Raw genomic sequence first — 53,700 nt, 5'->3', positions numbered from 1 at the left:
AGGACACGCCATACCTGCTCGAACAGGAGCGTGACGGCTCACAGAAGGGCAAGAGCAAGGAAACGGAACTAGAGAAGGAAATCCGCCTCAAGTTCGCCTCCATGCGTCTGTGGGCCAAGCTGGCTGAAGCAGACCGGAAGGCAATGGTTGGCGGCTACTCCGGCGTCATCCTGAGGCTGAGGGACGGGAAAAGGTTCGACCAGCCCGTTGACCTCGTGGGTGGAGGTCTCAAAGGCCTCTATCGCATTGACCCGGTTTGGGCTGGCCAGTTGAAGGTGTCGGATTGGAACACGGACACGACGTCGGAAACCTACGGCGAGCCGACTATGTACGAGTTCAACGAGGCGAATGTTGCCGACGATAACCCGAACAAGCGGAACCTGCGCATCCATCCTGACCGGGTGCTGATTTGGTCGGAAGATGGCACGGTAAACGGACGCTCTCTGCTGGAGCCGGGTTATAACGACCTGATCGACCTTGAGAAGATCAAGGGCGCTGGCGGTGAGGGGTTTTGGAAAAACGCCAAAAGCGCACCCGTGCTGGAAATGCCAGCGGATGTGAAGATTGCCGAGATGGCAAAGGCCATGGGCGTCACTGTCCAGGACATTGCCGACAAAATGAATGAGCAGGTGGCCGACTTCCAGAAGGGGTTCGACCAGATGCTGATGCTGCAGGGCATGCAGGCCAAGACACTCGGCGTCACGCTGCCCAGCCCGGAGCATTTCTGGTCGGCGCCGCTTCAGTCTTTCGCTGCCTCGGTCGGCATTCCGTTGAAGATACTGGTCGGCAACCAGACTGGCGAGCGCGCCTCGACTGAGGACTCTGACGAGTGGAACCAGACCAACATGGCGCGGCGGGCAAACATCACCCACCCGAACGTCATGGAGCTTGTCACCAGACTGGTGACATGGGGCATCCTGCCGGAGAAGGACTGGTTCATCGACCAAGCCGACCTGACGGAAAGCTCGATGTCAGAGAAGGTGGACCGAGCCAATAAGATGGCAGACACAAACCAGAAAATGGGCAACTCGACTTACGTCTTCACTGACGACGAGATCCGCGCTGCCGTCGGCTACGAGCCGTTGACGGATACTGAAAAATATCGGGACGAGAGCGACGACGAGACGCAGGCAGCGCTCGGCAACCCTCCGACCACGCCTCCCACGGAAGAGGAATAACCAATCATGCCCCACGTCCGAGTGAATGTTCGCTCGGTCGCCAACACGAAATCGGTGCGCAAAGAAAAGCGCAACGGTCGTGATGTGGTGATCGTGCCCAGCGCAACCCTGCCCGACAACATTGTGATGAACGGGATCATGTACCCGGCCGACGAGATCGAGAAGAGCTTCGCCGGTCTGGAGCGCACGCCCGCGCCACTTGGCCATCCGACCATCAACGGCAAGTTTGTCTCTGCGAAAGACCCGGAGGGCATCAACCTCGGCTGGATCGGTGCTTGGAATGAGAACTTGCGCCGAGAGAATGGCCGGGTGTTCCTCGACAAGGTGATCGACGTGGAGACGGCAAGCCGCTCAGAGGGTGGCAAGCGCGTCCTGAACGCGATCGAGAAGGGCGAGCCTGTCCATACCTCAACGGGCCTCTTCGCTCTCCTTGAGGCTGCAAACGGCGATGTGCCGTACAAGAATATCGCTCGCGAGATCGAGTTCGACCATGACGCAATCCTTCTTGATGAGGATGGCGCGGCTACACCTGAGCAAGGCGTCGGCATGATGGTCAACTCCAAAGGCGAGCAAGAAGAAATCGAGGTCATTAACTCCGCCGTCGATGATGCGGATCGTGACCTGGATTGGGCAGTGGAACATCTCGCCCGTGCTCTCGACCGTCGGCAGAAAGCCGGCGTTCTGGATCGAATGAAAGCCGCGATACTGGAAGCCCTTGGCTTTTCCGAGCGGGAACCCTCAACCAATCGAAAGGAAGACGACATGCCTGTCTCTGATGAGCAGTTCAAGGCGCTTTCCGATGAGGTCAAGACCCTCTCGGAAGGTATGGCCAAAATCGGTGACACGATCGGAAACGCGGTGACGGCGGCTCTCAAGCCGGTGCTCGACGCAAACGCCGAACTTGTTGCCAACCAGAAGGCCAAGGAAGACGCCGAAAAGGCTGAACTGGTCGAGAAGGTCGTGAAGGCGAACCTCCTCACCGAACCCGTCGCCAAGGAACTGACGCTGAACGCGCTCAAGGAACTGGCGCCCAAGGCTGAAGTCGCCAAGGCAACCGGCCTCAACTCCGCATTCAAGGGCGCAGGCAACGAAAAGCCAGCCTTCAAGCTTCCGAAGGGAGACTAATCCATGGCCCGCTATAACAAGATCTACGCCGGCCCTGTTTCCGAGGTCCTGCCGCAGGTTCAGGAGCGCATCTGCGCTGCTGCTATCCTTCCCGGCACAGCTCTCGTGGAATCCGGCTCCAGCTTCGCCCAGGCTGGCGCGAACGCTGCAGGCAAAATCTACATCGCGCAGGATAACTACCTCGCGATGAAGGGCGTTGACGACGCATGGCCCGCGAATGACCGCATCGTCGGCATGGAGCCGCTCGATGAGCAGTTCTTCAACGTCCGCGTTCCTACCGGCACCAATATCACCCGCGGCGCCAATCTGACCACCAACGGCTCTGGCAAGTTCGTTCTCGCGACGACTGGTCAGAACGTCAAGATGGTGGCCGAAGAGGCCTACAACAACACGTCTGGCGCAGACCAGCTGGTACGAGCCCGCAAGGCTCAGCCCGGCACGGTCCAGGCATAAGGAGAAGACGACATGCGCTACTTTGACGAACAGCTCGTCGCCAACTCCCGACCGCATGCGGAATGGTGGGCTGACGTGTCCATGAACCGCGAGCACTTCCATCAGGTGGAAGAGCATATGGCATCGCTCTCGAATGCCGCCGCTGTCCTGCCGCGCGATGCGTGGATGGATATCGACAGCATCACCCGCCGCGTTCTTCGCGACGACGAAGGCGAAGTCTACATGCGTGACCTGATGGCCCTGGCTCGCCCGATTAACATCGGCAAGCTGGTCAGCATGACCCGCGTGGCCTCGGATTCCTCCAACCCGGTTATCCGATCCATGTCTGGGCAGGTGCCGGTTCCGATGGATAAGGTCGTCTACGCCTACCGCGGCACGCCGATCCCGATATTCCAGGACGGTTACGGCCGTGAATGGCGTGAATGGAACACCCTCCAGTCGGAAAACTTCGACGCCATCGCTGATGACGAAGAAGCCGCAAACGCCAAGATCAAGAAGGATCAGGCTGATTATGTCCTGAACGGCGATACATCCATCGTCTTCCAAGGATATTCAGGCACTGGCATCCGCAGCAACCCGTTGGCCAAGGCGATCAACATCGGCGCGTCCGGTGCGAACATCGACCTGTCTTCGCCATCGACCACTTCGGATGCGATCGACACGTTCTTCACCCAGACGCTGGGTGCGGTACTCGATGCCAACCTGATCACTGGCAAGGTGAACGTCTACGTCTCGCCTGAGATCGGCCGCAACCTCGACCGCTCTTATTCCGGCGCCAATGGCTTCAAGGGCGGCACGCTGCTGCAGTACCTGTTGACCAACCGCCGGATCAACAAGATCGAGGTCACCTTCAAGCTCTCGGGCAACGAGTTCTTCGGTTTCGTTCCCTCCGCGGAGTTCATTCGCCCGCTGATCGGCATGGCGGTGAACACCACGGCGATGCCGCGTCTGTACCCGACGGCGAACTATCAGTTCCTCAAAATGGGTGCGATGGGCCTTGAAATCCGCGCGGATTACAACGGCAAGAGCGGCGTTTTCTACAGCACCAACACCTGATTATGAGCCTCGCTTTCGGGCGGGGCCAACATCATCAACGGCTGTAAGGAGGCCGAACCAATGAAGATTCGTTTGAAGGCACCGGAAGGGCTGAGCTCCACCGGCATTTACGGTGCAGACGGCAAGGAAATGGAGGTCGGACATGTACTGACCCTCAAGGAGGAGCCGAAGGGCTGGGCCGGTCGCTATGACATCCTCGACGGCGACAGTGCCGACGAAGACAAGGCCGCTATCACCAACCCGGCTGGCCCGAAGGCGCCATTCGTTGCCAAGGACAAGGGCGGCGGCTGGTGGGCCATCTATGACGCCGACGGCAAGGAAGTGAAGTCGCTCCGCAAGGATGACGCGGAAATCTTCAATGCCCTGTCCGACGAAGACAAGGCCGCGCACGTCGCAACCCTGAAGGCGGAGTAACGAGACATGGCAGGCTATGGTGATGATGGCGGGTTCTCCACTTGGCTGGCCGAACACGGCTATACCTTGCCCGTCGATGCGCCAGCGCCTGCCGTTCTCCGCAACCGTGGTAGCCAGTACATCGATGCGGTGTATGGCTCCCGGTTCCTCGGTTCAGTTGTAGACGCCACGCAGGAGCGGCAGTGGCCGCGTGAAGGCGCTATCGTGAATGGCAAGCTGTTGCCTTCCGATGTGGTGCCGGTCGCCGTCATCAACGCCTCGTATCAGGCAGCGTGGCAGGAAGCGACCAGCCCCGGCAGCTTGACGGTGGTAGGCTCAGCATCTGGCGCCGTTGTGCGTGAAAAGGTCGGGTCTCTGGAAGTGCAGTATGCCAATGCCCAAAGCGATGGCACGGCTGTTTCGATCACACCGCTGATTTCCATTGTCGATGGCATGTTGGCGCCTTTCCTGAAGGATGAAGACCTGCAGTACATCGGCATCTGGTCTGTGGGGTGCTGAATGGCAAGCTTCAACTACGCCCGCGCAAGGGCAACGGCTGAACGCCTGATCGCCAAGTTCGGCACGACCGGAGCAATCCGCCGGGCGGTGAAGACCGGGCCAGACTACGATCCAGAGATCACCGAGACGGACTACCCGTGTACGCTGGTCACGCTGGAGTATGACGACGCCAAGGTCGATGGCACGCTGATCCGCAAGACGGACAAAATGATCTATGTTTCGACTGCTGGGCTCAGCATTACGCTGGCCGAGAGCGATAAGGTGGTCGCTGGCGGCGATGTCTACGCCATCGAGAACCTGAAGCCGCTGTCACCGGCTGGTATTGTGGTTTATTACGAGGTCCAAGGCAGGCGATAGAGGCAGGGTAAGATGGCTGAAACGATGATTGAACGAGTGGCTAGGGCAATCTGTGTCGCCTCCGGGCTTGACCCCGATAGGCCATTCTCATCCTCGAACTACAGCAAGGAAACGGAGCCGCAGGAGTTCGCATGGCATGAGTACTTGCCAGAGGCCCGCGCGGCTATCAACGCAATGCGCGAACCCACCCGAGCCATGCATGAGGCCGGTCTGGAGACGACGGGCATGCCGGGCAACACCTTCCGCGACATGATCGACGCGGCCCTCAAGGAATAACCATTGAACGACAACGTGCCGCCATCGATCGCTGCTCGCATCCTCGTGCGTGGCGTGATCATAGGCTTTCTAATCGCATGCGCCGCAAGGCTTGGCTGGGCCGCTGGTGGCTGGATAATCGGGTGAGGCATGAAAACAGAGCACAACGGCGCAAAAAATGGCGACAAACGCGGTAGGCGCCATGAGGTGAAGGCCATCTCAAAGAAAACACGGCGACAAAACGACAAGGCAGAGATCAAGAACCGTTGTCACCGAACGGTTTGACCGATTAAGTACACCATCATCAAGAGCTAGAGGGCCTAATGGCTTTTCCATCAGAAGTGCAGGCCATCCTTGACGCGCTGGAGCCTGAGGTCCGCAAGGCGTTTCTCGACGCTATCGGCCGGATCACCTCCCAGGCGCAATTGCAGACGGTGGTTGGCCACATCCAGAACGGCAACATAGAAGCTGCTGTGGCGGCTCTCCGCGTCGATCCTGTATTCTTCCAGCCGTTGGACCGCGCGCTCTCTGATGCTTACTACAGGGGAGGAGTGGCGGCGCTGGCTGCACTCCCGAAGATACCAGACCCTTTTCGGGCGGTTCAGCGGTTTTTGGCTTCAATGGAAGACATGACCGCGCCGACCTGTGGGCAAGATCACACGTCGCAAACCTCATCACCTCCATTACCGAAGGAGTGAGGCAAGCAGTCCGCGAGACAATCGTGGAAGGCATTTCGCAGAACCGGACACCGCAGGCCATCGCGCTCGATCTGGTGGGGCGGAAAAGCAAGGTCACTGGCCTCCGCGAGAATGGCTTGATCGGCCTTACGCCCGCCCAGGCACAAACGACGCTCAAGATACGCAATGCGCTTCTTACAGGAGACCGTGAGGGGCTTTCTGACTATCTGGGCATGAAGCTCCGCGACAAGCGCTATACGGCTGTTGTTGAGGCTGTGCGGCGGAATGGCTGGGACGCTGCACTTGAGGCTTACAACAAGCGCCGGACGGTCAAGGTCACGAAGGCTGAATTGATCGCCACGCTTATGGCCGATCACAAGTCCCGCGCCTTGCGCTTCCGTGCTGACCTGATTGCGGAGAACGAGACGCTGACGGCCCTCCGGGCGGGCCGACACGAAGGCTATCAGCAGCTCCTCGAAAGCGGCGCGGTATCTGAAGACCAGATTGAGCGGACATGGGACGCCACCGGCGATAAGCGCACGCGCCCCGATCACATGGCGATGGAAGGCCAGAAGGTAACCGGCCTGTCGGCGCCATTTGTGGCCCCAGACGGTTCTCGGCTGATGTTTCCCGGCGACACCTCGCTGGGAGCCTCTGCCAAACAGACCATCAGGTGCCGTTGCATCGAGCGCATCAGGATAAGGTACATCAGGTAATGGTGAAGCAAACCCTCTCTGCATCGGTCCGGCAGTTCGCCAATATGACCAAGATGCAAATGCGGGACGTGTTTGCGGAATCGGTGCAGGATGTCGTTGACGCTGCGCAGCTTCCGCGCGCCAAGGGAGGAAGGATACCGGTCGACACCGGAAACCTTAGGAACAGTCTGGCCAGCGGCTTGAATGGCACCATTGGCGCTCCAGATGCCACCTCCTACGTCGTCACGCTCTCTCAGTTGGAGTTGGGTGATATCGCTCAATTCGCGTGGACGGCTCCGTATGCCCGAAGGATCGAGCTAGGGTTTTCTGGCACGGATAGCTTGGGACGGACCTACGAACAGGCTGGCGCGCACTTCCTCGGCTCAGCAGTCGCACAGTGGCCGCAGTTCGTGACGGCCAACGCAGCAAGGCTGGAAAAATGAACCAGACGAATATCGAGTTGACCCTTGCCGCGGACTTTAACGCCGCAGCGGGCGGGTGGAAGGTTGCCTTCCCGAACATTCCGTTCCGTTCACCCAAGCCTTACGTCCGGTTTGAAATCGTGCGGGTCTCCAATCGGGATGACACCCTTGAGGGACAAGCCCCGATCAGCAAGGGCAGGATTGTGGCTACGGTTGTCACTGAGATCGGCACCAAAAGCAAAGATGCCAATACGAAGGCAGATCAGATCGCGGCTTACTATCCCATGGGGCGGCGCATACCGATCATCAACGGCGAGATCGTCATCATCGCGCCACCGAACATTCAAGAGGGCTTTCCTCAAGACGCGGATTGGCGAACGCCAGTCATCATAGACTACGAAGCTTCCTAACTCTGAAAGGATCAGGGCATGTCTACTTCTGACATCGGCCACACGCTGTTTTTCAAGGCAGGCGCACCAGCCACTTTTGACGAAGCCGGCTATGAGGCGTTGTTCACTACTGGCGCAATCAAGGTCAATGGCATCCAGTCCATCGGGCCCGTTGGCGGCACCAACGCCATCATCGACGTGCCGGATCTGGAAAGCGGCTGGATCATGGGCGCCAAGGGCGCCAAGACCGGCTCGGCAACCGCCATCTCCATGCGCGAAATCAAGGGCGATGCAGGGCAGGCGGCCGTTAAGGCGGCGGCCAAGGAAGGGCCGCATAACCTCTATTCGTTCAAGATCGTGGAGCCTGGCGCCAGCGGCGAAGTCGAATACATCACCGGCATTTGCCACGACTGGCAGCGCAACGAGCGTTCCACCACCAGCTATGCCGGATACACGTTCAGCATCCGTGCGAACTATGACAGCGTTGTTGCAGAGGCTCCCTGATGGATTTCAACCAGTTCGATAGCCGCAAGGCATCTGAGAAACCGCGGTCGCTCCATCTGAAGCACCCTGGTACGGGCAAGCTGCTCTATGACGGCGACAAACCTTGCCGCGTCCTGATCCTCGGCATCGAGGGCGCAACGGGTCAGACATCCATCCTCGAAAGCCAGCGCGCGCGCATGAAGGAGGATCGATCGGCCGGCGAGCCTGTCACCGTCGAAACCATCCATGCCGATCTCGTGAAGGATTTCGCTCCTCTGGTCGTCGGCTTCGAGAACATCAGCCGCGGCAACAAGGCAGCGAAAGCACCTGATGACGTCGAGTGGTTCCTGAACCTTCAGGTCGTCAACGGCAATCGGGCTCAGAAATCCTTTGTCGAGCAGGTGAGGGACTTCGCTACCGACCGTGCGGCTATCCTGGGAAACGAGAACGCCAGCTAGTCTTAGCTGCCCAGCAACTCGGCTGGCTGGCATCTACCATCACCAATGAAAAGATGAGCCGGGGGCAAAAGTACCTCGTCTCAGGCGTCACCCCGCCAATGCCCGATTTGGACGCGGGGGAATACCTGCTCGATGCCCTGAAGGAACTCGGGCCTATCCGATCGAATGGAATGGGCCTCGGCACGCCAGACTGGCAAGAGCTGGTGGCCTTCGCGGCAGCAAATGACCTCGCACTCCAGCCTTGGGAGTTCCGGCTTATTCGGAAGATGGCTTCGGCTTATCTGTCAGGGTTCAACTCAGGCAAGGAGCCGTTGAGCATTCCGCCGTTGGAGCGGGAGGCGCGTTAGTCTTCGTTGCTAACTGGATCGTTTTCGAGTGGCGGCAACCCGGCTTTTCGTTCTTCCTCTCGAATCGTCCTTACAACTTTCTCCGCAATCTTCGCTATTTCATCCATCATATCTGCGCCGTTTCGCACATTGACGATGAGCGGATCGAAGCTTTGTTGAAGTCGCTCAACGATCTCGGATGTCAAAGAACGATTGTTCTCAAAGGCGGCCTCTTCGAGCTTCGCCTTGAGTTCAGCAGGCATGCGGAAATTCACTTGCACATCATTTTTGGCCATGCGGCACCGTTAAAGCAAAATGCTATTGACTGCAATAAAGCATAACGCTATAAAGCATCGTGCTATGACGCATAGGAGGCTATATGACAAAGGCGCAAGACGCCGACAAACTGATGGTCCGCTTGCCTGAAGGCTTGAGGAAAATGATCAAAGTGTCGGCGGCAGAGAACGAGAGAACAATGAATGCAGAGGTGATCTTTCACCTAAAGCGCGCTTACGGCGTGACCGAAAACGAAAAGAGCGGGACACCGGCCTGAGAAACCGTCCCGCTCTTTGAGGCATAATCAACAATCTGAGGATCATCGACATGCAGACAAGTCATGATAACACTGGTGCGCCGAAAAAATCAACATCTCGCAGAACCTTCATTAAGGGCGGCCTCGTCGTCGCTGCATGCTCACCGGCACTCGCCATCGCTCCTGAAAATCCTCTGCCGGAAGTCGTGGAGCTTCCCGTGGACAAGGTTCACCGCATTGCCGAGGAATTGGCTCACGCTCTGGACGAGTGGAATGCAGCCACGAACGTGAAGTTCACGGCCCAGGTAGCGCCAGCATCTTCCGGGCTCGGCATCTACTTCCGCAATGAGCGGTTAGGGTTCGCCTGAAATCCGAAAATCTGAATACCCTTGGCCAAAGGGGAAGCGCGGACACTGAGACCTCCTTCGGTGCTTGGTTCCGTGAGAACGGACCAGTGCGCTTCTGGCTTGGCCGGCCGAGCGCCGAAGGAGACCAAATGGTTATTGAATTTCAAAAAGCGGAGGATGTGAAACCGGCGGATTTCAAGCCGCACCCGTTGGCTGACTTGTTTCCGATGATGGACGATGATGCGTTTCTCGACTTTGCGCAGGACATTGAAAAAAACGGCCAGCGCGAGCCGATCATCATCTACGAGAACAAAATCCTTGATGGCCGGAACCGTTACAAGGCCTGCCAGATGCTCGGTTTCTCGCCGCGCTTCAAGGAGTACAACGGCAATGATGCGCTTGGATTTGTCATCAGCCTGAACTTGAAACGACGGCATCTGACGGAAAGTCAGCGGTCAATGGTCGCGAGCAAACTCGAAACCATGAAACATGGCAGGCCGGGAAAAGATGCAAATTTGCATGTTTCTCGCGACGACGCGGCCAAAATGCTCAACGTATCTCCGCGCAGCGTTGCCACAGCCAAGCAGGTTCAAAAGACCGGCGTTCCTGAATTGGTGAAGGCAGTAGAGGAGGGGGCCGTATCGGTTTCCGCCGCCGCCGTCATCGCTAAGGAAACGCCGGAGGTACAGCGATACGTCGTAACGCCATCTCAGGAGAAGGAGTTATCGACGGCTCTGAAGCGCTTGGAGAACGCAAAGGCTCAAGATGCTCAAGCCGACAAGTTTGTGCCGGTTGATCCTCTCAGCGAGGACGAGAAAGCCGAACGCGAGCGCATCTTCGGCACTCGTGAGGTCCGCAGCTTTCTATCTAAGGTTCTGACCACATCGGAGCTTGTCCCAACACTGCCGTCGCCTGAGGAACTGGCACGATCCGTTCCAGCGGCAATGGAAAATATTATCACTGACAACATCAACGCTATGCGGGAGGTGTCGAAGTGGTTCGACGCTTTCGCTACGGCATGGCAGGCCAAGGAGTAAGCGGAATGTCGAATTTCACTGATATCGTTGATAAGGAAGTTCTTGCTGAGCTTGAGAAACCAAAGGTTCGCAGCAAGGGTTTCATCCAGTCACAGTTGGCGCGGGCCATTTGGGATCAGATCGATGACGATCAGAAATTCCAGGTCGGCCATCCCCAACTGATCCGGGCCATCAATCGTTCTGCCAAAAAGCATATGAAAAGCGCTTTGGCAAAGTACGAGACTGCCGAGTATCAGCTTCCGTTCAACATCGACGGCGCTATTTCCATCCCAGATGGGGAGACGCAGACGATCCGGATCACTGAAACGCTGTCGCAAGACGATTGGGATCGAGCCTTCGATGAAAGGCGAAAGCAGCACGAAGCTTATGGCAATGCTCTTGAAGAGTACGCCAACGCCAACAGAATGTTGAAACCGATATGGCAGAAACATCCGAAGTGGACAGTCGGGCAGTGCATTCGGCAAATCGTGAAAGATGCCTCGAAGAGGGGCCGCTGATGAGCAACGACAACAAAACGGCGATGGTCTATCTGCCTGATGGTTTCGACACTGATAGTCTTCCATTAGGAACCTACCAAGGCGTGCTTTGCCCGATTGACGAAGCCATCCTCACGAGTGCCACAGAAACACTGAAGATGCTCGTGAGTGGCTTTGCGAAAGAGGCAGAGTGGTTCGAAGCCGAGATAAAGGACGCCGTGGATACATGGGGTCCGGTTTCGGAAGATGAGCCCTGCTATGTCCTAACATGCGTTCCCGAGCAAGCCGATCGGCACAGAGAAAATTTGCGCAGAGGTGCCGATCTTCTTTCTACGATGATCGAGCAGCTTGGTTTGATCGGAACGGAATTCATTATCGACGGCAAGAAGCCGAAGATGAACTAGATCGAGGCGGCTCCGGCCGCCTCAACTGTTTTAGGAGATGGATATTGCCCCTAGCAAAAGAAATCTGGATCGAGAAGATCAGACCCGGCGAGGAGGCTTCCATTGTCGCGTCGTTTGATCTTCATGAGCAGGCACAAGGCGATCCAACAGGTGGTGGAAAGCCTTTCGCTATGCCCATTCAGGGTATCGGTGAAGTCTGGTTTCAGTTCGTCTGCTGCATCAAAGGCCAAGCCATTTACTCAGGGATTCTGCCAAATCTGGAAGCTGGTCAAGGCCAGAGTCCAGAGCCCGCTCAGCTAATTTACCGAGAACTTCTGCGGGCGCCGCTTTGATCTTGGCTATCAATGACGCCTTCACGGTCTCGTCAGCGGCGGAATCCCTAACCTTCTGAATGAGGAGTGCCTTTATAGTCTCCTCATGAAGCTTGACTGTCACAACACCAAGGATAGCGGATAAACCGCCGTCGTCAGTGATGAAATCAATGCCCTTCGCCGTGATCTGTGGGTTTATGACGTGGATTTCTCCATCCATAAACGTTTGCCACTTCGCGGTCGCAAGTCCGTGCTCGCACAGGTAATAAAGGTTGTACTTTACCTGCCGCTCATCCCGGCCCTGATAAAAATCGCGTATGTCTGCGGATCGCGGATAAACTTCCGACAGCCCCTGCAAAATCTCACGTTGAAAGTTACGGTCGAGCAACTCCATGCATTCCCCCTTCTGGCTTGGCGCTAGAAAAGGAGCACGGACGCAATCGGGAGTCGAGTCTTAGTCTAGAAGACCGTTAGCAACACACCACTTTCGGTTACGATCTTCTCGTTCTGTAAGGTTCGGACCGAACGGCTCCTTGCAGCGTTCTCGCATGATCTCTTCGTCTTTGGCTTGCAGGGCTTGAAAGCCTTGTTCAGCCTTTTGCCTCTCAGTAAGCGGCTCTTGGCCGATAAGCGCCCAGGCCCCGATGGCGGCCAAAATTGCAGCGCCGCATAGGCCTGCTGCTACCGTCTTCGTCTTTGTATCCATATTCCCCTCCGGTGCGGCTCAAATTCTGCCCACAAGACAGGTAAAACCGAATGGCTGATTTCGCAACGCTAGTCCTTGCTGCGGACTCCCGTAGTCTCAAGGCCGGGGAACGGGATCTAGATAGCATCGGATCGACTGCTGAGCGCACGGAGCGCCGCGTCAACAAAGCCACCGATAACATGGCTAAGGGGTTCACGGCTGTTGGAAGGCAGTCAACTTACGCCAACGGCCAGATGCGCGCGACTTCGATGCAACTCAGCCAGGTCGCGCAACAAGCGTCCGTCACGGGCGACTGGCTGCAAGCCATTGCGGTTCAGTTGCCGGACTTGGCTTTGGCTCTCGGACCTGTCGGCATTCTTGCTGGCGCCGCAGCGGGTGCGCTCCTGCCACTGGTTGCAAATCTGGCAATGACCCAGGAAGAGGCCGCTGATCTAGCTGAGAAAATCAAGGCTCTTGAAGCCGCCACGCAAGCTTACGAAGAGGCGGTTTCGAACGCATCGCTTTCAGCGAAGGATCTTGTTGATCGGTTTGGAGAACAGGCAGAGGGTGCGCAACGCGCATATCAAGCACTTCGGCAGCTTCGTGAACTGGAATATGGCGACAAGCTGCGTCAGGCCAGCGATGCTATCCAAGCTAGTCTGCAGGACATTGAGGCTTCGGTAGACCGGTTTCAGACCGCAACTCTGAATTTCCTTCCGCGGGAAGCAATCATGGCTGCGCAGCAGGAAACTCAGTATCTTGCCCGCGAATTTGGCCTGACAGCAATTCAGGCCCATGAGATCACGAATGCCTTGAACGAACTTGAAAGGGCAAACGGCCCGCGCGCGGTGGCCGACGCTGCCCTGAACCTCTCAAACATGCTGAAGGACGCAGCGGACGAGGGCGCTAAACTCCCTCCTTCTCTGCGAGACGTTCAGAAAGAGGCATTGAGGACATACCTTGAGGCTTCTCGATTTGAAAAACTGCTGGGCACTGCGAATGATACTGCAGCGACCTTGGCCGGTACGATGGGTTCGGTGGCAAATGAGGCGAACAGGGCGGCCAACAACATCGCAGCGGCAATCGACGCTCAACGCACGAAGGCAGTCATAGACCAGCTCGGTCCTCTCAACACGCTAAACGCTTTTGAGCGCACGCCTTTCCAAGATGAAATGCAGCTTCAGAACGAGCGAGCCAATAACACCAAAAGCCTTTACCAGCTGGTAGCAGAGCGTGAAGCAAAGCGAAACAGCCGGAGCGCTAACAGCGAGGCTAAGAGATACGAGCGCGAACGTCAGGCAGTCTCAGACCTCATTGACGAGCTGAAGGAAGAACTGAGCCTCGTCGGGGCCACGGAAACAGCCAAGCGATCGGCCGCTGCCATTCGCCAGGCAGGAGCCGCGGCAACCGATCAGGAAAGGGAGGCGATTGCCAGCCTCATCACTCAGATCGACGCCGAGCAAGAGGCCCGTGACCGCCAGATCGATACTATGGAAGAGTACAAGGATAGTGTCGGTAGTGTTCTCGATGACATCCGCTCGGCCATGGACGATGGCAAAATCACTTGGGACGAGTGGGCCGATATCGCGCTTAATGCCCTCGATAAGGTGATCAGCCGCATTCAGGACGATTTGCTCGACGCAATCTTTTCCGTCAACAAGTCGACTAGCGGCGGGGGCGGTGGCGGTCTTTTTAGCAGCTTGTTCAGCAGCATCTTTGGCGGCGGCACAGGTGGCTTTGCAAAGCTTCCTTCTGTCGGTCCCGTTCCGATTGCGCGACCGAGCTTCGATGGCGGTGGTTACACAGGTTCCGGCGCGCGCGCGGGTGGCCTCGATGGCAAGGGTGGCTTCTGGGCGATGATGCACCCCGATGAAACTGTTATCGACCACACCAAGGGGCAGTCTGCGACAAGCCAACTTGGTGGCACGTCGGAGGTACTGGTGAGCCTTTCACCCGAACTTGTGGGCCAAATCCTCGAGCAGGCGCAGGGACAGACGGTGAAGATCGTTTCCCAGAACAACAAGAACCAGCGTAACCTCTATCAGAACGGACAGGCGCAAGATGGCTGATCCTATTTCGCTCCCGGTTATTCCTTGGAGCCAGGTCGATTTCACGCCAGTAAGCCCTGTTTCTGCAAATAGGATGGAGGGGCGAAGGACGGAAGTTCAGGCGTTCGGAACGCCTTACTGGACGGCAAAGTTTTCGACGGGAACTCTTCTGCCGAAGCAGTCTGGCCTATTCGACGCCTTTATGATGAAGGCTGACGCCAGAGGCACGACGTTTCTGGGGTATGACGTTTGGCGCCCTCGACCAATCGCGATGGATACGGGCGCGCCACTATCAGGCACGAAGGCCGGCGGCGGGGCGTTCAACGGCCAGGTGTTCTTTCAGTCCGTGAGTGCAAACACCCTTTATCTCGGCGGCCTGCCGGCGGGATTCGTGTTCTCCCCCGGAGATTATATCGAGGTCAGGAAAACCGTCCTCATCAGGTCGCTGCATCGGATCGTAGAGCCTACGGTAGCCGATGCAAATGGCTTCGCGGCTGTTCAGATCATGTATGCGCTCGATACCCAGAATTTCCCATCGACATGCACGGGCCACCTCGAAAAGCCAGCGTGCCTGATGATGATTGATCCCGGCAGCGCTCAGGCTCCAAAGTCGCTCGGGAGCCGGGAAACATCATTCACCGCAACTGAGGTTTTCCACTCATGAGCCTTGATCCCGTTGTCGCAGCGCAGATTGAAAAGGGCCGCATTGCGCGTCTCGATCTGATCCGCTTCGACCTTCCCGGCAAAACGGTTGGTTACCATCGCGGCGGCCGACCTTACGTTTACAACGGTCTTACCTACCTGCCTAATAGGTTCTTGGACATCGGCAGTATGACGTCTGCGGTGGGAACGGCTGTCACGACGCGCACCATCACGTTCTCGGATATCCCGGTGACCGATCCAGACGACGCGGTCGCGAAGATCGAGGAGTTCGACTACCAGAACTCGCCGGTCATCATCGCTCACCTCTGCGGTGTGCCGAACACAAACGAGGTTTTGGGCATCCTCGCATCGTCCATCTATGAGATCGACCAAGTGCGCTACAACAAAGGTGCTGTCTCCGGTTCTGAGCGCACTTTGACTATGGAAATCGATCTGCAGCCGCCGGGGCGCTCTGCACGCGGCTCCACCGGCGTCAAGCGCTCCATTGCAGAACAGCAATTCGACAACAGCCCTACAGACACCGGCCTCGAATATGTGGCCACCAACGCCAGCATTCCCGAGGAATGGGGCCAACGGCAAGGTTGAGGAGAAAGCGCATGATCTTTCATCACAAGCAGGCAGAGCATGTTTCCGTCGGTGTCTTCAAGGACCACGAAGGACAGCCATTGGTCACCGTCGATGGCATCAATGCAGGCACAGTCGACTACATCGAAGAGATGATCAGGAATTTCCGTCGTCAGCAGGCTGAGACTATTTCTGACCCCAATCAGATTAAGGCTCCCTTCGTTATCTCAGACGGCGTCCTCCATATTGACGAAGTCAGAGTGCAGAACCTGAGCGAGATTACGGCTGTTCTGCGCAACGTTCAGATCACCGAAGCCGTCATCGGTCCCGGTCGGTAAGCACTCATGAACCGTTTCCGAATTGTCGAAGCTACGCTCACCGCGGAGCTTGCGAAGCCGTATGCCTATGGCACAGCGGATTGCTTCTTCTTGGGCTGCGCGATGATTGACGCTCTCACAGGGGCTGAGACGGCGAAGAAGTATCTCGGCTCCTACAAGACCCTCGCAGGCGCTCAGAGAGCGCTCAGGAAGCGCAAACACAAGTCTCTGGTGACATTCTTCGAGGCCGAGCTTGAACAAGCTCCTAAGGGGGCCGGTGAGGCGCGGCTGGGCGATCTCGTCATTCTCCGCCTCGCTGATGGCGCCGAGCATGTCGGAATCTGCCTCGGAACTCGCTTCGTCACAAAAGCACCGGACGGCCGGCAGGATTACGGCCTCGGGGAAGTTATCGCCGCCTTTCACATCGGATAATCGTCAATGGCTATTTTTTCACTGATCGGCGGCGCCATTGCCGGCGCGCTGTTCGGCGGCTCTGTGCTGGCCGCGACCCTGATCAGCGGAGCCCTTGCCTTCGGCGCAAGTCTTGCCCTCAGCTATCTTAAGAGGCCAAAGAAGCGTTCGTATACCGCCGTCCAAGGTGAAACACAGTATGGCGGCGATATCGACGTTCAGACGCTCTACGGCCACGGCAAGACCAAAGGCCAGCGGACCTATTACGCAAAGTGGGGGCAGGGCAACAAGTACAATGCCGAGGTGTTTGTGCTGGCCAACGGCTGGTGCGATGGTCTCTTCGATTATTGCTTCGTCTATGGTGAGCGCCGCGCGCTGATCCAGGTTGGCAACGTAGGCGGTGAGGCTGCGCATTATCGCGTTGACGGCTTCAGCGACAAGATTTCGATCCGCTTCTACGATGGCCGCCCGGGTCAGCCGGTTGACGCCAAGCTCGTTGCTGACACCGCGTCTCTCGGCAACACTTGGAAGAGCACGAGCGTCAATGCTGGCCAGTGCTATGTGATTGTCGAGCGACTTTATGACAGCGCATTGTTCGAGAAAGGCAAGCCCGATTTCGAATTCGTCATGCGTGGTCTCCGCGAGTATGACCCGCGAAAGGATTCGACGGTTGCCGGCGGCTCTGGCCCGCAGCGCATCAACGATCCCGCTACGTGGGTCTTTACCCGCAACCCGGCTGTGCACCGGCTGAACTATCAGCTTGGCCTCAGGGCGCTGAACTCAGGCCGCACGCTGATTGGTGAAGGCAAGTCGCTCGGTCAACTCGACCTGGCGACCTACTTCGTCGCCATGAATGTCTGCGACACCATCAAGGCGGGGAAGCCAACGTATGAATGCGGCCTCTGGGTAACCGGCGCTGACGACCACACGGAAATCCTCAAGGAGTTTGAGGACGCTATGGCAGGCTACGGCCTTAACCGTCGTGGCCTGTCTGGCGTCATCGCTGGTGCGCCTCAGATTCCTGTTCTTGAAATTACAAAGGATGATCTCGATACCGGCCGGTCGAGCGAATTCCAGTTCAAGAAGTCTGCTTTCGAGCGGTATAACCATCTATCCGGTCAGTTCCTGTCGATCGAGGACAATTGGAACCCGCAGAGCCTCAAGCCTGTCTATTCGAATGCCGATGTGGCAGCCGACGGTCGTAATCGGCAGACCAGCAACGATTTCCTTCAGGTCACCGACCCGGATATCGCGCAATACCTTCTGACCATTCGCTATCGTCAGAACCGCATGGGCGGCACGGCTACCTTGCCTGTCAGCCTGCGCGTTGGCCTGAAGGTGCAGGAAGGTGAGTGGGTTGTCTGTAACGGTCGCACTTGGATGATCTCAGATTGGCTGTGCGACGAGAGTTTTAACGTCACGTTGAAGCTTTCCGAGACCAGCGCCGATATCTACGACGATGGAGACATTGACCCCGGTCCGGTGGTCATCCCGCCAACGCCGCCGATCAATCCGTCTGTCCTGACAACCGTGCAAGACTTCGCGGTTGAAACCGGAATGATCGAGGGTGCAGAAGGGTTTCAAACCCCGGTGCTGCGTTTCTCGTGGGATCCGCCCGATGACCCGACCATCGTAGAAGTCATATTCGAGTATCGGATAAGCGGCCAGACAACGGTCTACACCGACGTCTACACCTGCAAGGTTCCGGAAGTCGTAAACGAGTTTGGGCGCGTAGAGTACCAGACGTCCAAGGATGTGATCTCGGGCGTTTTCTATAACGCTCGCGCCACGATCCGCACGGTTCCTGATCGGTTCAAGACCTACACGCCGTGGGTTACCTCGGCCAACGTCACAGGCAATCAGACGGTGTTCGCAGAGGTCGATCTGTCGAATATTGAAGATGCCCTTGGCTGGCTCCGCAACAGCACCAGAACCGCACAGGACGCCATAGACGGCCTGATAGCGGGTATGATGGAGCTTTCTGTTGTCGCCTACAAAGATACTCGTAGTGCAGTCTATGAACTATCGGTTGAGCTTGGCGCTGCGAGAGCGTCATTCACTCAAGACCTCCAGCTTGCTGTAAGCGAGACCCAGGCAGTAGCAGGAAGGGTAGAAACCCTCACGGCGGCGTTGGGCGGCAACACGGCGTCGATCAACATCGCTTGGGCTGCAGTTGCCGCTCCGTCTGGCTATGCGGCCAGATATGGCATCACCGCAGCCGTCAACGATGAGAACTATAGGTCGGCATCGTTCCTCATGGACGTGCCGTCGAACCCGTCGAGTCCGACACGCATCATCATGAAGGCCGGTCAGGTCGTCATGGTCAGCGATGATGACGCCACGATAAAGCGGCCGTTCGTTTTCCAGTCCGGTGTCCTCTATCTCGATGAGGTGAGGGTCAACCAGTTGTCGGCCCTGTCTGGTGTGCTGGGCAATGTCGATATATCGAACGCTTACATCGGCACATTGACTGTCGGCACCTCGAATATCGATCCCGGCGCAATCACCGCGGCCGAGTCCGGTATTCTTCCCGGAAACGGGTCCGTCGATATCACTCTGACACATGGCGCAGGCTCCCCGCGTGTTCAGGTGGATGTGGTCGGCAAGGTGTTTTCTGGAACGTCGACCGATCAGCAGTACGTGAGTTTCACTCTGCGAAACGTCACCGACAACGCCGACATCGAAACCTTCCTGGTGTTCTCGAAAACGACACCGGCGGCGGGCGCTGCAAGGCTCCTCGGCGCCACGACGTACCTGTTCAACCCGCCCAGCGGCAGAACACAGACAACGTTCAGGCTGACCGCAACGCCGCAGGGAGCAACCCCTGTCAACTCCACAATCGTTGCTCAAGCATTCAAGAGGTAATCCATGACAGCCGGAAATCAGATGCAGGTTGACGCCTCCGTCATCCTGCATGAGGCAGAACTGCGCGAAACTTTCCTGAAGAACCGAACGCTTCTGCTCTCCCAACAGGTCCTGATGCAAAAGCAGGAAAACCAGATCCTCCTCGACAAGATCAACGGACTTGAAGCCGATCTGCGCCTTGCGAAAGGCGAAGGCGATTCCGCCGGTAACGGTAACGGAGCATCCGAATAATGGCTAACACCACTTGGTACGGCGACGGTACGGCAACCGTCGCTGTCGGCTCTCGCACTGTCACCGGCACGGACACCGGCTGGCTGACGGACGTTGCTGGCCTGACCCCGATCAAGGTTGGTGACAAGTTCGGCATACACGTCGGCCGCCCGATCGTCATCGAGCAGATCATCAGCGACACGGAATTGCTGCTTGCCGATGATTGGCCCGGTCCCGCGCAGACAGACGCGCCTTACAAAGTCGAGCTGACGTCGCCCACGATTGCGGCAGTCGAGGCCATGCGCCGGCTGCTGGCTTCGTTGTCGAATGGCAATCTCGACAGCCTGGCAGAGATCACCATCGGAACGGATGACATTCCGATCGGTATTGGGCCGGGGGTGTTTGGGACGATTAGCAAGGCCAGCCTGTCTGGTATAACAGCTTCGCTCGCGGCACTCGGCGCGCTTACACCTGCCGCAAACAAAGTCCCGTACTTCACCGGGGCAGACAGCGCTGGCCTGACAGACCTATCAGCTTTCGCGCGCACAATCCTCGATGACGTCAACGGCGCGGCAATGTTCGCGACCATGGGGGCCGCCCATATTGGCGCATCTCCGGGTTACGTTAAACTGCCGAATGGGATCATCATTCAATGGGGACGTTCATTCGTCGCGTCGGATATTGCGATAACGTTGCCTATAGCGTTCCCGACAGGCGTTTTCCTGAAACATGCAGTTTGCGAGCTTGCCTATACGCCGACGGCAACGCGCGTTGTGACTATAGACAACGTAGCCACACTCAACAGCATCACTGTGCGATTCAGAGACGTTGTTAATGGCGGGGCTGTGTCGGCGCCTACCAACGGTACCGTCGGCTGGCTGGCTATAGGGGTTTGAGCATGAAGAAGTTTGCATTGTTCGATGAGAACGGGCTTCCGATCTCTTTTTATTCCTCGGAAATTCATGGCGAAAACGTGCCCGAGGATGCTGTCGAAATCACTGTGGCGCAGTGGCGAGACTTTATCGAGAACCCCGACCTGCGGAAGTGGATTGACGGCGAAGTCGTTGCTGTAGAGCCGTCGCAGCCGGTGGCCACAGTCACCGACTACGAGAACGCCATTCAGAACCTTGTCGACAGCACGGCGCGCGAGCGCCAGTTCCGAGACGGCGTAACGCTGGCGTCCTACATCGGTTCTACAAAGCCGAAGTGGGCGGCGGAGGCTCAAGCTTTCGTCGCGTGGCGCGATAACGTCTGGTTCTACGCTTACGGCGAATTGGCCAAGGTTCAGGCGGGCCAGCGTGAGCAGCCGACCGTCGAGCAGTTCCTTACGGAAATCGCGCCCATCGCTTGGCCGGTAGCGTAACCCACCACCCATAACCCACGATCAGGACATCGCTATGAACTTTGAACAGTGGCTGCAAAGCCGGCTGACGGCACACGGCTATCCGGTTGGCGTAATAGACGGAAAGCTTGGGCCTATCTCTGTGGCCGCTCTCAAAGCATTCCAGAGCGCGAAGGGCATCCCGGCCAGCGGTATTGCCAATGAAGCGACAGTTGGCGCTCTGCGCCTCTCTGCGACCGCGTCGGTGCCTGCTATCCCCGAGCGTGCGCAGGTCCCGGAGAAGGAAACGTTCCAGCCATCGAAAACGGTGTGGCCTCGTCAGGCTGATGTCCCGGCATTCTTCGGCGCCGTAGGCCAGAACCAGACCAGTATCGAAATCCCTTTTGACATGTGGCTGGCATGGGACAAGGGCACCCGGATCAAGAAGATCACGGTCCACAAGCGGGTTGCCGAATCCGCCGAGCGCGCTTTCCAGAAGATTGCCGGCACCTATTCCGCGGCCGAGCGCAAGAACATCGGCATCGACCTGTTCGGCGGATCTCTCAACGTCCGCAAGATGCGCGGCGGCTCCAGCTACTCGATGCACAGCTGGGGCATTGCGATCGACTTCGATCCCGAGCGCAACCAACTGAAATGGGGCCGAGACAAAGCACGCCTTGCAAAGCCAGACGCCGTTTCCTTCTGGGTGGCGTGGGAAAGTGAAGGCTGGCTGTCACTCGGCCGCGCGCGCAACATGGACTTTATGCATGTTCAAGCTGCACGATTGTAGCGACCAACAGGAGGCCCGAGGTGCTTCCAACTTCTTGCGCATTTGATGTCGCTGATGGTCGGGACTGTTACCCCGAAGGCAGTGGCAATCTCGGCGTAAGGTCTCGGGTCTGACCGTATAGCGATCGCCTCTCTTTCAGAGAGCTTATGCCTGCCGTGAATATCACCCTTGTCCTGCCTGTTCTTGCGAACCTTGTCAGTCATGTTCGTTCGTTGATCACCAAGGAATAGATGATCTGGATTGACGCAAACTGGGTTGTCGCATTTGTGAAGGACGTGGGTTTCTCTGGTGAGGGGCTCTTTTCGATAAATCGACCAAGCTAACCGGTGTGCACGCTCCTGCACAACACCTAGTGGTCTCATCGTGAAGCAACCATAACCGCCACGTAGCTTGAAAATTGGGCCAGTCCACAGCCAGCAACCACAGTTTGGCTCGGGAGAAACGTGAAACTCAAAAGCGTCCTCTAAGGACGCGGCTTCGGGTCTTTTGCTCATAGCCCATAGTGCAAGTGCCAATATCATAATTCAACAAAATTCTCATCAAAGGACCGATCATGTTCAAGTCTCTGCTCATTGTGGCGGTGGCAGCATTTGGCCTGTCTGCTTGCCAATCCACCGGATCGATCGATACCGGCATTCGCAACAGCCTGCCGCAGGTATGTGCCGCCGGCGAAACCGCCTTTGCCGTGCTTCAGCCATTCATCGTGGCCGACAAGCTCAAGCCGAAGACCGCAGCAGCCGCTCAGGCGGCCTACCAGAGCCTTCAGGCGCTGTGCGCGAACAAAGACACCGCAACGCTTGCATCCACGCTGGTGGCGGCTTCTAGCGCCTATCTGACGATCAGCATCGCTGTACGCGAAGCTCAGAAGGTGGGAGGCTGATCATGCGACCTATTCATTGGATCATCGCCTCCATTCTGGCGCTCGTGTGCTTCCTCGCATTCTTCGTGACGAATGTGTCAGCGCAGGACGCCGTGCCAGCCATTGCGCCTTCCTCGTGGCTCTATGAAGTGTGGACTATCGTGCAGCCCATCGTGGTGCTGCTGGTGTCGACGGTCGGCCCCGTGCTGGTGACGTGGATCGCCGCTCGGCTGATTGCCCTTCTGAAAGTGACGGACGAAAAGCAGCGGGTTGAGATCGAAGCGAAGCTTCGTGAAGCGCTTCACCAGTCGGCAGCCAACGCCATCCGGTTTGCCTTGAGCAAGGCGGGCCTGCCCAACGTCGGCGGCGTCATCAATGACACGATTCTGACAGAAGCTTCGAAATATGTGATCGAGAAGAACCCAGAAGCTCTCCAGAAGCTCGGCGTCGACGCCAAGGGTCTTGAGGAAATCATTCTCTCGAAACTCCCTGACCTGATCAGGCAGACCGAGAAACCGTTTTAAAAGGAGGGCGGATATGCCTGATCCTGTTCAGCTGTCCGCCTTCGACAAGCTTCTGGACTATGGCGTCCTCGGGATAGCGATTGTCTTCCTGATCGGCGCGGTGATGTGGCTGACGAAGAAGCTATTCGCAACCCAAGACCAGGTACTGGCAGCCAAGGAAGCCCATAAGGACGACGCGATCAAATTCGCAACCATGACGGAAGTCCTTAAAAACCAGATGCAGACCCAAGCCGAACTCATGAAGATGACGCTTGAGACCCTGCAGGATAGGGGGCGTACATGAAGCTGAAAACCTTCATCCGCCGCATGAGTGGGAATTACCGGCCAAATCGGCACGCACAACTCGACAGTGAGATCAGCGAGGCGCGGGAAAGCTTGCGTCTCAATTCAATCGCCGTCGAATCGGGGGCACGAGCCATAGACAGAATGAAGTCCGACGTTCTGGCGAATATGACCGGGATGTTGCGGATGGTGCAGAGGGCTGATCAGAACAATGAATAATCCGCTTCTTTTGTGGACGGTGGCCGCGAACATCCTCTATTGGACCGTTGGCTTTGCGAGCCCGAACCCTTTCATCTCCAGCGCTTCTTCGCTCTTTCTGCTGGTTTCCAGCGCGATCATGTTCCTGCGCTACTTCCCCACTGCCTATGACGTTCTCATCCATCAGCAGAGAGATACGGGGCAGGGTGGAGAAGGTAGCCATGTCGGGGTCTATGGAGCGACACTGATCGCCGCGGGCTCCTGCTATGTGGGGCTGTTCGGCTTCCTGTGGGTTCTTGCTGGCCAGCCTCAGGAATGGCTCGGCACTGCCTATTCTGGTTACGGCCGGGCAGTCTCGGGCGCGGGGTTCGTGCTTATGGCGTTCAGCCCGACGATTGCGAGCGGCACGTTTCGGCCGGCCAACATCCTGATGATCATCATGTTGATTGTCGGGATCGCCGTTGCGTCGTTCTTCGTGGGCCGGATCACCCAGCCAGAGCAGGCATCATACTGGCTCAGCATCAAAGGGAGGCTGGTCAATCGGCCGATCTGCCCTGAAGACGAACCTGTGTTTGGAACCGATCGCCGGATCTACCATACACTGGAAAGCCCATACCGCGGCATGGTGATTCCGTCGTGGTGCTTCTCATCTTCTCAGGAAGCAGAGACAAAAGGCTTCCGGGCGCCGAAAGGATTGGCCGCCAATTGAAGGCGGTCAGCTTGCCTTGAACATATCCCGCTGCGGGTAATGCTCCGGGCACCACCAGTTCGGCTTCTCAACCTTCGACCGGCTAAAACCCCAGCCGCCCCAACGCTTACACCCCGGGTGCTCGCACCAGTGGTTCTCGTGGATGCCGTCGCCGGCCTTGCTGGTCTGGTCGCTCATTGATGAATATCCAGTTCCCGCAGCTTCCAGCCTCCCGGAGGTGGAGAAGCCTGCAGCTTGGTGGCGCGCTGTGTGAGCTTTGCTGAGGCGATAATCTTTGCCTCACGTTTCGACGTCGCTTGAACGTTGATGACCCACCGGCCGGACTGAAACCGATATGTCTTCGGCTTAGCGCTTTCGACAAACTGACATCCCGCGACAAACGCAAGGCGCATCTTGGCTTTGTCCTGCTCGGTTGCTCCCCTCACAGTCTCCCACCATTTCTCAAAATTTTTATCGATCTCACTCTTGAGCATGTTCTTAATATGTTCACGCCTTGCGCGGAGTCAATGTGTTGATTCTGGCGATACGGTTGTGCTGCCCAAGGCCCGGAGAGGCGAACGTGTGCAGAACGGCTATTCAGAATAAAAAAAGGACGATATTCAGAATGAGCCTCTTGCGCATCGATTAGGATTATTCTAAATCCCCGCCACGACAGCGAAAAAGCTGTCAGTGAGGCCTCGTGGCGGAGTGGTGACGCAGAGGACTGCAAATCCTTGTACCCCGGTTCAATTCCGGGCGAGGCCTCCAAAATTCTCCCACGGTACGATGATTTTTCCTGTTCCGCGTCACGATTGGCGACGTCTCGCCGTTCGTTCCGCGAAGAAAACCGCTGCCATTCTGCTTTTTACCCCACATCCGTCTTACCGCGCTTGAAAGCGCGCTCTTGGCCAATTATGAGATTATTCAAAGGCGAGGGGAGGCCCGCGCCGTTTTGAGCTTTTGGAGCCGGGACTTCCCGACCGGCATCCGTGAAATTGAGGCGATAACGACATGATGGATTTCGAAACCGCGCGCGCCAATATGGTCGACAGCCAGCTGCGTACGACCGACGTGACTTCGCATTCGGTGCTGAAGGCGTTTCTGAGTGTGCCGCGCGAGGCATTCGTGCCGACGGGTGCACGGCAGATTGCCTATGTGGATGAGGATTTGCAGATCTGTCCCGCCCGGGATGGCCGCCCGGCCCGTTATGTCATGAAGGCCTCGCCGCTCGCGAAGCTGCTGCAGCTCGCGGCCGTTTCGAGGGAGGACGTGGTCCTGGAAATCGGCGGTGGTTCCGGTTATGCGGCCGCCATCCTGTCCCAGCTTGCCGGCTCCGTCGTTTCGCTCGAATGCGATGAAGCGCTCGCCGCACAGGCGACCGAAACGCTCGCTTCGCTTGGCTATGACAATGTCGCTGTCGTCACCGGCGATCTCGAAAAGGGTTATGCGAGCGAAGCGCCTTACGATCTGATTTTCGTGAACGGCGCTGTCGAGGAAGTGCCGGCGGCACTTACCGAACAGTTGCGCGACGGCGGGCGTCTCGTCGTCGTTGTCGGATACGGCAATGCCGCAAAGGCCACCGTCTATCGCCGCGATGGCGCCAGCACGTCGGCCGCGACCTTCTTCAATGCTTCGGTCAAGCCGCTGCCGGGTTTCGCCAAGGCGGCCGAATTCGTTTTCTGATCACCGTACCATCATTCTGTTCTTGACGCCGGGGTGGGATTTCCACCCCGGCGTTTTTGTGAGGATTGGAAATTCATCCCGTGTGCGTCTTCGAGAACATCGCGCCCACAAAGCTGTGTATCATCACGAAACTTGTCGAATCAGTGATTTAGTTCGTGGCCGTGCTACCCTAAACTAAGGTGATTCGGGGTGTGCGTATTTCTGCCCCGCATGACCCCTGCAGCGGGTTGCGAAGATGCGGAGCGTCTTTCTCAGGCCTGTTGCAGACTGTCGGCGCGGCGGTTGTTTTCGGCTGCCGCTGCCGTGATGTGCAGATTGAACAGGTGCGAAGTGCCCCTGGCATCCGAAGGGATGCGAGGCCGGGTGCTAGAGAGTGGAAACCGGGGATTGATATGGCTCAGCCAAGCGTAGCGCGTGAACCGTCCATGGAAGAGATTCTGGCGTCGATACGCCGGATCATCGAAAGCAACGAGCCAGGGCCCGCCGGCGCATTTTCCGGCCAGTTACCGCCGGTTTATGACGATGAGGACGAGGCGGCAGGCGACGCAACTTACATGACGGAGCCAGCCAGCCCGCCGGCCCGCGTCCCTCCGCCGGCAAACCAGGCCTTTGGCGCGCGGCCTGCACAGGATTTTTCACCGGCTTATGAACAGTCCCTGGCCGAGCCCCAGGAAATCCCCGTCGAAAAGACGATGTCGCTCGCCGATGTCGCCGCGCGGGTTCGCGCTGCCGCAGACCGCAACGCCGCCATGGGGCCGCAGGCCTTCGCCTCGCAGGGCCAGCGCGCGGCGATGCAGGCTTCTCCAGCTTCCTCTTCTCCCGCCGTGCCGCAGACCGAACGGCCCGCGGCACAGCGTCCGACGGATGTACGGCCGCTGATGGTGGCGGCTGCGGCAACTGCTGCTGAACAGCAGGCGCCCGCCGCTTCCGAGGACCGGGCCGCTGCCGCTGCCATTGAAAGCGCGCCTGTACCGGAAAACCATTTTGATCATATGGCGCTGCGCGGTGCGATTGAAACCGCCGTAGCCGAGGAAGTTTTCGACATCGACGTGCAGGAACCCATTGCCGAGGCGCCGTCACTCGATCTGGTTGCGCCGCAGCCGGAAGACAAAGCACAGGCCGGCTCCGACCTGTCGCTCAACCTCATCTCGGCCGCCGCGGGCGCGCAGATCGCGCGTTCCTTCAGTGAGCTGGCCGAGGTTTTCGACGGCGTCGAACGTCGTTCGATCGAGGACATGGCGGCCGAGATGCTGCGTCCGATGCTGCAGGAATGGCTGGAAGACAATCTGCCAACCCTGGTGGAGCGTCTCGTGCGCGAAGAAATCGAGCGCGTGGCGCGCGGCTCGCGCCGCTGATTTTACGCTGGCCGCAGGGCCTGGTGCTTCCCGCCCGCCTCGGGAGGCGTGGCATTGGCGTTAAACAGGGGCCGCCCGGCACAGGGGCGGCTTTTTTATTGAAGATGAAAGCGTTATCGGGGCATAGTCGGCCATCGGGTCGCTCACGGAGCGTCCTGAGGGTCGGTTTCTGTTGACTCTCGACTGTCCATCCTTATTTAAAAAATCCACACAAGAACTCTAAAATTCAGGTCAGGAAATGCTCGAAAAGACCTACGATTCCGCCACCGTCGAACCGAAGATCGCCAAAGCCTGGGACGAGGCTAACGCTTTTCGTGCCGGCGCCAACGCCAAGCCGGGCGCGGAAACCTTCACCATCGTCATCCCGCCGCCGAATGTGACGGGGTCCCTGCACATGGGCCATGCGCTCAACAACACGCTGCAGGATATTCTGGTCCGCTTCGAGCGCATGCGCGGCAAGGATGTGCTGTGGCAGCCGGGCATGGACCATGCCGGCATCGCCACGCAGATGGTCGTCGAGCGCAAGCTGATGGAGCAGCAGCTTCCAGGCCGTCGTGATATGGGCCGCGAGGCCTTCGTGGAGAAGGTGTGGGAATGGAAGGCCGAATCCGGCGGCCTGATCTTCAACCAGCTGAAACGTCTCGGCGCGTCCTGCGACTGGTCGCGCGAACGCTTCACCATGGATGAAGGTCTCTCCGAGGCTGTTCTCGAAGTTTTCGTCACGCTCTACAAGCAGGGCCTGATCTACAAGGACAAGCGCCTCGTCAACTGGGATCCCAAGCTGCTGACTGCGATTTCCGACATGGAAGTCGAGCAGATCGAGGTCAAGGGTAATCTCTGGCACCTGCGCTATCCGCTCGAAAAGGGCGTTACCTATCAGTACCCGACCGCATTCGACGAGGAGGGCAAGCCCACCGAGTTCGAGACCCGCGATTATATCGTTGTCGCCACGACGCGTCCGGAAACCATGCTTGGCGATACCGGTATTGCCGTGAACCCGGAAGATGAGCGGTACAAGGGCATCGTCGGCAAACACGTCATCCTGCCCATCGTCGGTCGCAGGATTCCCATCGTCGCCGATGACTACGCCGATCCGACCGCCGGTACGGGTGCGGTCAAGATCACGCCCGCGCATGACTTCAATGACTTCGAAGTCGGCAAACGCTGTGGCCTGCGCGCCATCAATGTCATGAATATCGATGGTACCATCTCCATCAAGGAGAACGAGGATTTCCTCGAAGGCCTCGACCATCCGGCGGCGCTGCACGGCGCATGGGACCGGCTGGAAGGTCAGGACCGTTTTGCCGCCCGCAAGATCATCGTCGAAATTTTTGAGGAAGCCGGCCTGCTCGACAGGATCGAGCCGCACAAGCATGTGGTGCCGCATGGCGACCGCGGCGGCGTGCCGATCGAGCCGCGCCTGACGGACCAGTGGTGGGTCGACAACAAGACGCTGGCGCAGCCGGCGATTGCCTCGGTTCGCGAAGGCCGCACCAATTTCGTGCCGAAGAACTGGGAAAACACCTATTTCCAATGGATGGAGAACATCCAGCCCTGGTGCATCTCGCGGCAATTGTGGTGGGGACACCAGATTCCGGCATGGTACGGCCCAGACGGGCAGGTGTTCGTCGAGAAGACCGAGGAAGAGGCGCTGCAGGCGGCCATCCAGCATTACATCGCCCATGAAGGCCCGTGGAAGGCCTGGGTCGAGGAAAAGCTTGAGAACTTCGCTCCGGGCGAAATCCTGACGCGCGACGAAGATGTGCTCGACACCTGGTTCTCTTCTGCGCTCTGGCCGTTTTCGACGCTCGGCTGGCCGGAACAGACGCCGGAACTGGCGCGCTATTATCCGACAAACGTGCTTGTCACCGGCTTCGACATCATCCCCTTCTGGGTGGTGCGGATGATGCAGATGGGCCTGCATTTCATGAAGGACGACGCCGGTAACCCGGTTGAGCCGTTCAGCACGGTCTATATTCATGCGCTGGTTCGCGACAAGAACGGCCAGAAGATGTCGAAATCCAAGGGCAACGTCATCGACCCGCTGGAACTGATCGATGAATATGGTGCCGATGCGCTGCGTTTCACGCTTGCCATCATGGCGGCGCAGGGTCGCGACGTGAAACTCGATCCGGCACGTATTGCGGGTTACCGCAATTTCGGCACGAAGCTCTGGAATGCGACGCGCTTTGCCGAGATGAATGGCGTGAAGCGTGACCCGCATTTCCTGCCGGAAACCGCCTCGCTGACGATCAACCGCTGGATCCTGACCGAGCTTGCCAACACGGCCCGCGATGTGACGGCGGCACTTGAGAACTTCCGCTTCAACGATGCGTCAGGCATTCTCTACCGTTTCGTCTGGAACCAGTTCTGCGACTGGTATCTGGAACTGCTGAAGCCGGTCTTCGGCGGCGACGATGAAAAGGCCAAGTCGGAATCGCAGGCCTGCGCGGCTTATGTTCTGGATGAGATCTACAAGCTGCTGCATCCTTTCATGCCGTTCATGACGGAAGAGCTTTGGGCGCATACGGCCGGTGAGGGCAAGGAGCGCGACGATCTGCTTTGCCTTACCGACTGGCCGGAGCCGGAGTTCCGCGACGACGCCGCGGCTGCGGAAATCAACTGGCTGATCGATCTCGTGTCCGGCATTCGTTCGACGCGCGCCGAGATGAACGTGCCGCCGGGTGCCACTGCCTCGCTGGTGGTCGTTGGCGCCAATACCTCCACGGAAGCACGGCTCGATCGCCACGCCGCCGCTATCCGGCGTCTGGCGCGGGCCGATGAAATCCGTGCCGCCGATGTCGCGCCGAAGGGATCGGCCCAGATCATCGTCGGTGAGGCGACCATCTGCCTGCCGCTTGGCAATCTGGTCGATCTTGCGGCTGAAAAGGCTCGTCTCGAGAAGGCGATCGGCAAGGTGGACGCGGAAATGGAACGCATCGACAAGAAGTTGTCGAACGAGAAATTCGTGGCCAATGCTGATCCGGAAGTCGTTGCCGCCGAACGCGAGCGCAAGGCTGAGCTTGAAATTCAGCTCACAAGCCTGAGAACGGCGCTCACGCGGGTAAGCGAAGCGGGGTAACATGCCGCTTGCGGCTTTGCATGAACAAAAACGCCCCGCTAAAAACGGGGCGTTTTTGCTATGGAGCGACAGGTCGCCGTCTATCGATTGCTGCGTTGCAACGACGAATCATGTTGCTCGCTGGAGGGCGATCATTTCTCGCCATTCAGTCAAAAAAGCCAACAAAAACGGCGTGATAAGCGGCTTTCTTCGGGAAACGCGCGTGTGTGGTTATTTGGCGACAATTCCCGTCACGCGTGGGAAATTGTTTCATTTTGTGTCGGATCGCTTCCGTTTAATTAGAAAAATAACCTAAAATGATTATGCAAGGGGATCGACATGAAATTCTTACGTAAAAAATGGAGAAGTGTCGCAGAACTGTGCCAGTGTGCGGCAGATTGTCATTTTCCGCGAAGCGCTTCACTCTTTTGATGATCACATTGCCTTGATTGGGGAGAGAGATGGCAAAAACTGCAATTTTTCGCGGCGCGGTATGTTTCGCAGTCAGCATCGCGGCGGTAACGCCTTCACTGGCCGGCGGTCTCGAGCGCGGCGGTTATAATATCGATCTGTTGTTCGATCCGTCCGATTACGTTCTCGACAGCTCCGCGACCTTCGTCGCACCGCAGCGCAAGGTAGAGAATGCGCGGGACAATCCGCTGAAAAGTGGCCCCTTGCCTGCATCCTGGTCCAGGACGGCAGATGATTCCGAAAACTTCTGGTCGACCCGCATCGGGGCCAAGGCATCGATCGGCGATTTCGGCGACTGCATGTTCGACTATTCGCAGCCCTGGGGCGCGCATCTCAATCCCGGTATCTGGCAGGGATCGAGCTACAATATCGAAACCAAGGTCAAGTCGCACAATTACGCGACAACCTGCCGGGTGAAGTTCGATCTTGGCAAGGGTGACTTCTCGATTATCGGCGGCGGCTTCTATCAGGAATTGAGCGGCTATAAGTATCGTCAGGTTCTCGGGCCGGCCGTTCTGGGCCTCAATCCGGCCTGGTCCAGCTTCAGCGGCGTCGGCAAACTTGAGATGGAAGGTGACGGCTGGGGCTGGCGCGCCGGCATGGCCTACGAGATTCCCGAGATCGCGTTCCGCGCCAGCCTAGTTTATAACAGCGCTGTCGATCACGATTTGACCGGCTTCGCCGATGTTAGAGGGATCCCACAGACACCGCCGTCCATATCTCCGACGCTTGCAAAATACGGCGGCAAGCTCGTGCCGATCTATGGCTCTGTTTCCATGCCAGACAGCATCGAACTAAAAGTTCAATCCGGCATAGCGCCAGACTGGCTTGCTTTCGGTTCCGTGAAGTGGACAGACTGGAGCCAGATTCAGGTCATTCCTTTCTGCGCGGTCGGCACATCTCCCTGCGTCCCAAGTGGCGCAGACACGCTGAACACGCTTGACCTGTTCTATCGCGACGGCTGGACGATCTCCGGCGGCGTTGGTCACAAGTTCAACGAACAGTGGAGCGGAGCCGTCAGCCTGACCTGGGATCGCGGTACGTCCACGGTCATCGGCACCCAGACAGATACGTGGACGCTCGGCACCCAGATTGTCTATTCGCCCAACAAGAACATCGAGTTCAAGATTGCCGGTGCTCTCGGCCTCCTGACCTCGGGCAGCTCCTCCATCAATGGCGGACCCTGCGGCGCTGGCTTCACCTGCGGCAACGAGGCAGGCTACGATTTCGGCAACGACCTCGTGGCAGCCATCTCGACGGGTGTGAAGGTCAAGTTCTGATCCCATCCTTTCGCTGATGCTAAAATAAAGGTCCGGTTTACCAACCGGGCCTTTTTTCATGTCCGACTATGATTCCTTCTCGATAAAATTTTCTGGCCCGAAAGTTTTGTGACGATTTGGCAACACTTTTCTGCAAGCGTGGGGTCGCGTTGGAATGTGAGCATATCTGTCCATTTCCCGCCACAAACAGGGTGCTTGGCTTATGTTTAGGGCAGCGGGATCGGAAGAACATGCAGGCGTTTGATGTGGGCCCGCGGGGTTGCAGAAAGTGAAAACAGGTTTGGATTCAGGGTTTAAGCAAGTAATACGGGAATTTCATCCGGATTTCTTGTTTGGCGCTGACCGGTGGATGGCGGAACGCCGTTATATTGCCGGAAATTATGCCTATATCTGTCTAACTGGAAAATTTGGGCAATTGCCGCAGGAGACCACCGGTGGTGCGCTGGAAAGTGCTGCCGGAAAGACGCAGTGTGTTCAAAAAATCGCGACCCGGCGGGGTTCGGCTTTGCAGTATTCCGCAAGTATTGGCTATATGCCGGGAAGAGTGAGAGAAGTTCGCTGAAATGCTGAAATGTGAAGCCAACGTTTTAAAGCCGCTCCTCATGGGCATGTTGCTTGCGTCGCTCGCAATGCCTGCCGCGGCTTTTGACATCAATGCGGGCGTGACCAAGGAATCCGGCCCCTTCGACCTGTTCAAGTTCGGCTTCAAGGCCTACAAGAACGGCAACAAGGGTGAAGCTGTCGAGGCCTATCGCTACGCGGCCGAAAAGGGCCATACAGGCTCGCGCTGGGCGCTTGCCAACATGTATGCCTATGGCGATGGCGTCGCCAAGAACGACTTCGAAGCTTTCAAGATCTACAGCGAAATCGCCAATCAGGGTGTCGAACCGGGATCGGAGGATACCGGCTTTTTCGTCAATGCGCTGCTGTCTCTCGCTGATTATTACCGCCACGGCATTCCCGGAAGCCCCGTCAAAATGGACCTTTCACAGGCCCGGCAGCTTTATTTCCAGGTTGCTTCCACCTTCGGTGTGGCTGAGGCCCAGTTCCGTCTGGCAGAGATGATTCTTGCCGGCGAGGGTGGCCGCGCGGATGTGCAGCAGGCAAAGAAATGGCTCAACCAGGCCCGCAAACACGGCCATGCCGGCGCCATGTCGATTTTCGGCAACCTGATCTTCCAGGAGGGCCAGACGACGCAGGGCCTCGCCTTCATGACGGCGGCGCTGGATAAATGCACGGCGGCGGACTGTACCTGGATTCAGAACCTGCAGGAGCAGGCCTTTTCGCTGGCGGGTGAGAACGATCGCCGTGCGGCAATCGCAATGGCGCAGACCATGCGGATTGACGATCCGGATTGAAAATTGCCGCGCCAGAGCTCGGTAAAGATGGCCTGTCAGCCAGCGGGGCTGAAATCGAAGTAACCGCAGACCGGCACGTGGTCGGATGGTTTTTCCCACGCACGCACATGTTTTTCGATGCTGACCGATTCCAGCCTGTCGGCTGCTTCGGCTGACAGCATCAGATGGTCGATGCGGATGCCGTTATTTTTCGGCCATGCGCCGGCCTGATAATCCCAGAAGGAATATAGTCCTGCTTCATCCGTCGTCGCGCGTGCGGCATCGGTAAAGCCAAGGTTCTCCAGCTTGCGGAAGGCTGCGCGGGTCTTCGGCAGAAACAGCGCGTCACCTTCCCACACGCGGGGGTCGTGACAATCGAACGGTTCCGGAATGACGTTGTAGTCCCCCGCGAGGATCAGCGGCTCCTCGAACGCGAGGCGATCTTCGGCAAAGCGCCGCAGCCGCTCCATCCAGGCGAGCTTGTAGGGATATTTGACCGGATCGTCAGGCGGATTGCCGTTCGGCAGGTAAAGCGAGCAGACGCGGATGGCGCCACCGTCGACGGAAAACACGCCTTCGATGAAACGCGCCTGCTCGTCGGCATCATCACCCGGCAGGCCACGATTGACCTCATCGGGCTTCACCTTGGAGAGCAGGGCAACGCCGTTGAAGCCCTTCTGGCCGTGGGTCTCGACGTGATAACCAAGCGCCTCAATCTCCAGCCGCGGAAACCCCTCATCGACCGACTTGATCTCCTGAAGGCAGACGATATCAGGCGAAGAATCCTTCAGCCACTGGCAGAGGTTTTCGATGCGCGCCTTGACGCCGTTGATGTTCCAGGTGGCAATCTTCATCGGAGTTTCCCTTTTGTGAGGGTACTTTTACCCGATGCAAAAGCGATTGCCACCGTTTTTGGAAGGTGGTGGCGAGGATGTGGTGGATAGAGGGGAGGTTGGTAGAGTGAACTGGGCTGCGAAGTCAGCGTCATGTCTCTACCACCTCATTCCTGTGCTTGTTACAGGAATCCAGCCGACGCGCGTCTGCGCGGCGGGGAGACAGGGATGAGGCAGGAGAGGGACGCGGATCACCTCAAAGCTGAGAGCATTGAGGCAGGGCCGCGGACCGTTTCACTCAGATCGAGAAGCTGGTGCCGCAACCGCAGCTAGCCACGGCATTGGGGTTCTTGATCTGGAAGGACTGGCCGAGCAGATTATCGACGAAGTCGATTTCAGAGCCCGCCATATAGACGACCGAAAGGCTGTCGATCAGCACCTTGGCATCACCGCGCGCAATCACGATGTCGTCATCGGCGGGGTCTTCGGCCAGATCGAACTTGTAAGAGAATCCCGAGCAGCCGCCGCCTTCGACGGAGACGCGCAGCGCCCGTTTGCCGGCGTCGGCGGCGACGATCTGGGCGATTCGCTTTGCCGCTGCTTCCGAAAGGGTAATGTCGCTATTTTCCATGTCGTTCCTCCTGCCGGGGTCAAGAACCGGAGAGCAATAATCTCGTTGTCACTATTATAAACCGGTCAAATTAACGGTCTATAGCCTGTGTGAGGGCGTCTGCGCGGCGATGATGCTTTGCGCTGACCTCTGCGATAGGTATGAAGGGTGAATGAAAAGGTCAATGGCCGAGACCAAAAGGAAGTCGCGGCCATAAGAAGTCAACAGGTGGATGCATGATCATAGACCAGCGCGCATTGGGTTTCGGAAGTGGGGAGAGGGCGGTTTTCGCCTCGGATCCATGGACGACGCGCGGGCGTCTGTTTCCGGAAGAAGGAAGCCTGACGCGTTCCGAATTCCAGCGTGACCGGGACCGCATCGTCCACACGACAGCCTTTCGTCGCCTGAAGCACAAGACGCAGGTCTTCATCAGCCCCGACGGAGACCATTACCGCACGCGGCTTACCCACACCATCGAGGTCGCGCAGATCGCCCGGGCGCTCGCCCGCGCGCTGAAGCTGGACGAGGATCTGGCTGAAGGCGTGGCGCTGGTGCATGATTTCGGCCACACGCCTTTCGGCCATACCGGCGAAGACGCGCTCGATGCGGTGCTGTTGCCCTATGGCGGGTTTGACCACAATGCACAGTCCCTGCGTATCGTCACCAAGCTGGAGCGCCGCTACGCCGAATATGACGGCATCAACCTGACCTGGGAAACGCTGGAAGGTCTCGTCAAGCATAATGGCCCGCTGGTGAACGCGAAGGGTGAGGGGATCAAGGGGCCGGTTCCGCTGCCCATCCTCGAATATTGCGAGTTGCAGGATCTCGAGATCGGCAGCTATGCCAGCCTTGAGGCGCAGGTGGCGGCGATTGCCGATGACATCGCCTACAATACCCACGATATCGATGACGGTCTGCGCGCCGGTTATCTCACCTTCGAGATGCTGGAGGAGGTACCATTCCTCAGCGGCCTCATGGCGCAGGTGCGGGCGAAATATCCCGTGCTCGACAAGGAACGTTTCGCCAATGAGATCATGCGCCGCCAGATCACGCACATGGTTGAGGATGTGATCGGCGTGGCGCAGCAAAATCTTGCCCGGCTGAAGCCGCAGCGGGCCGCCGACATCAGGGCCGCCGATTTTACCGTCGCCACCTTTTCGCCCGAGATGGCCGAGACTGACAGGCAGATCAAGAAGCTGCTGTTTGCCCATATCTATCGGCACCCGGACATCATGCGCATCCGCGCCGGCGCGACGCAGATCGTCACCGATCTTTTCCACCGATATATGGAAACGCCGGCGGAAATGCAGAGCCACTACTGGGTAGACAGCATTTCCGGCATGAGCGTGGCCGCAAAAGCCCGGCATGTGGGCGACTATCTGGCCGGCATGACCGATAGTTATGCACTGCGCGCCCACCAGCGGCTGTTTGACCACACCCCCGATTTGAGATAGGGCAGCGGGCGATCGCGAAGCCGACCGGCTAAAATACCGGACATGAACAGAAGCCCTTCGCGCAGGTTGGAACGATGAACATTTTTGCCGATTTCGATACCAGGATCAAAAACGCGCTCGAGACCCTCGACCTCGTGAAAGAGAACCGCGAAAAGGTCGATTTCAGTCGAATTACCGTCGAATCCCCGCGTGATCTCAGCCACGGCGATGTCGCAACCAATGCCGCCATGGTGCTGGCGAAACCGCTCGGCACCAATCCGCGCGCCCTGGCCGAACTCATTGTGCCGGCGCTTCAGGCGGATGGCGATGTCGATAGCGTCAATGTCGCGGGTCCTGGCTTTATCAATCTCAAGGTGTCGGTTGGTTACTGGCAGCGTCTGCTGGCAGATATGATCAACCAGGGTATCGATTTCGGCCGCTCCACCATCGGTGCGGGCCAGAAGATCAACGTCGAATATGTCTCGGCCAACCCGACCGGCCCGATGCATGTCGGCCATTGCCGTGGCGCCGTTGTCGGCGACACGTTGGCGAACCTGCTCGCATTTGCTGGTTACGGCGTGACCAAAGAATATTACATCAACGATGCCGGCTCGCAGATCGATGTGCTGGCCCGTTCGGTGTTCCTGCGGTATCGCGAGGCGCTCGGCGAAGATATCGGCACCATCCCGTCCGGTCTCTATCCCGGTGATTACCTCGTTCCCGTCGGCCAGGCGCTGGCCGATGAATATGGCATCAAGCTGCGCGCCATGCCTGAAGAAAAGTGGATGCCTATCGTCAAGGACAAGGCGATCGACGCGATGATGGCGATGATCCGCGAGGATTTGGCGCTTCTCAACGTCCGGCACGACGTGTTCTTTTCGGAGCGCACGCTGCATGAGGGCAATGGCGGGCCGATCCTGTCGGCCATCAACGACCTCACCTTCAAGGGCCATGTCTACAAGGGCACGCTGCCGCCGCCGAAGGGCGAATTGCCTGATGACTGGGAAGACCGCGAACAGACGCTGTTCCGCTCCACCGAAGTGGGCGATGATATGGACCGCGCGCTGATGAAGTCGGACGGTTCCTACACCTATTTCGCCGCCGACGTCGCCTATTTCAAGAACAAGTTCGACCGTGGTTTTTCCGAGATGATCTATGTGCTCGGCGCCGACCATGGCGGTTACGTCAAGCGTCTTGAAGCCGTCGCGCGCGCCGTCTCCGAGGGCAAGTCGAAGCTGACGGTTCTTCTGTGCCAGCTCGTCAAGCTGTTCCGCGACGGTGAGCCGGTGAAGATGTCGAAGCGCTCCGGCGACTTCGTGACCCTGCGCGACGTTGTCGACGAAGTGGGTCGCGATCCGGTGCGATTCATGATGCTTTATCGGAAGAATTCCGAGCCGCTGGACTTCGATTTTGCAAAAGTGACCGAACAATCGAAGGATAATCCGGTCTTTTACGTGCAATATGCGCATGCCCGCTCAATGTCGATCTTCCGGCAGGCGCAGGAAGCGTTTCCGGGGCTTTCTCCTTCGGCCGAGGAGATGGCGGCATCTGTATCTTTGATCAGCGATATCAATGAGTTGCAGCTGGTTGCAAAACTCGCGGAATATCCGCGCCTGATCGAATCCGCGGCCCTTTCGCATGAGCCGCACCGGCTTGCTTTTTACCTCTATGATCTCGCCAGTTCCTTCCATGGACACTGGAACAAGGGTAAAGACCATCAGGAATTACGTTTTATTAACGATAAAAACCGAGAATTGAGCATTGCCAGACTTGGGCTGGTGAATGCTGTCGCGAATGTTCTGAGGTCTGGACTGACGCTTTTAGGAGCGGACGCACCTGACGAAATGCGATAACATCTCACCATTATTTGCTCACAATACGCTGGCAAGAGCTGCAATGCGTAGATGGTGGAACACGTAATGGTCGAAAAAAATGTCGCGTATAACCGGGACGCCCGGTCCGAAGGCTTCGCTGACAACGATCCTCTGGCAGAACTGGCGCGTATCGTCGGCTTCGAAGATCGTCCTTCGCATGCGGGTTCCGAAGCTGCGCCACGCGCTGCCTCACCGGTTGCCCGCCGCGAACCCGAATTTAATCTCGAGGACGAGCTGCTTCGGGAATTCGAGGTTTACGATGCGCCGCATGCCGATCCGATCGTTCTTGATCCGGCAAACGATGTTCGTGCAGGCATCCATCCAAGCGATTTCATGCAGCGGGTCGAATCCGTTTTCGCTCGCCGCGAGCCCGAACTTGCGCCGGCAGCTGAACCGGAACCCGAGGTGACATTCGCTCCCGAAGCAGCGGAAGAGCTGCTTCCAGAGGTCAATGAGGCCTATATCCACAATTACGTCGAAACCCCCACGCAGGATATCCGGGCGGATTTCCGCGATGATGCCGGCGCGGTGGCTGAAGTTTTCGATGTGCATTCGCGCCAGGCGCGTCCTGCCGAGCCGATGGTCTACGAGCAGGCTGCCTCACAGGTGGCATGGGAAGAGCCGCAGGCCGCGGAACCCGTCCAGCCGGAATGGCACGCCATGCCGGAGCTTCCGGCAGATGTCTCCAGCAATATTGCTGCCGCCGCTTATGCTGCTACACCGGAGTCCCAGAGCCTCGATCTCGCCGATGAAGTGGAAATCGCCGTCGCCGAACAGGCGCCTGCTCCGATTTCCGTTCGTCCGCCATCGCATGGCGGCCGGTCTTCGCTGGAATTTTCGAGCCTGCGGTTGCCGCTTGCCAATTTCGGAGCCCGCCGCGATGTTTCGGCTGCCGACCCGAAGCGGGTTGAGCCGCGCTCCGAACGGCAGCCTGCCGCGGCCCGGGTAGAGCCTCAGGTCGAAGTCGCTCCCGTGCCTGCCGTCGTCCAGGCGGAAGAGACCGCGCCATCCTTCACGCCTTCGGTCGCCGAGGTCTTTACGCCTGCCGCAGAGCCTCTGACGGTTGAGGCTGCCGAGAAGCCGGCGGCGAAACATCTCTCGCCGATGGACGAGTTGATTTACGACGTCGCGAAATATTCCATTCCCGGTCGCGGTGAAGCGCCGCTCGTGCAGGCGGTCCCCGCAGCGCAGGCTGCCAAGGTTGAACCGCCCGTGGTTACTGCCGCTCCGGTCAAGGCAGCGCCGGTTGCCGATGCAGCGCCCGCAGCACCCGCCGAGGAGCTTGATTTCGCCGGCTTCAATGATGATGATTTCGAGCTTGCGCTTGACGATCTCGATCTCGATCTGGATCTGTCCGACATCGCTGAAGCGGAGGTCGCGCCAGCGCCTGCACCGCAGCCGGTTCGCCAGCAGCCGGCCGCGCCGGTGGCCGTTCAGGCACCCGCACCGCAGCCGGTGAAGGTGCAGCCCGCACCGCAGCCCCGGCCTGCGCCCGTTGCCGCACCTGTTGCTGCCGTTGCTGCCGCTCCGGTTCAGCCGCGCCCGGCCGCTCCCCAGCCTGTCGCGCCACAGACGCTGGAAAGCCTGCCTTTCGATCCCTCGCAGATCGGTGAGACGGAAGAGCATCCGGAAACCATCGTCGAGATGGATGTACCGGAACTGCCGGTTGGCGTTTTTGAGCCGAAGCCGGCTCCCCGCCGCCATGAGGAAGACCTCGACATCGACACCGAGCTTGCGACGCTGTTCGCTCCTGCTGTTGCCGGTGGTCTCGACCGCCACAAGCACGCGGAAAACCGCGGAGCTGCCCAGGCTCGTCCTGTTCAGGCTCCGGAAGAGGCCGACGAGTTCGAACGGGCGCTGGAAGAGGATTTCCGCCGCTCCATGCAGGAGGCTGCCGCTTCCCGTGGCAATGCGCCTCGCGAGCCCGAAAATACGTACGTCGACAATCAGGCTGCTTATCGTGACGAGGATGAACGCGGCGGTCGCCGCTGGATCATGCCGGTTGCGGCTGCCATCGGCTTGGTGCTGATCGGCGGCGGTGTTTACGCGCTGGTCTCCGGCGGTTCGTCGAGCACCGGTTCCAACGGCGCGCCGGTCATCATCTCCGCCGATAACGACCCGATGAAGGTCGTGCCGGAAAATCCGGGCGGTCGTGTCGTGCCCAATCAGGACAAGGCGGTTTATGATCGCGTTGCCGGCGGCAGCGCTGCCGATCCGAAGCAGCCGGCGCTGATTTCCAGCAACGAACAGCCCGTGGACGTGGTTCAGCGGACTCTGATTCCTGAACAATTGCCGCTGGAAGGCGAAAACGACGCCGATATGGAAGCCGCTGGCACGCCGGTTGGCGAGACCGAGGATCCGCGCCTGCTTTCGCCGGAAGAAAAGGCCGCACAGAACGAAGGTTCGGCCGCGACCGGCGTTTCCCCGCGCAAGGTCCGCACCATGATCGTCAAGCCTGACGGCACGCTTGTCGCACAGGAAGTCGAGGTGCCGGCAGCCCAGCCGCCGAAGGCTGACAAGGTCGAGGAACTTGCTGCGCCGCAGACCGCCAAGCCGGGTGAGGGCGCTCCCGCCGTCATCGCCGCATCGCGGGTTCCGGTCGCGCCGGAACAGGCTCAGCCGCAGGCCAACACGCCTGCCGCCACCAAGCCGGCTGCGCAGTCCGCCGCGCCGCTTCCGGCAACACGTCCGTCCTCGCAGCCCGCAAACGTCGTGGCGACGGTGACCAATCAGGGCAATGTTCGTCCGACGACGACTGCGCCTGCTCAGCCGCAGGCCGCGCAGCAGCAGACCGCAGCTGCTACACCGGCTGCGACCAGCACGCCGTCCGCCGGTGGCTACTATATCCAGATCGCGTCGCTGCCGAGCCAGGCGGAAGCGCAGAAGTCCTACCAGAACATGTCGGCCAAGTTCGGCTCGGTCATCGGTGGACGCGGCGTCGACATAAAGGCTGCCGAAATCGCCGGCAAGGGCACCTTCTACCGCGTCCGTATCCCGGCCGGTGACAAGAACGAAGCCGTGGCGCTGTGCGAAAAATTCCGTTCGGCCGGTGGCAGCTGCCTGGTGGCGCGGTGATAGCGGGCAATATGGCTTCGTAACGATCAGGGCTGCCGAGTGGGGCAGCCCTTGGCATATTCGGGCCTTCCGGCAAACTCTACGTCATCCTCGGGCTTGACCCGAGGATCCACGGCCGCCGGAATGGATCCTCGGGTCAAGCCCGAGGATGACGCGGAGAAATTAACCGGACCTCTCCGCAGTCTCGGTGGCTAAAGGTCATTCTTCCCTTATCCCTTTTGTTCTCAGACAGGCGTGACACCATGACCGATTGCAAAGCTATGATCCTCGGATGCAGCGGGCTTTCGCTGACTGCCGACGAGATTGCCCTTTACCGCGATGAGCAGCCCTGGGGTTTCATCCTGTTCGGGCGCAATATTGGCGAGCCGCAGCAGATCACCGATCTCGTCGCCGCCATGCGCGATGCCGTCGGGCGGGCAGATGCGCCGGTGCTGATCGATCAGGAGGGCGGACGGGTTCAGCGTATCAAGCCGCCGATCCTGCAGGCTTATCCGAATGCCCGCATTCTCGGTGAAATCTATGAGCGCGACCGGGGTGCCGGTCTGCGTGCCGCCTGGCTGATGTCGCGACTGCACGCGTTTGACCTGATGAAATTCGGCATCAATGTCGATTGCCTGCCGGTGCTCGACGTGCCGGTGGAAGGCGCCAGCAATGTCATCGGCAACCGTGCCTATGGCTATACGCCGACCATGGTGGCCGAGATGGGGCAGGCGGCGGCCGACGGGCTGAAGGCGGGTGGCATGCTGCCTGTCATGAAACATATGCCGGGTCATGGTCGCGGCATGGTGGATTCGCATCATGAACTGCCGGTGGTCGACGTGCCGCTCGATGAGCTGGATGCGCATGACTTCGTGCCCTTCCGGGCACTGAACCGCGAATTGATGGCGATGAGCGCGCATCTGGTGTTCAACGCCGTCGACCGCGAACGGCCGGCGACGACATCACCGAAGGTGATCGAGGAGATTATTCGCGGGCGGATCGGATTTGACGGCCTGCTGATGTCCGACGACAGTTCGATGAACGCGTTGAAGGGCACGCTGGGTGAAAGAGCTGCGAATATTGTTGCTGGCGGCTGCGATATAGTCTTGCATTGCAACGGCGTGATGGGTGAAATGCTCGAGGTTGTGAAAGAGGTTCCCGTTCTTTCCGGCCGGTCGCTGGAGCGGGTGCGGGCAGTTGAAGCGGGTTTCCCGACTGCGGACCCATCCGACGAAGCGGAACTGAGAGCCGAATTCAACGCCATGTGGGCCGTTTCCTGACAGTCGGGCGGCCGCTCACTCGGGATCAAGGCCGGAAGCTCCGGCGGATGGAACGATGGCCGCAGACAAATCTCGCAATTCGACACCGATGGACAAGCTCTGGCAGGATGTGACGCCGGAGCGGCTGACGGGCGAGGCCGGACTGGTCATCGATGTCGCGGGTTTCGAAGGCCCGCTTGATCTCCTGCTGCATCTTGCCCGCACGCAGAAGGTGGACCTGTCGCGCATTTCAGTGCTGGCGCTTGCCGAGCAATATCTGCAATTCGTTGAAAGCGCGCGGCGCGTGCGCATCGAGTTGGCGGCCGATTATCTGGTCATGGCGGCGTGGCTCGCCTTCCTCAAGTCCAAGCTTCTCATTCCGCAGCAATCCAAGGATGACGGCCCCTCGGGTGAGGAAATGGCCGCAACCCTTGCCTTCCGGCTGAAGCGGCTGGAAGCGATGCGCGAGGCGGCGGAACGCCTCGTCAACCGCGCCCAGCTCGGCCGCGATGTGTTTGCCCGTGGTGCGCCGGAGCATATTCCGCACATCAACCGCTCTGCCTACGAGGCGAGCCTTTATGACCTGCTCAGCGCCTACGCCAATCTGCGGCAGAGACAGGCGATCACCCAGGTCACGATTGAAAAACGGCAGGTCTGGTCGCTGGTCGAGGCGCGGGAGCTTTTAACCGGTCTCCTCGGCGATGTCGGAGAATGGACCGCGCTCGATCAATATCTGCTGCAATATGTCCCCGATCCCGCGATGCGGGTGACGGCGATCGCCAGCGCCTTTGCCGCGTCACTGGAACTTGTGCGCGAGGGTACGCTGCAAATCCGGCAGGAGGGCGCTTTCCAGCCCATCTATATGCGCCGTGGCACGAGGGATGATCGTGCGGCGGTCGCCGAGAGGACTGACAATGACTGATAATGATGAGACGGCCGAGGCGACGATCGCGACGGATGGGGTGGGACTAGAACCCACGGTATTTTCCGAGCGCCAGTTGAAAGAGGCCGAGCGGATCGCCGAGGCTTTGGTTTTCGCCTCGGCCGAGCCGGTCTCTCCGGGTTTCATTGCGGAGCGCCTGCCGCGCGGCATGGATGTCGACGCCGTTCTTCAGCATCTGAAAGCCGCCTATGCGGGCCGGGGCGTCAATCTCGTGCAGGTGGGCGGGCAATGGGCCTTCCGCACTGCCGGCGATCTTTCCTTCGTCATCCGCGCCGAGGAAAAGGAACCTAAGAAGCTCTCTCGCGCGGCGCTGGAAGTCCTGGCGATTATCGCATATCATCAGCCGGTGACACGCGCTGAAATCGAGGAAATCCGCGGTGTTCAGACCTCACGCGGCACGCTTGACGTCTTGATGGAGGCGGGCTGGGTCCGGTTCCGTGGCCGCAGGCGCACACCCGGCAGGCCGGTGACGATCGGTACCACGGTTGAGTTTCTCGACCATTTCGGCCTCGAGGAGTTGCGCGACCTGCCGGGGCTCGAGGAGCTGAAGGGAGCAGGGCTGCTTTCCGGCCGCATACCTTCCAATTTCGGCGTGCCCCTGCCGATGATGAGCGACGAATTGCGTGAGGATGAAGACCCGATCACGCAACTTGATCTGGAAGAGCTGGGCCTGCTTGCGCCTGGTGGTGGCGACGGCGACGATTGAGATCGTTATCGCGCGGGCGACACGACGCAAAAACTTTATGCTCACACCCTGTTGAAGCGGCAATTTGTTGTTTGAAAAAGCCTTTCAAACGTCTTACATCGTCTGAAAGCGAAATTCAGGAGTTTCAGTTATGGGTTCTTTTAGTGTGTGGCATTGGCTCATCGTGCTGGTGATTGTTCTCGTCCTTTTCGGACGCGGCAAGATCCCGGAATTGATGGGCGATGTCGCCAAGGGCATCAAGAGCTTCAAGAAGGGCATGGCTGACGAAGACCAGACGCCGCCGCCGGCCGATGCCAACACGAAGACCGTCGACCACAAGGCTGACGAGATCAAGTAAGCGGCCCTGCCGTTTGGTTTGAGACTGACGCGCGTTAGGGTCTCGGGAGCATATTGATGTTTGATATCGGCTGGAGCGAGCTGCTGGTGATTGCGGTCGTACTGATCGTGGTTGTCGGGCCGAAAGACTTGCCGCCCATGATCCGCGCCTTTGGCAAGACCATGGCTGGCCTTCGCAAGATGGCGGGGGATTTCCGTACCCAGTTCGATGAGGCCCTCAAAGAGGCCGACATGGACGATGTGCGCCAAACCATATCGGATGTCCGCAATCTCAACCCGACCAACTCGCTGCGTGATGCGATGAACCCGCTTCGCCAGCTCGGCAACGAGATCAAGTCCGATCTTCAGAAGGCGACCACGCCGCCTGAGGGCCTGTCATCCTCGCCTGCTACGTCGACCGCAGCACCGGCGACCAGTGAGCCGGTTGCACCGCTCGTCAGCATTCCCGAGCCTGAGATGAAGCTGCCGGATACCCCGCCCGTGACTGCCAGCGCCCCCGTAGCGGCACCGGTCGTACCGGCGGAAAAGCCGAAGCGTGCCCGGGCTAAATCGATTGCGACCGTCGAGGCGGAAGCGGTTGCCGCCAAGCCGAAACGCGCCAGCCGCGCCAAAGCGGTCGCGGCGTCCGAACCCGTTGCTGTCAATTCCACGGAGACTTCAGCTGCAAAGCCGACCGTAAAAGCCGTCGCGAGAAAAGCGGCCGCCAGGAAGGTCGTGGCTGAAAAGCCTGTCGTGGCCGCCGATGCCAAGCCGGTGAAGCCGGCGAGAACAAAGGCTGCAAAGCCCAAAAAGGATGAAGCATGAGCGGGGACATCGAGGACAAGCCGCAGCCGCTTATCGAACATCTGATGGAACTGCGCACACGGCTGATTTGGTCGCTGGGTGCGTTCTTCGTTGCCTTCATCGCCTGTTTTGCCGTTGCCAAGCATCTCTTCAACCTGCTTGTCATTCCCTATAAGTGGGCGGTTCTCTGGGCTGGCCTTGATGTGACGAAGTCGTCGCTGATCTATACCGCGCCGCAGGAATTCTTCTTCACGCAGATCAAGGTCGCCATGTTCGGCGCGATGGTCATCTCCTTTCCGGTGATCGCCTCGCAGCTTTATAAATTCGTGGCGCCCGGCCTCTACAAGAACGAGCGCGCCGCTTTCCTGCCGTTCCTCGTCGCATCGCCGATCCTGTTCCTCATCGGAGCGGCGCTCGTCTATTTCTTCTTCACGCCCATGGTCATGTGGTTCTTCCTCGCCATGCAGCAATTGCCAGAAGATGGCGAGGTTGCGATTTCGCTGATGCCGAAGGTGTCGGAATATCTGAGCCTCATCATGACGCTGGTGCTGTCCTTCGGTCTGGTGTTCCAGCTGCCCGTGGTTACGACGCTTCTGGCGCGCGTGGGCCTTCTGACCAGCGACTGGCTGCGTGAGAAGCGCAAGTTCGCGATTGTCATGGCCTTTGTGGTCGCCGCCGTGCTGACCCCGCCGGATCCGATGTCCCAGATCGGTCTTGCACTGCCTGCGATCATTCTCTACGAGATTTCCATCTACATGGCTCGACTCGTGGAGAGGAAGCGCGCTGCGGAATCCGCAAGCACGGAGCTGGAGGAGACCTGAGTTTTCGAAGGTCTCGCCGCTCAAGACATCTCCTCGCGCCGGGCTTCTGCCCGGCGTTTTGCTGTAAAACATCGGTGATGCAACAACGGTCTGGAACGACGATGCACGACATTAAATGGATACGTGAAAACCCCGAAGCTTTTGACGCGGCGCTCGCACGCCGTGGCGCGGAGCCTGCGGCCGCAGGTCTGATCGCGCTCGATGAAAAGCGCCGTTCCGTCATCCAGTCCCTGCAGGACATGCAGTCCCGCCGCAATGCCGCCTCCAAGGAAATCGGCGCCGCCATGGCGCAGAAGAACATGGAGCTTGCGGAAAAACTCAAAGCCGAGGTCGCCGACCTCAAGGACAAGATGCCGCGCGCCGAGGAGGAGGACCGCCAGGTCACCGCCGAGTTGAACGACGCCCTGTCGCGCCTGCCGAACATGCCCTTCGACGATGTGCCCGATGGCAAGGACGAGCATGACAATGTGGTGACCCGCGTCGTCGGCCAGAAGCCCGGCTGGAACCATGAGGCCAGGGAACATTTCGAAATCGGCGAAGCGCTTGGTTATATGGATTTCGAGCGGGCCGCCAAACTTTCGGGTTCGCGTTTCACCGTTCTCACCAGCCAGCTCGCGCGGCTGGAGCGGGCGCTCGGCCAGTTCATGATCGACCTGCACACCTCGGAACATGGCTATACCGAAGTTTCCTCGCCGCTGATGGTGCGCGACGAGGCGATGTTCGGCACCGGGCAATTGCCGAAATTCTCCGAGGACCTGTTCAAGACCACCGATGGCCGCTGGCTGATCCCGACGGCGGAGGTGACCCTGACCAACCTCGTGGCCGGCGAAATCCTCGAGCAGGAAAAGCTGCCCCTGCGTTTCACCGCACTCACACCGTCCTTCCGCTCGGAAGCGGGTTCGGCAGGCCGTGACACGCGCGGCATGCTGCGCCAGCACCAGTTCTGGAAGTGCGAGCTCGTCTCCATCACGGACGCGGAAAGCGCTGTCGCCGAGCATGAGCGCATGACGGCATGCGCCGAGGAGGTGCTGAAGCGGCTGGGCCTGCATTTCCGCACCATGACGCTCTGCACCGGTGACATGGGCTTTGGCGCGCGCAAAACCTACGATCTGGAAGTGTGGCTGCCCGGTCAGAATACCTATCGCGAAATCTCGTCCTGCTCGGTCTGCGGCGATTTCCAGGCGCGCCGCATGAATGCGCGCTATCGCGGCAAGGACGACAAGGCGACGAAGTTCGTGCATACGCTGAACGGTTCCGGCACGGCTGTCGGCCGCTGCCTGATCGCCGTTCTCGAAAATTACCTGAACGACGATGGCTCTGTCACAATTCCTGATGTGCTGCTGCCCTATATGGGCGGTCTGACGCGGATCGAAAAGGCGGCTTGATTTCAAAGATGCCGACATGCCGGACTTGATCCGGCATCCATCCAGCCCAAGTCGTTGGGCTGAAAAGGACTATTCCCGTGGCGCAGTCGCGCGTCGACTGGATCCCGGCTCAAGGCCGGGATGACGGTTCGGGGAGTGTTCTGCCTGAGCAAAATGAAGAGCGGGAGGAAAACATGCGGATTTTGCTGACAAACGACGACGGTATCCACGCCGAAGGGCTGGCCGTGCTGGAGCGTATCGCTCGCACGCTCTCCGACGACGTCTGGATCGTTGCGCCGGAGACAGACCAGAGCGGGCTTGCTCACTCCCTGACGCTGTCCGAGCCGTTGCGTCTTCGCAAGGTTTCCGACAAGCATTTCGCTCTGCGCGGCACGCCGACTGATTGCGTTATCATGGGCATTCGCGAGGTTCTGCCGGAAAAGCCGGATCTCGTACTGTCAGGTGTCAATGCCGGCGCCAACATGGCCGATGACGTGACCTATTCCGGCACGATTGCCGGGGCCATTGAAGGCACGCTGCAGGGCGTACGGTCTTTTGCGCTCAGCCAGGCCTTCAGCCATGCCGAAGGCCGCGTCGTACCGTGGGAGGTGGCCGAGACCTATGCGCCCGATCTCATTCGCAAGCTCATCGATGTCGATCTGCCTGACGGCACCTTCCTCAATCTCAATTTTCCCAATTGCGCGCCAAAGGATGTGCAGGGCGTGTCCGTCACGGGGCAGGGCAAGCTAGATTTCGGCCTGACGGTGGAAGAACGCCAGGATGGCCGCGGTTTTCCCTATTACTGGCTGCGTTTCGGCGAACGCATGGGCACCTTCCGCGAAGGCACCGATATCCACGCCTTAAAGCATGGCAAGATTTCCGTCACGCCGCTGAAGCTTGACCTGACGGATTACACGGTGAAGGATCGGGTTGCGCAAGCGCTTGGATTCGGAGTCGCCGATTGAAATCTGCCATGGTCGAAAAGGAAGGTTTTGCAGCTCTCGTTCTGCGCTTGCGGGGCGAGGGGATTTCCGATCTCGACCTGCTGACGGCGGTTGAGCAGACGCCACGATCCAAATTCGTGCCGCCGCAATTTGCCGCCGACGCCTATTCCAGCCGCACCATCCCGATCGACTGCGGTTCCTTCATGGAAGGGGCCGACATGGCGGTGAAAATCCTTGCCCGCCTGCAGCTGAAACCCGGCCAGCGCGTGCTGGAAATCGGTACCGGCAGCGGTTTCATGACGGCGATCATTGCCCGCCGGGTTGAGCGCGTCTTTTCGCTGGAGCGGTACAAGACGCTGGTGCAGCAGGCGCAGAACTGTCTCGATGATCTTGCAATCCGCAACGTCGTCATCCGCCAGGCGGATGGCAGCAACGGCCTGGTGGGTGAGGGCACTTTTGACCGAATCGTTTCCACGGCGGCCTTTACCACCATGCCCCGTTTCTTTGCCGAGCAGATCGTTTCCGGCGGCATGATGATCGCGCCGATCATCGTTGAAGGTGATCGCTGCGTGATGACGCGCTTTTCCAAGACCGGCAGCCGCTTCGAGAAGGAAGAACTGTTCGAGGCGCCCTACCTGCCGCTCAGCACCCATATTGCGCGTCATTTGTGACAAAATGAAAATTTTGGAGACATTGTATTTTGGTCTCCTAATGTTCGGAATTTTCGCAAGCATTTGATTTTAAGAGATTTTATTGTTTCATCATGGCGCATCCTCTCTTCGTCATGGTTATCGAAGTGTCAAAAAAGCGCCAAACGGCTTAACGTTTTAACGGCGTGGTAACACTAACGCGCTTTAATCATAAACATCGACGCATGGTTTTCCCCATCTCGGGAAATGGGCCTTGCAAGAATTGAAATTTGTGCCGGATCGATCTCGATGCGGCGGGTTGGCGTCAGTGTAGATCGAGTCATGCGTATGAGACATTCGTCTAAAATCGGAAAATCAGTCGCAAAAATGTTCGCAGCGGCATTGCTGGCAAGCGTCGCAACGGGCTGTAGCTCGGATGCAACGCGGTTCAGCGGCCTCTTTTCCAGTGGACCGGATCAGATGACCACGGCGTCAATTCCTGCCCGTCAGGGCGGCGGTGCTTACGGGCAGGCCCCGGTTCCGCAGGGCGACATGAATGGCGGTTACGCCTCTGCCGCGCCACAGGGAGGTTATGCCAACCAGAACATGGCCGGCAATTCCTATCCGCAGCAATCGGGTGGTTACGGTGGCGTTCAGCCGTCCACGGCCCGCGCCTCGGCCTCGCCGGTGCAGCGTTCCGAGTTGTCCGCGCCGACAGCCGTGGCAAGCCGCGATCCGTCGACCCGCAACGAAGCCATGGCCCAGCCTTTCCCGTCCGCCCAGCCCAAGGCCGCGCCGTCTCTGGCAGCGCCCGCACGGCAGGCTGCCGCACCCGCCGCTGACAACCTGACCACCGCGACCGTTCGTTCCGACAAAAACGGCTGGCACACCGATGGCGCCGCCTCCGTGACCCTGCGTCCCGGCGAAAGCATCGCGACCCTCTCCAACCGCTACGGCGTTCCGGAAAAGGAACTACTGCGGGTCAATGGCCTGAAGACCGCTTCCGCCGCGCAGGCCGGCCAGTCGATCCTCATTCCGAAGTTCGGCCAGGTCCGCAACGCCGCCAAGGATGCCGCCGGCGATATTGCGCTCAACCGCAATGGCGACCAGCCGACACCGCTGCGTGCGCCGGATGGAAACGTGGCCGTGCTGCCGTCCCAGGCCGCCGCCCGTGACAAGGTTTCTGCTGAAGCTGGCAAACTGACGCCTCCGGGCGGCAAGCCGCTGCCGCCTTCTGGTGGCTACAAGGTTCAGCCGGGCGACAGCCTCGCCAAGATCGCCCGTGCAAACGGCGTTTCGGTTGCTGCTCTCAAGGCGGCAAACGGTCTCGGCAACGAAAGCATCCGCGTCGGCCAGACGCTCAACATGCCGGGTGCTTCGACGGATGCCATCAAGACCGCTTCCGTTCCCGCCAAGGAAGCCGCAAAGCCTGTCGAAACCGCATCCGTCAAGCCAGAGCCCTATAAGGCGCCGGCCGCCGCCGTCGCTCCGGCTGCGCCCGCAACTCCGGCCACCGCCAGTGTCAGCGATATCGAGAAAAAGGCCGACATGGCGTCCGTCGCACCGGAATCCACCGGCATCGGCAAATATCGCTGGCCGGTGCGCGGCGCGGTCATCAATAATTTCGGTGACAATGTCGAAGGCAGCCGCAACGACGGCATCAACATTTCGGTTCCCGAGGGCACGCCGATCAAGGCCGCTGAAAACGGTGTCGTCATCTATGCCGGCAATGGCCTGAAGCAGCTCGGCAACACGGTTCTTGTCCGCCATGACGACGGCAAGGTCACGGTATACGGCAACGCTGCCAATCTCGACGTGCAGCGTGGCCAGAAGGTTCAGCGCGGCCAGACCATCGCCACCTCGGGCATGACCGGCAGCGCCAAACGTCCGCAGGTTCACTTCGAAGTTCGCAAGGATGCGACGCCGGTGAACCCATCCACTTTCCTTGAATAGGTATTGCGTCTCAAGGAATGATGAAGCCGGGTGATGAGCCCGGCTTTTTCATTTTATGGGGTGATGCGTGCGGAAAAAGTTCTGGAATGGGTGCCTCGGGCTTAGTGGGCATTGGTTTCTCGCGGTTTTCTCCTCCGTCATGCCGGACCCGATCCGGCATCCAGTCGACGCGCGTCTGCGCGGCGGAATGAGTCTCCTCAGCCCAAGGACTTGGGCTGGCTGGATACCGGCTCAAGGCCCGTATGACGGATTTGGGGATGCAGCCCAAGTCAGGTCGAGCCGCTACGTGTCTAACCCCTGACCAGACCCACCGTCGTCTCGATGAAGTCGGCAATCGCGCCGGTATCGTCGAGATCGAAAACCGGAAGCGCCGTGTCCGTCACCGCGTGATCGGCGGCAATGGCGACGATATGCGGATCGAGCGGCGCCAGCGGTTCCGTTTTCGCCGCCTCAACCCGGCGCGCTTCGATTTTCGGCACCGGCTCGTATTTATAACCTTCGATCAGCACCAGGTCGCACGGCGCGAGGCGGGAGAGGATGTCTTCGAAGGAGGGCTCCGGTTCGCCGCGCAATTCATGCATGATGGCGAAGCGGGTGCCGGAAACGATGGTGACCTCGTGCGCGCCGGCCTGCCGGTGACGCCAGCTATCGGCGCCGACCTTGTCAATATCGAAATCGTGATGGGCGTGCTTGATGGTGGAGACACGGTAGCCGCGCGCGGTCAGTTCGGTGACGATGCGCACGGCAAGACCAGTTTTGCCTGAGTTCTTCCAGCCGGCGATGCCGAAGACCTTTTGTGCCGTCATGCTTCCATGCTCTCCAGATAGCTGCGCGCCAGTGCAAGCTCATCCGGCGTGTTGATGTTGAAGAACGGATCGAGGCTGCCCTTTGCCGTTTCCAGCGGCGCAAAAGCAACCCCAATGGTGACATGCCGGGCAAGATAAGCGCGGATGCGCCGGTTGGCATCGTTCTTCAGCCATGCCTCGAGATCATCGGCGAGAGCGACCGGCCACAACGCAAAGACCGGATGAAGCTGGCCGCTGGAGGCGGCAATGACGATTGCATTGTCCGACAGGTGTTCGCAAAGCCGCACCACAAGATCGTCAGGGAAAAACGGGCTGTCGGCGGGCGCTGTCAGAAAGTGGCTGACCGCATCGCCGCGGTGCTGGAAATGGCGCATGCCGGCCAGAACGCCCGCGAGCGGACCGGCATGGCCGTTCAGCGTATCGGGCAGCAGCGGCAGGCCGAAACTTTCCGCCCAGCCATTGGCCGCATTGATGGTGACGTCGCAGACCTGCGGCGTGATGCGGCTGATGACATGGGACATGAGAGGCGCATCGCCCAATTGCACCATCGCCTTGTTGCTGCCCATACGCCGCGAAAGCCCGCCGGCGAGTACTAGGCCGGGTATTTCAAAAGGGGCCGTCATTCCCGCTTTTCCTGCAGCCTTACGATATAGGTGGTGAGGAGGGCGACAAGGCCGGTCGCCAGCATCACCAGAAGAAGCGGCCAGGTTCCATCCTCTTTTGAAAGAACCGAGGAGGCGAGAACCGAGAGTGCCGCGCCGCCGCCAATGGTCATGGCGCCGCCGAGACCGGAGGCTGAGCCAGCCAGATGCGGCTGGACGCTGACCATGCCGGCATTGGCGCTGGGCAGCGTCACGCCGTTGCCGACGCCGATCAGGGCGAGCGGCACAAAAAACGCATAGGCGCTTTGCGCCCCGACCGAGATCAGCGCGATGGCGGCGATGATGCCGGCAATGCCGATGACATTGCCCGACAGCATCATGCGGGTGATGCCGATTTCGCTGGCATAACGACCGGAGATGAAGTTGCCGAGCATGTATCCGCTGGCCATGAAGAAGAATTGCAGGCCGAGCATGGCCGGCGAAAGCCCATAAACCACGCTGCCGACAAAAGGTGCGCCGCCGAGAAAGGAGAAGAACATGCCCGATGAGAAGGTCGAGGTCAGGGCGTAACCCCAGAACAGCGGCGAGCGCAGAAGTTCCGGCCAGGCATGGAACTGCTGCGAGAAGCTTGCCGATCTGTTGTGGTTGGTTTCGCCGAGATCGAGCCAAGCGAGCGCCAGGATGCCCAGGCCAAGCAGGCAGAGGAGGGCGAAGCTCGATTGCCAGCCCGAGATGTCATTGAGCAGGCCGCCAACCGTTGGTCCCACCATCGGCACCACGGACATGCCCATCGTCACATAGCCGATCATCGAGGCCGCCTGTTCCATGGGCACCATGTCGCGCACGATCGCGCGGGCGAGCACGAAGCCGGAAACGACGGCCGCCTGCGCCACGCGCCCGATCATGAAGACAGTGATATTGGGCGCCAGCATGCACACAAGCGTCGCAACGATCATGACGGCGATGCTGGCGAGCATGACGGGGCGGCGCCCGAAGAGGTCGGAGAGCGGGCCGATGACGAGCTGCAGGCAGGCGGTGGCAGCGAGATAACCCGAGACGGCGAATTGCATCACCGCGTAATCGGTCTCGAAATACACTGCCATCGTCGCAAGCGAGGGCAGGAACACATTCATGCACAGCGCCGCGACACCGGCGATGACGACCAGCGTGATGATGTGGGGTGGGGTGGTTCTGTCCAGAAAACGGCCGCCGTTCATGTCATTCTCCCGCCTCTTCCGTAACGGC

General features: G+C 59.0%; 66 protein-coding genes and 1 tRNA gene (2 of these 67 cut by a window edge). 55 read left to right on the top strand and 12 right to left on the bottom strand.

Annotated elements, in window-relative coordinates:
- From FHW77_RS14165 to FHW77_RS14095, 15 genes are all read left to right on the top strand, one after another.
- Positions 1-1,178: the 3' portion of an anti-CBASS protein Acb1 family protein gene (locus FHW77_RS14165; protein ID WP_182590538.1), read on the top strand. Its footprint begins 202 nt before the window's first position; the window shows 1,178 of its 1,380 coding nt (coding positions 203-1,380); the start codon falls outside the window, past its left edge; its stop codon occupies positions 1,176-1,178.
- 6 nt (positions 1,179-1,184) lie between these two features.
- Complete coding sequence (locus tag FHW77_RS14160) at positions 1,185-2,303, top strand: hypothetical protein (RefSeq protein WP_182590537.1); 1,119 nt, start codon at positions 1,185-1,187, stop codon at positions 2,301-2,303.
- Positions 2,304-2,306: 3 nt separating this feature from the next.
- Entirely contained in the window at positions 2,307-2,756 is a 450-nt protein-coding gene (locus tag FHW77_RS14155; protein ID WP_112416384.1) for a hypothetical protein, read from the top strand.
- Between the two features lie 12 nt (positions 2,757-2,768).
- Positions 2,769-3,812: a major capsid protein gene (locus FHW77_RS14150; RefSeq protein WP_182590536.1), complete on the top strand. Its 1,044-nt coding sequence runs from the start codon at positions 2,769-2,771 to the stop codon at positions 3,810-3,812.
- A gap of 60 nt (positions 3,813-3,872) precedes the next feature.
- Entirely contained in the window at positions 3,873-4,226 is a 354-nt protein-coding gene (locus FHW77_RS14145; protein ID WP_182590535.1) for a hypothetical protein, read from the top strand.
- 6 nt (positions 4,227-4,232) lie between these two features.
- Positions 4,233-4,724: a DnaT-like ssDNA-binding protein gene (locus FHW77_RS14140; protein WP_182590534.1), complete on the top strand. Its 492-nt coding sequence runs from the start codon at positions 4,233-4,235 to the stop codon at positions 4,722-4,724.
- Positions 4,725-5,081: a hypothetical protein gene (locus FHW77_RS14135; RefSeq protein ID WP_182590533.1), complete on the top strand. Its 357-nt coding sequence runs from the start codon at positions 4,725-4,727 to the stop codon at positions 5,079-5,081.
- Positions 5,082-5,093: 12 nt separating this feature from the next.
- Positions 5,094-5,357: a hypothetical protein gene (locus FHW77_RS14130; protein WP_182590532.1), complete on the top strand. Its 264-nt coding sequence runs from the start codon at positions 5,094-5,096 to the stop codon at positions 5,355-5,357.
- A gap of 302 nt (positions 5,358-5,659) precedes the next feature.
- Complete coding sequence (locus tag FHW77_RS14125; RefSeq protein WP_182590531.1) at positions 5,660-6,034, top strand: hypothetical protein; 375 nt, start codon at positions 5,660-5,662, stop codon at positions 6,032-6,034.
- A gap of 23 nt (positions 6,035-6,057) precedes the next feature.
- Positions 6,058-6,729 carry a phage minor head protein gene (locus tag FHW77_RS26980; RefSeq protein ID WP_182590530.1) on the top strand — a complete coding sequence of 224 codons (672 nt, stop codon included), beginning with the start codon at positions 6,058-6,060 and terminating at the stop codon, positions 6,727-6,729.
- Entirely contained in the window at positions 6,729-7,151 is a 423-nt protein-coding gene (locus tag FHW77_RS14115; RefSeq protein ID WP_182590529.1) for an HK97 gp10 family phage protein, read from the top strand. The genes FHW77_RS26980 and FHW77_RS14115 overlap by 1 nt, the downstream gene beginning before the upstream one ends.
- Positions 7,148-7,540, top strand: a complete 393-nt coding sequence (locus FHW77_RS14110) for a phage tail terminator-like protein (RefSeq protein WP_182590528.1) — start codon at positions 7,148-7,150, stop codon at positions 7,538-7,540. The genes FHW77_RS14115 and FHW77_RS14110 overlap by 4 nt, the downstream gene beginning before the upstream one ends.
- 18 nt (positions 7,541-7,558) lie before the next feature.
- Positions 7,559-8,023 (top strand): hypothetical protein, encoded by a 465-nt coding sequence (locus tag FHW77_RS14105; protein WP_112637606.1) that lies wholly within the window; start codon positions 7,559-7,561, stop codon positions 8,021-8,023.
- Complete coding sequence (locus FHW77_RS14100) at positions 8,023-8,460, top strand: hypothetical protein (RefSeq protein WP_182590527.1); 438 nt, start codon at positions 8,023-8,025, stop codon at positions 8,458-8,460. The genes FHW77_RS14105 and FHW77_RS14100 overlap by 1 nt, the downstream gene beginning before the upstream one ends.
- Positions 8,461-8,558: 98 nt before the next feature.
- Positions 8,559-8,807 carry a hypothetical protein gene (locus FHW77_RS14095; RefSeq protein ID WP_182590526.1) on the top strand — a complete coding sequence of 83 codons (249 nt, stop codon included), beginning with the start codon at positions 8,559-8,561 and terminating at the stop codon, positions 8,805-8,807.
- Here the strand turns inward: FHW77_RS14095 and FHW77_RS14090 are convergent.
- Complete coding sequence (locus tag FHW77_RS14090; RefSeq protein WP_182590525.1) at positions 8,804-9,082, bottom strand: Arc family DNA-binding protein; 279 nt, start codon at positions 9,080-9,082, stop codon at positions 8,804-8,806. The genes FHW77_RS14095 and FHW77_RS14090 overlap by 4 nt on opposite strands.
- A gap of 83 nt (positions 9,083-9,165) precedes the next feature.
- Between FHW77_RS14090 and FHW77_RS14085 the strand changes: the two genes are divergently transcribed.
- From FHW77_RS14085 to FHW77_RS14065, 5 genes are all read left to right on the top strand, one after another.
- Complete coding sequence (locus FHW77_RS14085) at positions 9,166-9,339, top strand: Arc family DNA-binding protein (RefSeq protein ID WP_182590524.1); 174 nt, start codon at positions 9,166-9,168, stop codon at positions 9,337-9,339.
- Positions 9,340-9,389: 50 nt separating this feature from the next.
- Positions 9,390-9,686: a hypothetical protein gene (locus FHW77_RS14080; protein WP_182590523.1), complete on the top strand. Its 297-nt coding sequence runs from the start codon at positions 9,390-9,392 to the stop codon at positions 9,684-9,686.
- A gap of 128 nt (positions 9,687-9,814) precedes the next feature.
- Entirely contained in the window at positions 9,815-10,702 is an 888-nt protein-coding gene (locus FHW77_RS14075) for a ParB/RepB/Spo0J family partition protein (protein WP_182590522.1), read from the top strand.
- Positions 10,703-10,707: 5 nt separating this feature from the next.
- Positions 10,708-11,199 carry a hypothetical protein gene (locus FHW77_RS14070; RefSeq protein WP_182590521.1) on the top strand — a complete coding sequence of 164 codons (492 nt, stop codon included), beginning with the start codon at positions 10,708-10,710 and terminating at the stop codon, positions 11,197-11,199.
- Complete coding sequence (locus tag FHW77_RS14065; RefSeq protein WP_182590520.1) at positions 11,199-11,582, top strand: hypothetical protein; 384 nt, start codon at positions 11,199-11,201, stop codon at positions 11,580-11,582. The genes FHW77_RS14070 and FHW77_RS14065 overlap by 1 nt, the downstream gene beginning before the upstream one ends.
- A 219-nt stretch (positions 11,583-11,801) precedes the next feature.
- Here the strand turns inward: FHW77_RS14065 and FHW77_RS14060 are convergent, their stop codons facing one another.
- The gene (locus tag FHW77_RS14060) at positions 11,802-12,287 is read right to left on the bottom strand and encodes a hypothetical protein (RefSeq protein ID WP_182590519.1); all 486 of its coding nucleotides are present in this window, start codon (positions 12,285-12,287) and stop codon (positions 11,802-11,804) included.
- A gap of 60 nt (positions 12,288-12,347) precedes the next feature.
- On the bottom strand, positions 12,348-12,599 hold the full coding sequence (locus tag FHW77_RS14055; RefSeq protein ID WP_182590518.1) for a hypothetical protein: 252 nt from the start codon (positions 12,597-12,599) through the stop codon (positions 12,348-12,350).
- A 50-nt stretch (positions 12,600-12,649) separates the two neighbouring features.
- Between FHW77_RS14055 and FHW77_RS14050 the strand changes: the two genes are divergently transcribed.
- Genes FHW77_RS14050 through FHW77_RS14005 form a run of 10 tightly spaced genes read left to right on the top strand, consistent with a single transcriptional unit; the run spans position 12,650 to position 21,767 of the window.
- On the top strand, positions 12,650-14,647 hold the full coding sequence (locus tag FHW77_RS14050; RefSeq protein ID WP_182590517.1) for a coiled-coil domain-containing protein: 1,998 nt from the start codon (positions 12,650-12,652) through the stop codon (positions 14,645-14,647).
- On the top strand, positions 14,640-15,290 hold the full coding sequence (locus FHW77_RS14045) for a hypothetical protein (RefSeq protein ID WP_182590516.1): 651 nt from the start codon (positions 14,640-14,642) through the stop codon (positions 15,288-15,290). Before FHW77_RS14050 ends, FHW77_RS14045 begins: the two co-directional genes overlap by 8 nt.
- Positions 15,287-15,874, top strand: a complete 588-nt coding sequence (locus FHW77_RS14040; RefSeq protein ID WP_182590515.1) for a DUF2163 domain-containing protein — start codon at positions 15,287-15,289, stop codon at positions 15,872-15,874. The genes FHW77_RS14045 and FHW77_RS14040 overlap by 4 nt, the downstream gene beginning before the upstream one ends.
- Before the next feature lie 11 nt (positions 15,875-15,885).
- On the top strand, positions 15,886-16,191 hold the full coding sequence (locus FHW77_RS14035) for a hypothetical protein (protein ID WP_182590514.1): 306 nt from the start codon (positions 15,886-15,888) through the stop codon (positions 16,189-16,191).
- 6 nt (positions 16,192-16,197) lie between these two features.
- Entirely contained in the window at positions 16,198-16,602 is a 405-nt protein-coding gene (locus tag FHW77_RS14030) for a DUF6950 family protein (protein WP_182590513.1), read from the top strand.
- A 6-nt stretch (positions 16,603-16,608) separates the two neighbouring features.
- The gene (locus tag FHW77_RS14025) at positions 16,609-19,446 is read left to right on the top strand and encodes a phage tail protein (protein WP_182590512.1); all 2,838 of its coding nucleotides are present in this window, start codon (positions 16,609-16,611) and stop codon (positions 19,444-19,446) included.
- 3 nt (positions 19,447-19,449) lie between these two features.
- Positions 19,450-19,677, top strand: coding sequence for a hypothetical protein (locus FHW77_RS14020; RefSeq protein ID WP_182590511.1), 228 nt, complete (start codon positions 19,450-19,452; stop codon positions 19,675-19,677).
- A complete protein-coding gene (locus tag FHW77_RS26735) occupies positions 19,677-20,552 on the top strand; it encodes a gp53-like domain-containing protein (protein ID WP_286086110.1) in 876 nt (291 codons plus the stop codon). Before FHW77_RS14020 ends, FHW77_RS26735 begins: the two co-directional genes overlap by 1 nt.
- Positions 20,553-20,554: 2 nt before the next feature.
- Positions 20,555-21,019 (top strand): hypothetical protein, encoded by a 465-nt coding sequence (locus FHW77_RS26730; RefSeq protein ID WP_286086109.1) that lies wholly within the window; start codon positions 20,555-20,557, stop codon positions 21,017-21,019.
- 34 nt (positions 21,020-21,053) lie between these two features.
- Positions 21,054-21,767 carry a M15 family metallopeptidase gene (locus tag FHW77_RS14005; protein ID WP_182590510.1) on the top strand — a complete coding sequence of 238 codons (714 nt, stop codon included), beginning with the start codon at positions 21,054-21,056 and terminating at the stop codon, positions 21,765-21,767.
- Here FHW77_RS14005 and FHW77_RS26975 read toward each other — a convergent pair.
- Positions 21,749-22,129, bottom strand: coding sequence for an HNH endonuclease family protein (locus FHW77_RS26975; protein WP_182590575.1), 381 nt, complete (start codon positions 22,127-22,129; stop codon positions 21,749-21,751). The two genes, FHW77_RS14005 and FHW77_RS26975, sit on opposite strands and share 19 nt — an antisense overlap.
- 191 nt (positions 22,130-22,320) lie before the next feature.
- On the opposite strand from FHW77_RS26975, the gene FHW77_RS13995 reads away from it, so the two are divergent.
- From FHW77_RS13995 to FHW77_RS13975, 5 genes are read left to right on the top strand one after another with little or no spacing between them, the layout of a single operon-like run.
- Positions 22,321-22,647, top strand: a complete 327-nt coding sequence (locus FHW77_RS13995; protein WP_182590509.1) for a cell wall anchor protein — start codon at positions 22,321-22,323, stop codon at positions 22,645-22,647.
- Positions 22,648-22,649: 2 nt separating this feature from the next.
- Entirely contained in the window at positions 22,650-23,150 is a 501-nt protein-coding gene (locus FHW77_RS13990; RefSeq protein ID WP_182590508.1) for a hypothetical protein, read from the top strand.
- A 13-nt stretch (positions 23,151-23,163) separates the two neighbouring features.
- Positions 23,164-23,433 (top strand): hypothetical protein, encoded by a 270-nt coding sequence (locus FHW77_RS13985; RefSeq protein ID WP_182590507.1) that lies wholly within the window; start codon positions 23,164-23,166, stop codon positions 23,431-23,433.
- Complete coding sequence (locus FHW77_RS13980) at positions 23,430-23,651, top strand: hypothetical protein (protein ID WP_182590506.1); 222 nt, start codon at positions 23,430-23,432, stop codon at positions 23,649-23,651. Before FHW77_RS13985 ends, FHW77_RS13980 begins: the two co-directional genes overlap by 4 nt.
- Positions 23,644-24,339 (top strand): sunset domain-containing protein, encoded by a 696-nt coding sequence (locus tag FHW77_RS13975; RefSeq protein WP_182590505.1) that lies wholly within the window; start codon positions 23,644-23,646, stop codon positions 24,337-24,339. Before FHW77_RS13980 ends, FHW77_RS13975 begins: the two co-directional genes overlap by 8 nt.
- A gap of 6 nt (positions 24,340-24,345) precedes the next feature.
- Here FHW77_RS13975 and FHW77_RS13970 read toward each other — a convergent pair whose 3' ends face one another.
- Together FHW77_RS13970 and FHW77_RS13965 are read right to left on the bottom strand one after the other, a co-directional pair.
- Entirely contained in the window at positions 24,346-24,516 is a 171-nt protein-coding gene (locus tag FHW77_RS13970) for a hypothetical protein (protein WP_182590504.1), read from the bottom strand.
- Entirely contained in the window at positions 24,513-24,812 is a 300-nt protein-coding gene (locus FHW77_RS13965; RefSeq protein ID WP_112637053.1) for a hypothetical protein, read from the bottom strand. The genes FHW77_RS13970 and FHW77_RS13965 overlap by 4 nt, the downstream gene beginning before the upstream one ends.
- 200 nt (positions 24,813-25,012) lie before the next feature.
- Between FHW77_RS13965 and FHW77_RS13960 the strand changes: the two genes are divergently transcribed.
- From FHW77_RS13960 to exoR, 7 genes are all read left to right on the top strand, one after another.
- Positions 25,013-25,086: transfer RNA gene (locus FHW77_RS13960), tRNA-Cys, on the top strand.
- A gap of 243 nt (positions 25,087-25,329) precedes the next feature.
- Complete coding sequence (locus tag FHW77_RS13955; RefSeq protein WP_004442175.1) at positions 25,330-26,001, top strand: protein-L-isoaspartate O-methyltransferase family protein; 672 nt, start codon at positions 25,330-25,332, stop codon at positions 25,999-26,001.
- A gap of 392 nt (positions 26,002-26,393) precedes the next feature.
- A complete protein-coding gene (gene popZ / locus FHW77_RS13950; RefSeq protein WP_004442172.1) occupies positions 26,394-27,356 on the top strand; it encodes a cell division protein PopZ in 963 nt (320 codons plus the stop codon).
- A gap of 238 nt (positions 27,357-27,594) precedes the next feature.
- Positions 27,595-30,438, top strand: a complete 2,844-nt coding sequence (locus FHW77_RS13945; protein ID WP_004442169.1) for a valine--tRNA ligase — start codon at positions 27,595-27,597, stop codon at positions 30,436-30,438.
- Between the two features lie 440 nt (positions 30,439-30,878).
- On the top strand, positions 30,879-32,168 hold the full coding sequence (locus tag FHW77_RS13940) for an outer membrane protein transport protein (protein ID WP_004442167.1): 1,290 nt from the start codon (positions 30,879-30,881) through the stop codon (positions 32,166-32,168).
- 268 nt (positions 32,169-32,436) lie between these two features.
- A complete protein-coding gene (locus FHW77_RS13935) occupies positions 32,437-32,730 on the top strand; it encodes a hypothetical protein (RefSeq protein ID WP_244467030.1) in 294 nt (97 codons plus the stop codon).
- A 1-nt stretch (position 32,731) separates the two neighbouring features.
- Complete coding sequence (exoR, locus tag FHW77_RS13930) at positions 32,732-33,526, top strand: exopolysaccharide production regulator ExoR (protein ID WP_004442165.1); 795 nt, start codon at positions 32,732-32,734, stop codon at positions 33,524-33,526.
- Positions 33,527-33,561: 35 nt separating this feature from the next.
- On the opposite strand, the gene xth is transcribed toward exoR, so the two are convergent.
- Together xth and erpA are read right to left on the bottom strand one after the other, a co-directional pair.
- Complete coding sequence (xth, locus tag FHW77_RS13925) at positions 33,562-34,359, bottom strand: exodeoxyribonuclease III (RefSeq protein ID WP_004442163.1); 798 nt, start codon at positions 34,357-34,359, stop codon at positions 33,562-33,564.
- A gap of 277 nt (positions 34,360-34,636) precedes the next feature.
- A complete protein-coding gene (erpA, locus tag FHW77_RS13920; protein ID WP_004442162.1) occupies positions 34,637-34,969 on the bottom strand; it encodes an iron-sulfur cluster insertion protein ErpA in 333 nt (110 codons plus the stop codon).
- 215 nt (positions 34,970-35,184) lie between these two features.
- Between erpA and FHW77_RS13915 the strand changes: the two genes are divergently transcribed.
- The 13 genes from FHW77_RS13915 (at position 35,185) to FHW77_RS13855 (ending at position 51,047) form a co-directional block, all read left to right on the top strand.
- The gene (locus tag FHW77_RS13915) at positions 35,185-36,402 is read left to right on the top strand and encodes a deoxyguanosinetriphosphate triphosphohydrolase (RefSeq protein ID WP_004442160.1); all 1,218 of its coding nucleotides are present in this window, start codon (positions 35,185-35,187) and stop codon (positions 36,400-36,402) included.
- A 74-nt stretch (positions 36,403-36,476) separates the two neighbouring features.
- Positions 36,477-38,234, top strand: coding sequence for an arginine--tRNA ligase (argS, locus tag FHW77_RS13910; RefSeq protein ID WP_004442158.1), 1,758 nt, complete (start codon positions 36,477-36,479; stop codon positions 38,232-38,234).
- A gap of 66 nt (positions 38,235-38,300) precedes the next feature.
- Entirely contained in the window at positions 38,301-41,330 is a 3,030-nt protein-coding gene (locus FHW77_RS13905; RefSeq protein ID WP_182590503.1) for an SPOR domain-containing protein, read from the top strand.
- A gap of 242 nt (positions 41,331-41,572) precedes the next feature.
- A complete protein-coding gene (gene nagZ / locus FHW77_RS13900; RefSeq protein WP_022556274.1) occupies positions 41,573-42,589 on the top strand; it encodes a beta-N-acetylhexosaminidase in 1,017 nt (338 codons plus the stop codon).
- A gap of 55 nt (positions 42,590-42,644) precedes the next feature.
- Positions 42,645-43,490 carry a segregation and condensation protein A gene (locus FHW77_RS13895; protein ID WP_034498970.1) on the top strand — a complete coding sequence of 282 codons (846 nt, stop codon included), beginning with the start codon at positions 42,645-42,647 and terminating at the stop codon, positions 43,488-43,490.
- The gene (gene scpB, locus FHW77_RS13890; RefSeq protein ID WP_004442146.1) at positions 43,483-44,217 is read left to right on the top strand and encodes an SMC-Scp complex subunit ScpB; all 735 of its coding nucleotides are present in this window, start codon (positions 43,483-43,485) and stop codon (positions 44,215-44,217) included. Before FHW77_RS13895 ends, scpB begins: the two co-directional genes overlap by 8 nt.
- Positions 44,218-44,347: 130 nt before the next feature.
- Positions 44,348-44,554, top strand: coding sequence for a twin-arginine translocase TatA/TatE family subunit (locus FHW77_RS13885; RefSeq protein WP_003509722.1), 207 nt, complete (start codon positions 44,348-44,350; stop codon positions 44,552-44,554).
- A gap of 56 nt (positions 44,555-44,610) precedes the next feature.
- Positions 44,611-45,357 carry a Sec-independent protein translocase protein TatB gene (gene tatB, locus FHW77_RS13880; protein ID WP_004442140.1) on the top strand — a complete coding sequence of 249 codons (747 nt, stop codon included), beginning with the start codon at positions 44,611-44,613 and terminating at the stop codon, positions 45,355-45,357.
- Entirely contained in the window at positions 45,354-46,157 is an 804-nt protein-coding gene (gene tatC, locus FHW77_RS13875) for a twin-arginine translocase subunit TatC (RefSeq protein ID WP_022556270.1), read from the top strand. The genes tatB and tatC overlap by 4 nt, the downstream gene beginning before the upstream one ends.
- A gap of 101 nt (positions 46,158-46,258) precedes the next feature.
- The gene (gene serS / locus FHW77_RS13870; protein WP_004442134.1) at positions 46,259-47,542 is read left to right on the top strand and encodes a serine--tRNA ligase; all 1,284 of its coding nucleotides are present in this window, start codon (positions 46,259-46,261) and stop codon (positions 47,540-47,542) included.
- A 173-nt stretch (positions 47,543-47,715) separates the two neighbouring features.
- Positions 47,716-48,486 carry a 5'/3'-nucleotidase SurE gene (surE, locus tag FHW77_RS13865; protein ID WP_004442133.1) on the top strand — a complete coding sequence of 257 codons (771 nt, stop codon included), beginning with the start codon at positions 47,716-47,718 and terminating at the stop codon, positions 48,484-48,486.
- Positions 48,483-49,136: a protein-L-isoaspartate(D-aspartate) O-methyltransferase gene (locus tag FHW77_RS13860; RefSeq protein WP_022556269.1), complete on the top strand. Its 654-nt coding sequence runs from the start codon at positions 48,483-48,485 to the stop codon at positions 49,134-49,136. The genes surE and FHW77_RS13860 overlap by 4 nt, the downstream gene beginning before the upstream one ends.
- A 345-nt stretch (positions 49,137-49,481) precedes the next feature.
- Complete coding sequence (locus FHW77_RS13855) at positions 49,482-51,047, top strand: peptidoglycan DD-metalloendopeptidase family protein (RefSeq protein ID WP_044460024.1); 1,566 nt, start codon at positions 49,482-49,484, stop codon at positions 51,045-51,047.
- A gap of 290 nt (positions 51,048-51,337) precedes the next feature.
- Here FHW77_RS13855 and mobB read toward each other — a convergent pair whose 3' ends face one another.
- The 4 genes in view from mobB to FHW77_RS13835 are tightly spaced (at most 1 nt apart) and all read right to left on the bottom strand, a layout consistent with a single transcriptional unit that may run on beyond the window.
- Positions 51,338-51,853 (bottom strand): molybdopterin-guanine dinucleotide biosynthesis protein B, encoded by a 516-nt coding sequence (gene mobB / locus FHW77_RS13850; RefSeq protein WP_035211513.1) that lies wholly within the window; start codon positions 51,851-51,853, stop codon positions 51,338-51,340.
- Positions 51,850-52,476, bottom strand: a complete 627-nt coding sequence (gene mobA, locus FHW77_RS13845) for a molybdenum cofactor guanylyltransferase MobA (protein WP_022556266.1) — start codon at positions 52,474-52,476, stop codon at positions 51,850-51,852. The genes mobB and mobA overlap by 4 nt, the downstream gene beginning before the upstream one ends.
- Positions 52,473-53,672, bottom strand: a complete 1,200-nt coding sequence (locus FHW77_RS13840; RefSeq protein WP_044460023.1) for a multidrug effflux MFS transporter — start codon at positions 53,670-53,672, stop codon at positions 52,473-52,475. The genes mobA and FHW77_RS13840 overlap by 4 nt, the downstream gene beginning before the upstream one ends.
- 1 nt (position 53,673) lies before the next feature.
- Positions 53,674-53,700 carry the final stretch of a DMT family transporter gene (locus FHW77_RS13835; protein ID WP_182590502.1) on the bottom strand. The gene runs 942 nt beyond the window's last position, so only the last 27 of its 969 coding nucleotides appear in the window; its start codon lies beyond the right edge, outside the window; its stop codon occupies positions 53,674-53,676.

The sequence above is a fragment of the Agrobacterium sp. RC10-4-1 genome, assembly GCF_014138475.1.
Classification (GTDB): Bacteria; Pseudomonadota; Alphaproteobacteria; order Rhizobiales; family Rhizobiaceae; genus Agrobacterium; species Agrobacterium pusense.
Note: the sequence above shows the minus strand (reverse complement) of the source record. Positions and strands in the feature narration are given on the sequence as shown.

Excerpts from the sequence above, each read along its gene's own strand:
- FHW77_RS14160 (WP_182590537.1), top strand. The coding sequence starts at position 1,185 with ATGCCCCACGTCCGAGTGAATGTTCGCTCGGTCGCCAACACGAAATCG.
- FHW77_RS14155 (WP_112416384.1), top strand. The coding sequence starts at position 2,307 with ATGGCCCGCTATAACAAGATCTACGCCGGCCCTGTTTCCGAGGTCCTG.
- FHW77_RS14150 (WP_182590536.1), top strand. The coding sequence starts at position 2,769 with ATGCGCTACTTTGACGAACAGCTCGTCGCCAACTCCCGACCGCATGCG.
- FHW77_RS14145 (WP_182590535.1), top strand. The coding sequence starts at position 3,873 with ATGAAGATTCGTTTGAAGGCACCGGAAGGGCTGAGCTCCACCGGCATT.
- FHW77_RS14140 (WP_182590534.1), top strand. The coding sequence starts at position 4,233 with ATGGCAGGCTATGGTGATGATGGCGGGTTCTCCACTTGGCTGGCCGAA.
- FHW77_RS14135 (WP_182590533.1), top strand. The coding sequence starts at position 4,725 with ATGGCAAGCTTCAACTACGCCCGCGCAAGGGCAACGGCTGAACGCCTG.
- FHW77_RS14130 (WP_182590532.1), top strand. The coding sequence starts at position 5,094 with ATGGCTGAAACGATGATTGAACGAGTGGCTAGGGCAATCTGTGTCGCC.
- FHW77_RS14125 (WP_182590531.1), top strand. The coding sequence starts at position 5,660 with ATGGCTTTTCCATCAGAAGTGCAGGCCATCCTTGACGCGCTGGAGCCT.
- FHW77_RS14115 (WP_182590529.1), top strand. The coding sequence starts at position 6,729 with ATGGTGAAGCAAACCCTCTCTGCATCGGTCCGGCAGTTCGCCAATATG.
- FHW77_RS14110 (WP_182590528.1), top strand. The coding sequence starts at position 7,148 with ATGAACCAGACGAATATCGAGTTGACCCTTGCCGCGGACTTTAACGCC.
- FHW77_RS14105 (WP_112637606.1), top strand. The coding sequence starts at position 7,559 with ATGTCTACTTCTGACATCGGCCACACGCTGTTTTTCAAGGCAGGCGCA.
- FHW77_RS14100 (WP_182590527.1), top strand. The coding sequence starts at position 8,023 with ATGGATTTCAACCAGTTCGATAGCCGCAAGGCATCTGAGAAACCGCGG.
- FHW77_RS14095 (WP_182590526.1), top strand. The coding sequence starts at position 8,559 with ATGCCCGATTTGGACGCGGGGGAATACCTGCTCGATGCCCTGAAGGAA.
- FHW77_RS14090 (WP_182590525.1), bottom strand. The coding sequence starts at position 9,082 with ATGGCCAAAAATGATGTGCAAGTGAATTTCCGCATGCCTGCTGAACTC.
- FHW77_RS14085 (WP_182590524.1), top strand. The coding sequence starts at position 9,166 with ATGACAAAGGCGCAAGACGCCGACAAACTGATGGTCCGCTTGCCTGAA.
- FHW77_RS14080 (WP_182590523.1), top strand. The coding sequence starts at position 9,390 with ATGCAGACAAGTCATGATAACACTGGTGCGCCGAAAAAATCAACATCT.
- FHW77_RS14075 (WP_182590522.1), top strand. The coding sequence starts at position 9,815 with ATGGTTATTGAATTTCAAAAAGCGGAGGATGTGAAACCGGCGGATTTC.
- FHW77_RS14070 (WP_182590521.1), top strand. The coding sequence starts at position 10,708 with ATGTCGAATTTCACTGATATCGTTGATAAGGAAGTTCTTGCTGAGCTT.
- FHW77_RS14065 (WP_182590520.1), top strand. The coding sequence starts at position 11,199 with ATGAGCAACGACAACAAAACGGCGATGGTCTATCTGCCTGATGGTTTC.
- FHW77_RS14060 (WP_182590519.1), bottom strand. The coding sequence starts at position 12,287 with ATGGAGTTGCTCGACCGTAACTTTCAACGTGAGATTTTGCAGGGGCTG.
- FHW77_RS14055 (WP_182590518.1), bottom strand. The coding sequence starts at position 12,599 with ATGGATACAAAGACGAAGACGGTAGCAGCAGGCCTATGCGGCGCTGCA.
- FHW77_RS14050 (WP_182590517.1), top strand. The coding sequence starts at position 12,650 with ATGGCTGATTTCGCAACGCTAGTCCTTGCTGCGGACTCCCGTAGTCTC.
- FHW77_RS14045 (WP_182590516.1), top strand. The coding sequence starts at position 14,640 with ATGGCTGATCCTATTTCGCTCCCGGTTATTCCTTGGAGCCAGGTCGAT.
- FHW77_RS14040 (WP_182590515.1), top strand. The coding sequence starts at position 15,287 with ATGAGCCTTGATCCCGTTGTCGCAGCGCAGATTGAAAAGGGCCGCATT.
- FHW77_RS14035 (WP_182590514.1), top strand. The coding sequence starts at position 15,886 with ATGATCTTTCATCACAAGCAGGCAGAGCATGTTTCCGTCGGTGTCTTC.
- FHW77_RS14030 (WP_182590513.1), top strand. The coding sequence starts at position 16,198 with ATGAACCGTTTCCGAATTGTCGAAGCTACGCTCACCGCGGAGCTTGCG.
- FHW77_RS14025 (WP_182590512.1), top strand. The coding sequence starts at position 16,609 with ATGGCTATTTTTTCACTGATCGGCGGCGCCATTGCCGGCGCGCTGTTC.
- FHW77_RS14020 (WP_182590511.1), top strand. The coding sequence starts at position 19,450 with ATGACAGCCGGAAATCAGATGCAGGTTGACGCCTCCGTCATCCTGCAT.
- FHW77_RS26735 (WP_286086110.1), top strand. The coding sequence starts at position 19,677 with ATGGCTAACACCACTTGGTACGGCGACGGTACGGCAACCGTCGCTGTC.
- FHW77_RS26730 (WP_286086109.1), top strand. The coding sequence starts at position 20,555 with ATGAAGAAGTTTGCATTGTTCGATGAGAACGGGCTTCCGATCTCTTTT.
- FHW77_RS14005 (WP_182590510.1), top strand. The coding sequence starts at position 21,054 with ATGAACTTTGAACAGTGGCTGCAAAGCCGGCTGACGGCACACGGCTAT.
- FHW77_RS26975 (WP_182590575.1), bottom strand. The coding sequence starts at position 22,129 with ATGAGACCACTAGGTGTTGTGCAGGAGCGTGCACACCGGTTAGCTTGG.
- FHW77_RS13995 (WP_182590509.1), top strand. The coding sequence starts at position 22,321 with ATGTTCAAGTCTCTGCTCATTGTGGCGGTGGCAGCATTTGGCCTGTCT.
- FHW77_RS13990 (WP_182590508.1), top strand. The coding sequence starts at position 22,650 with ATGCGACCTATTCATTGGATCATCGCCTCCATTCTGGCGCTCGTGTGC.
- FHW77_RS13985 (WP_182590507.1), top strand. The coding sequence starts at position 23,164 with ATGCCTGATCCTGTTCAGCTGTCCGCCTTCGACAAGCTTCTGGACTAT.
- FHW77_RS13980 (WP_182590506.1), top strand. The coding sequence starts at position 23,430 with ATGAAGCTGAAAACCTTCATCCGCCGCATGAGTGGGAATTACCGGCCA.
- FHW77_RS13975 (WP_182590505.1), top strand. The coding sequence starts at position 23,644 with ATGAATAATCCGCTTCTTTTGTGGACGGTGGCCGCGAACATCCTCTAT.
- FHW77_RS13970 (WP_182590504.1), bottom strand. The coding sequence starts at position 24,516 with ATGAGCGACCAGACCAGCAAGGCCGGCGACGGCATCCACGAGAACCAC.
- FHW77_RS13965 (WP_112637053.1), bottom strand. The coding sequence starts at position 24,812 with ATGCTCAAGAGTGAGATCGATAAAAATTTTGAGAAATGGTGGGAGACT.
- FHW77_RS13955 (WP_004442175.1), top strand. The coding sequence starts at position 25,330 with ATGATGGATTTCGAAACCGCGCGCGCCAATATGGTCGACAGCCAGCTG.
- popZ (WP_004442172.1), top strand. The coding sequence starts at position 26,394 with ATGGCTCAGCCAAGCGTAGCGCGTGAACCGTCCATGGAAGAGATTCTG.
- FHW77_RS13945 (WP_004442169.1), top strand. The coding sequence starts at position 27,595 with ATGCTCGAAAAGACCTACGATTCCGCCACCGTCGAACCGAAGATCGCC.
- FHW77_RS13940 (WP_004442167.1), top strand. The coding sequence starts at position 30,879 with ATGGCAAAAACTGCAATTTTTCGCGGCGCGGTATGTTTCGCAGTCAGC.
- exoR (WP_004442165.1), top strand. The coding sequence starts at position 32,732 with ATGCTGAAATGTGAAGCCAACGTTTTAAAGCCGCTCCTCATGGGCATG.
- xth (WP_004442163.1), bottom strand. The coding sequence starts at position 34,359 with ATGAAGATTGCCACCTGGAACATCAACGGCGTCAAGGCGCGCATCGAA.
- erpA (WP_004442162.1), bottom strand. The coding sequence starts at position 34,969 with ATGGAAAATAGCGACATTACCCTTTCGGAAGCAGCGGCAAAGCGAATC.
- FHW77_RS13915 (WP_004442160.1), top strand. The coding sequence starts at position 35,185 with ATGATCATAGACCAGCGCGCATTGGGTTTCGGAAGTGGGGAGAGGGCG.
- argS (WP_004442158.1), top strand. The coding sequence starts at position 36,477 with ATGAACATTTTTGCCGATTTCGATACCAGGATCAAAAACGCGCTCGAG.
- FHW77_RS13905 (WP_182590503.1), top strand. The coding sequence starts at position 38,301 with ATGGTCGAAAAAAATGTCGCGTATAACCGGGACGCCCGGTCCGAAGGC.
- nagZ (WP_022556274.1), top strand. The coding sequence starts at position 41,573 with ATGACCGATTGCAAAGCTATGATCCTCGGATGCAGCGGGCTTTCGCTG.
- FHW77_RS13895 (WP_034498970.1), top strand. The coding sequence starts at position 42,645 with ATGGCCGCAGACAAATCTCGCAATTCGACACCGATGGACAAGCTCTGG.
- scpB (WP_004442146.1), top strand. The coding sequence starts at position 43,483 with ATGACTGATAATGATGAGACGGCCGAGGCGACGATCGCGACGGATGGG.
- FHW77_RS13885 (WP_003509722.1), top strand. The coding sequence starts at position 44,348 with ATGGGTTCTTTTAGTGTGTGGCATTGGCTCATCGTGCTGGTGATTGTT.
- tatB (WP_004442140.1), top strand. The coding sequence starts at position 44,611 with ATGTTTGATATCGGCTGGAGCGAGCTGCTGGTGATTGCGGTCGTACTG.
- tatC (WP_022556270.1), top strand. The coding sequence starts at position 45,354 with ATGAGCGGGGACATCGAGGACAAGCCGCAGCCGCTTATCGAACATCTG.
- serS (WP_004442134.1), top strand. The coding sequence starts at position 46,259 with ATGCACGACATTAAATGGATACGTGAAAACCCCGAAGCTTTTGACGCG.
- surE (WP_004442133.1), top strand. The coding sequence starts at position 47,716 with ATGCGGATTTTGCTGACAAACGACGACGGTATCCACGCCGAAGGGCTG.
- FHW77_RS13855 (WP_044460024.1), top strand. The coding sequence starts at position 49,482 with ATGTTCGCAGCGGCATTGCTGGCAAGCGTCGCAACGGGCTGTAGCTCG.
- mobB (WP_035211513.1), bottom strand. The coding sequence starts at position 51,853 with ATGACGGCACAAAAGGTCTTCGGCATCGCCGGCTGGAAGAACTCAGGC.
- mobA (WP_022556266.1), bottom strand. The coding sequence starts at position 52,476 with ATGACGGCCCCTTTTGAAATACCCGGCCTAGTACTCGCCGGCGGGCTT.
- FHW77_RS13840 (WP_044460023.1), bottom strand. The coding sequence starts at position 53,672 with ATGAACGGCGGCCGTTTTCTGGACAGAACCACCCCACCCCACATCATC.